Raw genomic sequence first — 57671 nt, forward strand, 5'->3', positions numbered from 1 at the left:
CAGTTTGCAATTTAGCCGATTTTTCTAACCACTTCATTATTTTGCTGCTGTTAGCCACTTGCAAGCGAGCAATTTGCGTGACAAAAGCCAACATTTCGCTGCTTTCAATACGTTTAAATGAATCTAATACCAATCGATAAGCTGAATCGTGATCATCACTATCAATTAAACGACGGATCATACCAACAATTGCATAGCTGTTTTGACGACGTGAACGCGGTTGATCTTCCCACCATTTCAATAAACCGTCGATACCCTCTTCATTCATTTTTTCATCAAGCAGACCATCAACAACCTGATGTTGTAATTGCATAAATTCAGCTTCAGCATATAAACCGCTTTTACCAATCTTCGGTAATAGATTATCCAACGCCAAATAAGCGTGAGAACGAAGATAAATTTCCACCGCTAAACGCAACACTTCGACATTTTGCGGTGCTAACACTAGCAAACTGTCCACCGCTGTTCTTGCCGTCGGTAATTTATTCTGTTGTAACAGGATACGAGTACGTGCCAATTCAACAATTAAATTATCTGAACCGGCAAGCTCTGTCGCTTCAATTAAGTATTTATTAGCGCTGAATTCATCACCACGTTGTTGCGCGGCTTCCGCTGCTTTAACAAAATTCAAAATTGGTTCGGATGAGTGTTTCGCATTTTTACCAATCAATTTTTCGGCTTTAGCGTAATTTCCTTCATCCATCTTCACAAACCCCTGCAAAATCTGTTGCTGAGCTTTACGACGTTTTCTCACAGAGAACCAATTATAAGTACCACTACTTAAACGGAAAAATCGAGAAATCACCCATTCAATACCATAAACAAGCGCCAATGCGACAACAAAAAATATCACCAGCATTGTAATGCTCATCTCAATACTGTGAGATTCTGTCAAAATACGTACATAACCCTGTTTACCGGAAATGTAAGGCCCACCAATAAAACCAACCAGCAGGATAATCATTAAGAATAATACTCTGAACATATCGTATCTCTCCCACTATTCTGTTTTTTCCGGAATTTGTTCTGTGTTCGGGTTTTCCGACACAGGTTGTTGTGATTCAGGTACTTTATCATCCACAACCGATTCAGAGCCAACCTCTGTTGTAACTTTCTCTTCCTCTTTATTTTCTTCTAGAATTTGTGAATTCGCTTTCAAATCAACTTTCTCAATTTGATGCGGCTGTTTATGCAGAATTTCATCAAGAACGGTCAAACTTTCAAAAGTATTCGGCGCATCAACATAAATAGACTGCTCCGATAACTCATCCAGCTGTTGCAAGAATTTTTGTGCTAACGCACTGTCAACATTGAAATAACTTCTTACCCAGCTGGTAACCGCTTCAAGCGAACTTTTATAAAGTTCATTCTGTTGGCGAGGCACCGCTAAGATAGCAATTTGCAAACGTAAGCGAATGTTTTCGCGTAGATAAATATCCTGATTTGGTGCAAGCAGTGCTTTCTCAACCGGATCTCGTGGTTGAATGCGGATAAAATGGTTTAAGAAAGAGTTAGCTGATTTTTCAATGTTGCTTTTCCAATCACTGATAGAATCGGAAGGATCATCACTATTTTCGCTATCACTGTTGTTGGCGGATAAATCCAATAATTCCAAATCATCAACAGAATTAGCTAGTTGTGATAATTTTTGCATAATGGCATTTTGATCGACATCATTCACGTTTGCCAACCGTTTTAAATCTTGCGCAATTGCGGTGCGTACCGTAATCGCACGCGGATCAGTAACATCATTGAGTACTAAATCCGCCTCTTTTAATAATGAAATCGCCGTTCCTAAATCATTATCTATAATCAATTTACGCTGTGCATTACTCAATAGAAAATCCGCTTCCGACATTAGCCACTCATTTGGCTGAGTTTGTGATCTTTCTGCCATAGTTTTATTAAGCTGCGTCTGTAATGCAATAATCTGCTGTTCGGTAATACCTTTATTTTGTTGTAACACATCTAATGTTAATTTGGTTGCATTCAGCTCCTGTTCAGTTTTCGTTAATGCTTCTTTTAATGAGTTGACTTCTGTCATATCGACACTATTTGACGATGCTGCTTTTATCACTACTTGCTGACTGGATTCCAATGCTGAAACCTGTTGTTGCAAGTTAGATAGCTGTTGCTGCCCAAGATAATAGCCTCCGGCACCGACACCCAAAGCGACCAATAATGCCAACAAAGCTAATCCTTTGCCGCCACTGGATTTTTGTTTATTTTCTGTTGTTTTCATTGCTTTTTCCGCTTGTGTTGAAGTTGAATTAACCGAAGTTTTATCCTCTTCCACAGTGGTATCCACTTCCACTCTTTTATCTAATTTATCCTCTTTCTTATTTGCAGAAGCCTTTTTCTCATCAGTAACAACAATTTTTTCTGCCGTCTTTTCTGCTTCCACCGCTTGAGAACCTACCTGCTCCCTTTTATCAGGATCCTTACTGCTATTCTCATCTGTAGTCAACGCCGAGCCTTCGTTTATTTCCGCACTGGTTTGAATATCAGTTTCGTTATGTTGTTTTTTCATCACTACACACCTTATCTATTATTTATCTCAAGAATGGGGATAAAAGGATAATATTGTTTTTAATAAACTAAGATTATCTGCCTTTTCAGAGAGAATAATCTTATCTGGTTGCCAACCTGCATCCAACGCAAGCTGTTTCAGGCGATTACTAATCAGTACCAATTTACAACTCTTCAACCAATTATGTTCACTTTTTGGAATAAAATCCAGCAAATACCGCAAAATTTCACCACTGGTCACCACAATTGTATCAATACCAGCACGAGAAAAAAATTTCAATTCAGCTTCACTTAACTGCTGTGTTCGGCGACAATAACACGCCACTGTTTCCACAACTGCACCACGTTCCGGTAACTGATGCGGTAACAATTCTCGACCAGCTTGCCCTCTCAGTATAATAACACGTCGACCATTACAATTTTGCATTTGTGGCAATGCTAATAAACCCTCACTATTCTCATTAGCAAAGGGATAATGCACAGGTTGTTGTGTCGCCTCACTTAACAAAGCGGCAGTTTTTCGCCCTACTGCAAAATAATGCACATCTTTACGCCACCCGAAACCAGTATTTTGTAACACTTGATGAACATATTGTACCGCATATTGCGAAACAGAGATCACATAATCACCGACGGCGAGCTGTTGCAATTTTTGTGGCACATCATTTAATTGTTCACCTGTTTCAATTTTAATGAAAGGCGCATAAATTGCCGCTACTCCTTCTTTATTTAACATCTCCGTTAGATGCTGACCAGCATCTTCCGGTCTTGTGACTAAAATACCCATTTATGATTTCATCGCTTGTAATAATAAAGCTTCTGCACCTTGTTCTAACAACAACTCCGCCACTTGTACACCCAGCTGATCCGCTTGTGTCCGAGCTGCAGTTGCTTCAGCTCTTAATACCTTGCTACCATCAATCGAACCAACCAATGCACGCAAAAAGAGTTGATCACCATTCAAAATCGCATAACCGGCAATCGGCACTTGACAACCACCCTGTAACCTATTGTTCATAGCCCGTTCGGCAATGACGCGATCCCAAGTGTCTTGGTGTAACAACGGTTTCAGTAATTGATTCACCCATTCATCATCCTGACGACATTCCACACCGACTGCACCTTGCCCGACCGCCGGCAAGGAAACTTCCGGCGCAATAAAACTACGAATACGTTGCTGTTCCCCCAAACGGATTAATCCGGCAGAAGCTAAAATAATGGCATCATATTCGCCCTCATCCAATTTGCGTAATCTGGTGCCGACATTGCCTCGTAAGGTTTTTAACTGAATATCAGGACGAAGTGCTTTCAACTGACATTGACGTCTTAAACTTGATGTTCCCACTACTGCATTTCGTGGCAATTCATCCAAACTTGCATATTGATTGGAAACAAATGCATCGCGCGGATCTTCACGTTCGCAAATGACACTAAGGTGTAGTCCTTGTGGAAATTGCATAGGTACATCTTTCATAGAGTGAACAGCAATATCAGCCCTCCCATCCAGTAATGCCAATTCCAACTCTTTTACAAATAGCCCTTTACCACCAATTTTTGCTAATGGTGTATCTAAAAGCACATCACCTTTGGTCACCATTGTAACCAATTCCACTTTTAATTCAGGGTATAAAACTTGCAGTTTATGTTTAATATAATTGGCTTGCCATAATGCCAAAGGGCTTTGACGCGTTGCAATTCGGAGAACATTTTTTTGCATAATTAACTCTTTTTCTTCAAATTATTATTTACTCTATATCCTACCATTGTTGCCCGATATTGTCAGTGTTTCCACTTGGCAACTTCATTGAGATTTATCAAAAACTATGCATCTGTGATAGGTCTACTATTTACCAATAAAGGTTAAAGTGTTAGAGTTTTTGTCAAATTATGTATTGAGATCATTTATCATAAGAGATAATAGGCCGTTGATGAACAATCTGGATGTCGCCAAAAAGAAAGTTGAACAGCTAGATAAACTACGTTTAGAACGGGCGCTTGCTGGAGCACCAAACGAGTTTCAGTATGTTCTAAATTTAGTTTGTGTTTTATTGCATCATAATATTCCCGAGCTACCGGGATATGTAGAAGATGCCCCTTTCGGTATTGTTAATTTTTCTTTCAACCGTTATCAAGAAAATTATCTTTCTTCAACACTATCCAATTTAGAACGTTATAGTCTTAATCATAACAACACTCATAAAGCCGATATTTGTGGTGTTTATGCAATGGGTAGCTTAGGATCAATTACACAAACTTCTCGCTCAGATCTAGATTTGTGGGTTTGTGCCACTCGTAGCTTAACCCTAATTCAACAACAAAAATTACAACAAAAATTTTCTCTTATTTGTCAATGGGCACATAATGTCGGCGTGGAATTAAATCTGTTTCTAGTCGATCAGGATCGGTTTCGTTATAAACAAACTGCCGATCCACTTTCTGCCGATAATTGCGGTTCAAGTCAATATATGTTATTGCTAGATGAATTTTATCGTTCTGCCATTCGACTTGCGGGTCGCCCTTTATTGTGGCTACATTTAGCAGTCGAAGATGAATCAAAATACGATGAAACCGTGCGTCAACTTATAAATAACGGTCAATTAAACCCAAATGAGTGGGTAGATTTCGGTGGTTTAGGTAATCTTTCTGCTAATGAATATTTCGGCGCAACCTTATGGAATCTCTATAAAGGCATTGATTCACCTTATAAAGCGGTTATCAAAATTTTATTACTTGAATGCTATTCGTGGGAGTTTCCTAACACTAAACTAATTTCACACCAATTTAAACTAGACTTATTACTAGATCGCAATGTCATTCATCATTTTGACCCTTATATGGCAATGTTGGACAAAGTAACCGACTATCTGTTACGCATCAATGATCTGGAACGCCTTGATAATGTACGCCGCTGTTTTTATATCAAATCAATTGAAGACATTGATAATAATGAATTAACCGGTAATTGGCGCATTACCCTATTAATGAAACTAGCACGTCAGTGGCAGTGGGATAATGATACTATTCAAGAATTAAACCAAAAAAAATATTGGCGGATCAAACAGATAAGAAAAAGTTACAACAGTCTTGTTAATTTATTAATGTGCAGTTATCGCCAATTAATGGAGTTTGCTCGTAAATATAATATTTCCGGAGTGGGCATTATTCCTGAAGATATCAGTATCTTAACGCGGAAACTTTACGCTGCATTTGAAGAGTTACCAGGCAAAGTAACCTTGTTTAACCCTAATATTTCCACCAATATTGCGGAAAAAGAACTCACTTTTGTTGAAACCGATGGCAATTCAGCAATGAGCAAAGGTTGGTATCTGTTAAATCAAGCACCGAAAATTTCTTCATTATCAAAATATCGCCACGTTGAGTACAATCCACAGCTCAATAAACTGGTCTGTTGGGCTTATTTTAATGGTGTATTAACTGAAGATACAGAATTTAACATTATCAGCAAAAACGTCTCATTGGAAACTTTAAAACAATTCATTGCAGATTTAAGAAACACCTTCCCGGTACAAGTTAAACCTGCAACCAATGCCGATTTGTATCAACCTTGCGAAATTCGCAATTTAGCAGTTATCGTCAATTTAGTGAACGATCCTACAGAAGAAGCCTCACTACTCGATCACCATTTCCGTTTACAGCCTAAACATCTGTTCAATAATTTAAGTAGTAAACAGACAAAATTAATTGGCAGTATTGATTTTACTTATCGCAATTTATGGAATGAGATCAGAACACTGCATTTTGAAGGCCCAAGCGCTATTTTTCGTGCATTAAAAGTATTATCCAACAAAATTTATCGAAGTTCCGTACCGATCAACTCCGTCAGTGTATTCTGTTATAGCAGACATTATCGGAATATTCTTCGTCGTTTTGTAAGTGAACTGATAGAGCGTTGCATCAACATTCAAACCAGTAATTTAATCAATAGCAATCAGCTTAATACTCTGCACGTTGCTAGCGAAGCGTGGAATCACTTTTTTCATAAAAATGAATTCAATATTACAGAAGAAATTTTGAATGAAAACCAACATAAAAATATCGCCATTGCTCAAAAACCGCACACTGGAGGTGAATTAAAATATCCTCAAGCAATAGAATTCTATTCAAATGAAGGCTTTCTTCAATTCTTTTTTGAAGATAATAATGACAATACGTTTAATATTTATATTCTTGATGAAAGCAATCAGCTCGAAGCTTATTATCATTGTGACGGTGTTAAAAGTCAGAAAATTGAAGAAATCAATCAAATCTATCGTACCGCTTCAAACGGAGATAATAATACACCATTCCAAATTTCAAAAAATAAATTTAATTACCCACAGTTTTATCAAATTAATCATCTACAAGGAAAAACAACAATCACTCCATATCATTCAGAGTAGTTTCTCCCCCCCCCCTAAATGACGGCAATTTCGCTAAGACATGGAAAGGTTTTATTTAACCTAAATCAATATTTATCTTCGTTAAGATAAAATTTCCTCAGCAAAAACACACCTCCATATCCATCTTGTGATAGTATGTAGCGTATTTTTGAAAAAATGGGGTTATTTTAGATGAAGAAAACAACAGTTTTAGTGATTGATGATCACCCATTAATGCGTCGAGGCATTACTCAACTCTTACAATTAGATGATTCGTTTGAAATATTAGCTGAAGCCAGTAATGGCACTGAAGGGTTGGCATTAGCCAAACAATTCTCACCGGATATGATTATTCTAGACCTCAATATGAAAGGGATGTCCGGTTTAGATGTGTTAAAAGCATTACGACTTGATGATATTGATGCTCGTATTGCCGTCTTAACTGTCTCTGATGCTCGTTCTGATATTTTTGCACTGATAGAAGCTGGTGCTGACGGTTATCTATTAAAAGACACTGAACCGGACACTTTATTAATACAGTTGAAAAAAATTGCTGAAGGACAGGTTGTGTTAAGCGATGCTGTTAAACAACGCCTGTTAGACAATCACTCCGCTAATGATCCATTACAACTATTGACCGAACGTGAAATGGATGTATTAAAACTTATCGCTACCGGTTTATCTAATAAACAAATTGCTAATCAATTATTTATTTCTGAAGAAACTGTTAAAGTACATATCCGAAATCTATTACGCAAACTGAACGTACATTCTCGTGTTGCCGCCACAGTACTCTATCTGGAACACCGGCATTTAGATTAAAACTTAATTGACGGGCTAAATGGGTTACTTTCGATAAAAATTAGACAAATTCACTGTAACCCTGATTACGCTTTACAAATTCTTGATATAATAGCTCGCCATATAACACCACACATCGAAAGATTAGGTAAATAAATGAAGTTATTCTCTTTCTGCTTTTTTAGTCTACTGTTGCTTTTATATACCACTACTGCCAATGCTAATTGGAAACAGGTTGGTAAAGCTGAATATAACTGGGGACCATTCCATATTTATACCGTTTCTCTATTCACTGAAAACGGTACTTACAGCAGTGAACAACGCCCACTTATGTTAAGAATTAAATTTGCCAAACCAGTTGAAGGAAAAAACTTTGCAATTTCTCTCTTCAAAGAGATGGCATTGGATAAAATGCCAACTGATCAAGCAGAAAATTTAAGAAAACGCCTTATAAAGAATTTTCCCGATTTTAAACCTGACGACGTGTTGAATTATATTGCCTTGGATAACGAAGGTTATTTTGTTTTAAATGACACTATTTTAACTGAACGATTTGATCCCACATTTAATCGAGAATTTATTGCCATTTGGTTGGATTCTCCAAGCAGTTTCAAGCAGTTACAACCGCGTTTATTAGGTGAAAAGAAAGAAGAACAGACGGCAACAACCGTAACAGAAAATGCCGATGCAACCAAAGCAAATTCAAGCACACAAACTGCTGGTAGCAATTCCACCGAAAATACACAACAATCTGCTAAAACACCTGAAACAGAGGAAAAAGTAAAAGCGGATAACTCCAGTGTAAACAGTACTCACAGTTCAAGTACAAAAGAAGAAAAACCAATTAAAGCTGATGGCAGCGACAAATCAGCAACAGAAACTAATAAGGTTAGAAAACAAGATAATAGTGCGGTAGAACAAACAACGAGCGATGTAGAGAGTAAAATTAAATCATCGCAACCACGAACCTCTTCAACGCAAGAGATAACTAAAAAGAGTGCCGATGCAAATCAGGCATCAAAAATGAAGGAATCCGATATGAAAACCCAATCTGTTAGCGCAGACACCAAAACTGTTAACACAGACACAAAATCAACAGCAACAAACACGCAAACAGACGATAAAAACGCTATGAATGAAGAAAAGACGAACACAACAACAGATAACAAAAAATCACAGAAGGAAAATTCAGATACTAAACAATCAAAAGTGCAAGAGCAAGATACTGAAGAACCAATCGAACCGGCAATTGAATGTGATCCAATTTTGCCATTCTTAAAACAATATCATTGCTAATATGAATAATTTAGAAATTAAGCGTATTTATCAACCCATCGACAATTACGATGGGTTTCGTATTTTAGTAGATAGGTTATGGCCCAGAGGCATTAAAAAAATTGATGCTGAAATTGATTTATGGGCAAAAGAAATTACACCTTCACCGCAATTACGCAAATGGTTCAATCACGAAGCTGATAAATTTGAACAGTTCAAGCAGAACTATCTCGTTGAATTAAATAATAATCCTTATGGTCTTGAATTTGTATCTTTATGCAAACAGAAATTATTGCAACAAAATGTTACGCTGCTCTATGCTGCTAAAGATCCGCAATATAATCACGCACTGGTATTAAAACAGTGGTTGCTGCCACAATTAAACGAAAATTGATCTAAATTCTGTTTTATATTTGCACTTCACTTTATTATTTTTGATATAGTTAAAAAGTTCCCGATTAATTATAAATTCATTGATATTTATCAAAAAAATGCCTACCCAAAAGAGGTATCTTTATTGCCGTCATTAAGACAATGTCTCAGATACCTATTTCAAGGAGGGTTTTATGAAAAAATTAGCACTAGCACTTGCAACTTCCGCTGCACTATTAGCAGCTTCTTCTGCGGCAATGGCTCACCAAGCTGGTGAATTCTTTGTTCGTGGTGGTCCAATCTTAGCTGTTCCGAATACCGATACTCACAACTATAAAAGTGATCTTCCATTATCTTATGATTTTGATGTAAACAGTAATGCACAACTTGGTTTAACCGGTACTTATATGATTACCGATAACCTTGGGGTAGAATTATTGGCAGCATCTCCATTTAGCCACGAAATTAAATTAAATACACTTTCTGTAGGTAATAATGATATTAAAGATGTCGGTACTATTGCGAAAACCAAACATTTACCACCTAGTCTCTATTTACAATACTATTTCTTAGATGCAAATTCTCCGGCTCGCCCATATGTCGGTGCAGGTATTAATTATACTCATTTCTTTGATACTCACTTTAATTCAACAATTGACAATGCAGGATTAGGTGTTACTGCACATAATCTTAAATTGAAGGATTCTTGGGGTCCAGTTGTAAATGCTGGTATTGATATCAATATTACCGATAAATTGTTCTTCAACACCTCTGTATGGTGGGCTAAAATTAAGACCAAAGCGACTTTCGATTTGAAAGAGGCTAATGGTAAAATGCACTCTCAAGAAGCACGTGTTACTCTTGACCCAACCATCTTCTTCGTTGGTTTAGGTTATCGTTTCTAATTTACTGTTAATCGTTAAACAGTAACATTCCAATTAAAGCCATAGCAAAATATTGCTATGGCTTTTTGCTTGATCCCATTCTCAATGTGCGTATAGTAATGCGTTTATTTTTAGCTAAAATATAAGGAATTGCGATGCAAAATGTTCTTTTTATCAGCGGTATCGATACCGAAGTTGGAAAAACCGTAGCCACCGGTGTTTATGCCAAAAATTTAATGGCTCAAGGTTTTTCTGTTATCACGCAAAAAATGATACAAACTGGTTGTGATAACATTTCAGACGATATTTTAGTTCATCGAAAAATTCAAGGAATTGAACTGACCGAAGACGATTTAAACGGTAACACCTGCCCTTATCTTTTTCATTATCCTTGCTCTCCACATTTAGCAGCAAAAATAGAAAATCGACATATTGATGCTTCAATTATTGATGAAAAAACCAAATTATTAGCACAGCGATATGATTATGTCTTGCTTGAAGGGGCTGGAGGGTTAGCCGTTCCTTATCAAACAGATAAAACCACACTTGACTTTATCGCTGAACGCCAATATTCATTGATTTTAGTCACATCAGGTAAATTAGGTAGTCTCAATCATACTTTGTTGAGTCTGATGGTTTGTCAACAACATAACATTGAAGTAAAGGCATTGGTCTATAACCGTTTCCCTGAAAAAGATAAATTAATCGAACAGGATAGCCAACAATATTTACAACAATATTTACAACAACATTCACCACAAACTGAATTTATTTTATTAGAAAAGTTTAATTTTTAAAATTTTATTTGACAATTCTCTCATTAACAGGTATTTCTATACAGGTTTGTAGCTTCGGCTACGCAGGAGAGGCGCGGAACTCAGGTCGTTATTTTTAGGTCTGGCACCAAAGAGAAATAATCAGGGGAGTTTCGCCGAGATAAACAACACTACCAGGGTTTTGTTTATCGGCTATTAGGGCTGAATCCCTAAGGCTGTCATCGGTAAACGATGGAGAGCTTCTGAACAAGTCAAGTTTCATCTCTTCCAAGTTTTCCTTAACCTTCTGCAAATTTAATTTTACTCACAATATCATTATTTAAGGAAAAACTATGTCACATTTATCTGTTGCTAAATTTGGTGGTACTAGCGTTGCTAACTACGCTGCAATGCAGTCTTGCGCAAAAATTGTTATTTCTGATCCGAAAACTCGTGTTGTCGTGTTGTCAGCTTCTGCTGGCGTCACCAATTTATTAGTAGCTCTTGCTAATGGGTGTGAAAAAACAGAACGTGAAAACTTACTCAATCAAGTTCGACAAATCCAATATAATATTTTAGATGAACTTAAAGATGCGGCAGTATTACGAGAAGAAATTGATCGTTTATTAGATAATATTGAATCACTTTCAGATGCAGCAGCCCTAGCTACTTCACCGGCATTAATTGATGAAATCATCAGCCACGGCGAAATGATGTCTACATTAATTTTCGTGGAAGTCTTACGTGAGCTAGGTGCAAGTGCCACTTGGATTGATGTTCGCACTTTGGTGGCAACCAACGATCATTATGGCAAAGCAGCGCCAAATGATGAATTAACTCAACAAAACTGTGATCGAGTATTAAAACCTTTAATTGATCGTGGTGATCTTATTATTACTCAAGGCTTTATCGGTCGTGCGCCAAATGGCAAAACAACAACTTTAGGTCGTGGTGGTAGTGATTACTCTGCTGCACTATTAGCGGAAGTCTTGGATGCCAATGATGTATTAATCTGGACTGACGTTGCCGGCATTTATACCACTGATCCTCGTATTGCACCAGCAGCACAAAAAATTGATACTATGAGCTTCTCTGAAGCTGCGGAAATGGCAACTTTCGGTGCGAAAGTACTTCATCCAGCAACTTTATTACCAGCCGTACGTAGCAATATCCCTGTTTTTGTCGGCTCAAGTAAAGCACCAGAACAAGGTGGAACTTGGGTAACTCGTGATCCGCAACCTCGTCCGTTATTCCGTGCGATTGCATTACGCCGTGATCAAACACTAGTCACTTTATCCAGTTTAAGTATGTTGCACGCACAAGGCTTTTTAGCAAATGTCTTTAATATCCTAGCAAAATACAAAATCTCTGTAGATACTATTACCACTTCAGAAGTCAGCATAGCCTTAACATTGGATAAAACCGGTTCTGCCTCTTCCGGAGCGGAATTGCTTTCTAATGAGCTTTTAACTGAATTAAGTGAGACTTCTTCTGTTAAAGTGGACACTGGTTTAGCGTTAGTTGCTTTAATCGGCAACAATTTGCATAACGCCGCCGGCGTAGCAAAACGTTTATTCAACACCATTGCTGATTACAATGTGCGTATGATCAGCTATGGAGCAAGCAATAACAACGTTTGTCTATTAGTAAAAAGTGAAAATGCGGATGATGTCGTTCGTAAATTACACAAAGAACTTTTTGAATAATTTTAGATACAACTGAAAGCCTTTGCCAACGCAAAGGCTTTTTTTTACTCAAAATTAACACAAATATGATGAATTTTTTGTAATTTTTGTGATTTATCTCTCAGTAATGAAATATTACTTCATTTATAATAAAAAAATGATTTATAGTAATCATAAAAGAAACGAGCACCGTCTACTTTTGTACGATCTGCTACTTTCACCCCAACTATCTAACTCTATAGGAGAAACGCAATGAAATTTAACAAATTATTACTTGCCACACTATGTATGGGTCTTTCTGCAACCGCATTTTCCGCAGAATATGATTTAAAAATGGGCTTAGTAGCCGGTCCAACATCAAATGAATACAAAGCTGCTGAATTTTTTGCTAAAGAAGTTAAAGCAAATTCTAAAGGCAAAATTGAAATTTCACTTTATCCAAGTGCTCAACTTGGTGACGACCGCTCAATGATTAAACAACTTGGTGATGGTGCATTAGATTTCACTTTCGGTGAATCTGCCCGTTTCCAATTATTCTACCCATCAGCAGAAGTGTTTGCACTTCCTTATATGATTCCAAATTTCAAAGTGGCAAAAGAAGCATTATTTGACACTAAATATGGTCAAAATTTAGTAAAAAAAATCCACGATGAATTGGGCATCACCATTTTAGCCGATGCTTATAACGGTACTCGCCAAACCACTTCTAACCGAGCCATTAACAGCATCAAAGATATGAAAGGCTTAAAACTTCGTGTACCAAATGCCGCAACTAACCTTGCATATGCAAAACATTCCGGTGCTGCACCTACCCCAATGGCATTTTCTGAAGTTTATTTAGCACTTCAAACCAATTCTGTAGATGGTCAGGAAAATCCATTGCCAACCATTCAGGCACAAAAGTTTGAAGAAGTTCAAAAATATTTAGCCTTGACCAACCATATTCTTAATGACCAACTTTATTTAGTCAGTAATGCAACTCTTGAAGATTTGCCTGAAGATCTGCAAAAAGTAGTTAAAGATGCCGCTGAAAAAGCCGCTGATTACCATACAAAATTATTTGAAGATGGTGAAAAAAATCTTATTGCTTACTTTGAGAGCAAAGGTATGACAGTTACTAAACCGGATCTCGCCCCATTCAAAGAAGCAATGAAACCTTACTATGAAGAATACATTAAGAAAAATGGTAAAGAAGGTGAAGAGGCAATTGCTGAAATCAATGCTTTGACTAAATAATCCTACAAACCTTAGCGTCATACGACGCTAAGGATTTTCTAACCTAAGATGTATGGGGTTATATTTATGAAATATTTTAATAAACTCGAAGAGTGGCTAGGTGGTGTGCTGTTTTTGATTATATTTGTTGTTCTTACTGCACAAATCTTGGCACGACAAGTTTTTAATGATCCTTTAATCTGGAGTGAAGAGTTAGCTAGATTGTTATTTGTTTACGTTGGAATGCTTGGTATTTCAATGGGTATTCGGACACAACAACACGTCTTTATTGACTTTCTAACTAATATGATGTCTGAAAAAATGCGAAAAGCAGCAGTTTCTTTTTCTCAGTTGTTAATTTTCATCTCGCTTATTTTATTTATCCATTTTGGAATTAAACTCTACAATGGAGCTACTTTTGAGATTGTTTCATTGGGTATCTCTGAAAAATGGCTTTATGCCGCATTACCGTTATTATCCGTGTTAATGTTAATCCGTTTCTTACAAGCACAAGTTGAGAACTATCGTAATAACTTGAGTTATTTTCCTGCTGCATTTTTTCTTATTAGTGCGATTTTATTGATTTCATTAATTTTAATTCATCCGGATATATTTAAAATTCTACGCGTGACCAACTACGTAAAATTCGGCAGCGAATCTGTTTATATCGTCCTGTTAGTTTGGTTGATCATTATGTTTATTGGCACACCAGTCGGTTGGTCGCTCTTTATTGCCACTATTCTCTACTTCACAATGACGCGTTGGAATGTGGTCAATGCTGCATCTTCAAAACTAGTAGACAGCTTAAACAGCTTCTCTTTATTAAGTGTGCCATTCTTTATTCTTACCGGAATTTTGATGAACACTGGTGGTATTACCACTAAAATTTTCGATTTCGCAAAGGCATTACTCGGACACTATCGTGGTGGTATGGGACACGTCAATATCGGTGCTAGTTTGATTTTCTCCGGAATGTCAGGTTCTGCTCTAGCTGATGCGGGTGGTTTAGGTCAGTTAGAAATTAAAGCAATGCGTGATGCCGGTTATGATGACGATATGTGTGGTGGCATTACAGCAGCCTCTTGTATTATCGGGCCGTTAGTACCACCAAGCATTGCAATGATTATTTATGGTGTGATTTCCAATCAATCTATCGCAAAATTATTTGTTGCCGGCTTTGTGCCGGGTGTATTAGTTACTATTGCGTTAATGGTAATGAATTATTTTATTGCTAAAAAACGTAATTATCCACGTACGCCAAAAGCTTCGTTAGATGTGCTTTGCCGTGAATTTAAAGGCGCTATCTGGGCATTATTGACGCCAATTCTTATCATTGTCGGTATTTTCTCAGGTTTATTTACCCCAACGGAAGCTGCTGTTATTGCCGCTCTTTATTCTATTGTTGTCGGTAAATTCGTTTATAAAGAACTCACTTTGCAAAGTTTATTCAAAAGTTGTGTAGAGGCAGTAGCGATTACTGGTGTAACCGTGTTGATGGTAATGACCGTAACTTTTTTTGGCGATATGATCGCACGTGAACAGGTTGCAATGAAAATTGCAAAAGTTTTTATTACTTTTGCTGATTCACCATTGATGGTTTTAGTGATGATCAACTTATTGTTGTTATTCTTAGGAATGTTTATCGATGCTTTAGCATTACAATTCCTTGTATTGCCAATGTTGATTCCTATCGCAGTACACTTCAATATTGACTTAATCTTCTTTGGTGTGATGACAACCTTGAATATGATGATCGGCATTTTAACTCCACCTATGGGAATGGCGCTATTTGTGGTAGCTCGTGTTGGTAATATGCCAGTCAGTACGGTTACTAAAGGAGTACTACCGTTCTTAATTCCAATCTTCACGACACTGGTTTTAATTACAATTTTCCCTCAAATTATTACCTTTATTCCTAATCTGCTATTACCAGGTTAATCTGATTCCTGAAGAAAAACCCATCAGTTGTAAAACTGATGGGTTTATTTTTTACAAAGGTTAAGAAAAAATCTTCATCACAATTAAAAATAAATCAAATAACAACGGTGCACATAATGAGGTAATCACACCACATAATACTAACGAAATAGAACTGAATGTACCTGCTTTTTTATCTACATCCATACAGGCTGCAGTTCCTAATGCGTGGGACGCCGCACCAATAGATAAACCTATTGCTTCACTACACTTTAATTTTAACAATTTAACAATACTGTAACCAAATACCGAACCAACCAATCCAGCAATAATCACCAGCACAACAGTAATGGTCGGTACACCACCGATAGTATGAGATACTGCCATTGCCAATGGTGTGGTAATTGATTTAGCAAATAATGTCGCCATTACTTGATTGTTCGCACCTAATAAAAATGCAATAAAAGCTCCACTAAACATCGCAAATACAGAAGAAAATGTGGTAATAAATAAAATACTACGCCACGATTTTTTAATCTGTGGCAATTGTTCATATAAAGGCAACGCCAACGCAACAATAGACGGAGCTAACAGCATATTCAAGGGCTTATTACCAGCAATATAAGAATGATAAGGAATGTGAAAAATCAATAAAATGGTAACTAATGCACAAACCGTTAAAACAAACGAATTAAAAACGATAGATTTTAATTTCTTATTAATGGTTACCGCAATGGCAAACACGACTATGGTTAATACGGAATAGAGATAAATCATTTTGTAACCCTCACTGCCCGTTTTTCCGCTTTTTTTCTCAATCTGGCAAAAGAGCGGTATGAATACAGATATTCAGCCAACAAACCGGTCATCACAATGACCAAACAGGTACTGACTACAGTCGGGATCAATAACGATACCGCCTGTTCTGTCAATATATCAAAATAATCAATGATACCCACGCTGAGAGGAATAAAAAGCAATGCCATATAGCGAATTAATAATGCACCGCTCGGCAATAACCACTCTTTTTTTATCAATTTCAGCACTAAACAGATAAATAACAGTAACAATCCCCATATGCTGGAAGGAATACCTATCGGAAACAGATAATTAATCACTTCTCCCAAGTACAACATCACGTACAGAATTGCAATAGAACGAAATAATTGAAAAATTTTATAAAACATTTTTTATCGAAATATGCCATAATAAGTCACTATTTTACTCCTATTTTGTGATCTATGTCACACTTTAATCGATGAAATTATGATGAAAAAACTATTAATTATCTTATTTTTTTCACTATTTACTTTGAACAGTATTGCCGCTCGAGAAATCAACTGCCAAGTAGTATCAATTAGTGATGGTGATACTTTTACCTGTTTATTAGCCAACAATAAAACAATTAAAGTTCGTCTTGCCCAAGTGGATGCTCCGGAAAAAAAACAACCTTACGGTGATCGTTCCCGTCAATTGTTATCACAATTAATTTTTAAAAAACAGGTGCGTTTAAGTTCAAGCGAATACGATCAATATCATCGTGTTCTTGCAGAAGTATTTGATTCACAAGGGAGAAATATCAATCTTATAATGGTACAACAAGGGTTAGCTTGGGCTTATCGTCAATATATGCACGATAAACAATATTTAGCTGCCGAAGTGCAAGCCAGACAACAACGTCGTGGTTTATGGCAAGATGATAATCCAATTTACCCAAGTAATTGGCGAAAACATAGTAAAAATCCTAGTTTAAAGTTAGATAATCCGCCAGTACCAACACTAGGTAATGTCGATATAAGAACAAAACAACAAAAAACCGTAACTGCCCCTGCAAATTGTCAGCAACATCGTAGTTGTAAAAGTTTTAATTCTTGTGCTGAAGCGACTGCGTATTTTAAACAGTGCAATGCTGATTATCTTGATGGCAACCACGACGGAATTCCTTGTAACTCTTTGTGTCGTTAAGGATAACAATGCAATCTTTCACCATTGAACAGTTTCGTAAAGACTTTCCTTTTTTTCAAACAAAAAATGCTGCCGTTTACTTGGATTCAGCGGCGACAACATTACGACCACAAACGCTGATTGATACGACAGTCGCATTTTATCAGTCTGCCGGCTCAGTTCATCGTAGCCAATACGATTGGCAACAAACACAGCATTTTGAACAAGCACGACAACTAGCAGCTAACTTTATCGGTGCAGAAGATAGAGATTGCATTGTTTGGACTTCCGGTACAACACACAGTCTTAATGCCATTGCCTATGGTTTAGATCATTTTCTACAGGCAGGCGATCAAATCATCATTAGTGAGGCGGAACATCACGCTAATTTTGTTATTTGGCAACAACTGGCATTGCAGAAACAGTTGCAATTAACGGTATTACCGCTACAGACAAATTATAAAATTGATGAAAAGGCATTAGTACAGGCATTATCCTCTAATACCAAAATTGTTGCACTAAATTGGGTATCAAACGTCACCGGCTATAGCCAACCGATTGAAAAATTTTGCACACTAATTCGTCAACTTGCACCTAATGCATTTATTGTTCTTGATGCTGCGCAAGCTGTTTTACATCATAAAATTAATTTACAAGCATTAGACATTGATTTTATTGCTTTTTCCGCTCATAAATTGTTTGGCCCAACTGGGCTAGGCATATTAAGTGGTAAAAAATCTGCTCTCAATCAGTTACAACCACTCTTTTATGGGGGCAAAATGGTGGAAAATGTTACGTTACAACACAGTACTTTCCAACCATTACCTTATCGTTTAGAAGCAGGAACACCTAACATTGCCGCAGTTATCGGGTTTGGAGCAGTATTGGCTTGGCTACAACAATATCATTACGCCACATTAGCTCATCATACATTAATGTTAGCTAGCCTTACACGTCAACGCTTAACACAATATCCACATTGTCGAGTATTAAGTGCAAATGATGGGCATATTGTTAGCTTTGTATTTGATAATATTGAAAATAGCGATTTATCAACACTGTTAAGTGAACAACAGATTGCTTTGCGTGCTGGTCAACATTGCGCTCAACCCTATTTGCATTTTCTACACCAATATGGCACTTTACGCCTCTCCTTTGCCCCTTATAATAATCAACAGGATATTGAGCGCTTTTTTGATGCTTTAAATAATGCGCTCGCCATTTTGGAGGAGTAATGACATTTACAGAAATTCAGCAACTTTTTACTCAAACTCAAACTTGGGAACAGCGTTATCGACAATTAATTTTTCTAGCTAAACAATTAGAAAAACCTGATGATGAAACTCTCTCAAACATACCGCTTATTGAAGGTTGTGAAAGTCGATTGTGGTTTAAACTTGATGGCGATCACTGTATCGCCTACAGTGATGCTCGTATTTTAAACGGCATTTTATTCATCATTAAAACCATTCTTGCGGAAACACCATTAGAGGAGCGTTCTACCTTGCAAATCACACCATTATTACAACAACTTAAAATTGACCAACGCTTGAGCAAAACTAGGCTAAACGGGCTAAAAAAGATTGAGCAACTAATCCAAAACGCATAACTCATAGATTCTTATCTTGACGTCCTCCCGTCCTAAAGGATGGGGATTCCTACCAGTGCTCATATAAAAAAGCGACCATTCGGTCGCTTTTTAATTCTCAATCTCTGATTACTCTTCGCCAAGAAGTTTTAAATCACGATTTCTTACTTGATTTTTTAAGATCTCAACAAATTCTTCCACACTAAAAGTACCCAAATCTGCACCTTTACGTGTACGAACTGCTACTTTGCCTTCAGCAATCTCTTTATCACCGCAGACCAACATATAAGGCACACGTTTTAAGGTATGCTCACGGATTTTGAAACCGATTTTTTCATTGCGTAAATCTGATTTCACACGTAATCCGGCATCAGATAAGGTTTTAACAACCTTTTGCACATAATCTGCTTGGCTATCGGTAATATTCATTACCACTGCTTGAGTCGGTGCTAACCACGCTGGGAAGAAACCTGCATACTCTTCGGTAATAATACCGATGAAGCGCTCAATTGAACCTAGAATAGCGCGGTGAATCATAACCGGAGTTTTACGTTCATTATCTTCCGCCACATAAGAAGCATTTAAACGCCCCGGTAACGCAAAGTCTAACTGAACAGTGCCACATTGCCATTCACGACCAATACTATCTCGTAAAGCAAACTCCAATTTCGGACCATAGAATGCACCCTCTCCCGGCTGCACTTCATATTCTAAACCATTATGTTCAAGTGCTTTTGCCAAATCCGCTTCAGCACGATCCCACATTTCATCAGAACCGATACGATGTTCCGGACGAGTTGAAAGTTTGACATAAATATCAGTAAAGCCAAATGTACTATAAATGTCATAAACCATTTTAATACAGGAAGTTACTTCGCTTTCAATCTGATTTTCAGTACAGAAAATATGTGCATCATCTTGAGTGAAACCACGAACACGCATTAAGCCGTGCAAAGAACCTGAAGGTTCATTACGGTGGCAAGAACCAAACTCCGCCATACGCAATGGTAAATCACGGTAAGATTTCAAACCTTGATTAAAAATTTGCACGTGTCCAGGACAGTTCATCGGCTTAATCGCATACTCACGGTTTTCTGATGAAGTAGTGAACATTAAATCACCATAGTTCTGCCAGTGACCGGTTTTTTCCCAAAGTACACGATCCATCATAAATGGACCTTTGACTTCTTGATAATCATACTGTTTTAATTTAGTGCGAACAAAAGTTTCCAATTCACGGAAAATTGTCCAACCATCATTATGCCAGAACACCATTCCCGGCGCTTCTTCCTGCATATGATACAAATCTAACGCTTTACCGATTTTACGGTGATCACGTTTTGCCGCTTCTTCAAGACGTTTCAAATATTCAGCAAGCTGTTTCTTATCTGCCCAAGCTGTACCATAAATACGCTGCAACATCTTGTTATTGCTATCGCCTCGCCAATAAGCTCCAGCCACTTTTTGCAATTTAAAGTGATGACAGAAACGCATATTAGGGACGTGTGGACCACGACACATATCAATATATTCCAAATGATGATAAAGCGCCGGTGTAGCGTTTTTTTCAATATTTTCTTCTAAAATTGCCATTTTGTACGGCTCACCACGTTGTTCAAATACATCGTGTGCTTTTTGCCAAGAAACCGGCTCTTTGATCACGTCATAATTAGTTTTCGCTAACTCCAACATTCTTTTTTCAATTTTCTCTAAATCTTCCGTAGTTAAAGAATGATCAAGATCAATGTCATAATAGAAGCCATTTTCTATCGTTGGCCCAATTGCCATTTTGGCGTTAGGATAGAGTTGTTTTAAGGCGTGACCTAATAAATGAGCGCAAGAGTGGCGAATAATTTCTAATCCGTCTTCATCTTTAGCAGTAATAATTTCAACATTTGCATCTTCGTTGATTAAATCACAAGCGTCTTTACGCACACCGTTCACACGTCCGGCAATACACGCTTTAGCTAAACCTGCACCAATACTTTGTGCCACTTCAAGCACTGTAACCGGTTGTTCAAATTGACGTTGAGATCCGTCAGGTAATGTAATAATTGGCATAATAAAAATCCTTACAGTGGTAACCCATACGAGAGGTTACTTGTGTTAATGTTTATTTTCGAATTTTATTGCTATTTCTACTTCAATAGCGAAACAAAACACTATTTCATAGCAAAAATTGCAATAAAATACCCACAAGTTATTGCGGGCAAGAGTATATCACAGCCTCAATAGCAATAAAATTTTAAAATTTAAACTATTTTGATATCAAAGATAAAAATTCCTGCTTAGTGGCACGATCCTGACGGAAAATACCCCCATAGGCAGAGGTGACTGTAAAGCTATTCGCATCACGAACTCCTCGACATTTTACACAAAAGTGAGTTGCTCTAACATAAACTGCCACATCATCCGTTTCTAAAATCGTTTGAAATGCCGTTAAAATCTGTTCTGTCAATCTTTCTTGAACTTGAGGACGTTGTGCAAAGAAATCAACTACGCGGTTAATTTTTGATAAGCCAATTACCCATTTTTTAGGATAATAAGCAACTGCGACTTTACCTGAAAAAGTAACAAAATGATGTTCACAGGTGCTGGTCAAATTAATATCATTCACCAACACCATTTCACTAACATTCATTCTATTTTCAATACGAGTAATCTTCGGGAAATTATGGTAATCCAAACCACTAAAAATTTCGTCAAGATACATTTTTGCCAAACGTTTAGGTGTCTCTTCTAAACTGTCGTCTCTTAAATCTAAACCAAGAATCGTCATTACCTCTTTCATATGCTGTTCGATTTTTTGACGACGTTCATCCTGAGTCCCCACACGTGGCATCATTGGTGTTTCCAGACCTTTAGACAATAAAGCGGCTCTAACTTGTTGAGCCTCCAATGAAATTGTATTCATCTACCTCTCCTTATTATGAAGTTTCTATTTTAACAATGGTGATACATTTGTGAAAGAGGGATTTAAAATTCACTGAAACCGTAGAAAGAACTCTCTAAAATTGTTCTATTCTTCTTATTTTTGCTCTGTATTTCTAAAACAAAAATGCTATGATTGGCAGCATTAAATTTTGGAGAAGAAAATGATCAACAGACGAGAGTTGTTACTGCAAGAAATGGGCATTACCTTTTGGCAATTAGTACATCCTGAAGTGTTACAGGGTGTAGGAATAATTAATGTGCCAGCCGATATTCATACCATTATTCTATCAGAACAGCATTCGATAATAGGATCACAGTTAATACAAGATTTACTACGTGCAGCAGAAACAACTACTGATAAAGCCTTAATTATAAACTGTCAACAATTACAACGTTTAGAGAGCGATCATCCACTGCTTGTGTTTTGTGTTGAAGATTGTTTATCACAATTTCAAAACTCAGCATTAGCCAAAATTGCCACACAAATCATTTCATTAAATTCAACATTAATCTTGTCCGTTCAACAAAAACGAACCATTTGGCAACAAATCCAGCACTTTTTACAAAATGAAAATACAATTTCAAACCATCACTGATCACGATTTCACACAACTATTTCAGATTGAACAAGCGGCACATAGTGTGCCTTGGAGTTTAGCTACACTCAAAAATAATCAGGGTGATAATTACCTTAATTTTAAGGTTTTATATCAAAATAGCATTATTGGATTTTGTATCTGTCAAACTGTTCTTGATGAGGCAACACTATTTAATATTGCAATTGATCCGCAATTTCAAGGAAACGGTTTCGGCAAAGCACTATTACAACATTTGATGAATGAATTAATAGCAAAAGGGATTACAACCTTGTGGCTAGAAGTAAGAGAATCCAATCAAAAAGCAAGAAAATTGTATGAAAATCTCGGCTTTAATGAAGTTACCGTACGAAAAAATTATTATCCTGTTGTCAGTGGTGGACGTGAAAACGCTGTAATTATGGCGTGTTACCTATAGTCTTTAAAATAAACAACACGCCATTTAGCTTATTTAATATACACTAATTTAACATCATCACCGATTAAGCTAACATCACTTAACCGCCATTGTGGTGCATCCTTCAGATGTTGCAATTGCGGCAAATGACAAAGCCCTTTTGCCTGATCACCTAACAATTTCGGTGCAATATAGACAATTAATTCATCTACCAAACCGGCTTCAATTAGCGCTCCGGCTAAAGTTGCACCTGCCTCCACCCAAACTGAGTTTATTTGCTGCTTGCCAAGCAAATGAAGCAAATCTGTCAAATAATAAGGGCTTTCTGGTAATTGCTGCTGCTGACAAAATGCCGGGAAATGTTCCATATTACGTGCGCTCGGACTTACCAATAAAATTGAGCTTTCGCTTTCAAACAAACGCCCTCTAGGCTCGATTTGATGTTGAGAATCTAAAATAACTCGCAGTGGTTGACGTAATTTTTCTTGCGGATAAATAGATTGCACATCAAGCGGTAATTGTTGCCAACGCACATTTAAAGCGGCATTATCAATCAGCACTGTCTTACTGCTGGATAAAATCGCAGATGACATTGCTCGATATTGTTGAACATCTTGCCGTGCCTTCTCGCCTGTAATCCATTGGCTTTCGCCATTCGCCATCGCAGTACGACCGTCAATGCTGATCGCCATTTTAAGTTGCACGTAAGGGAAGCCAGTGCGCATTCTTTTTAAAAAACCTTTGTTCAACTGTTCCGCTTGCTGTTGTAATAAACCAACTGCTGTTTCTATGCCGGCATCCGCCAGCATTTTTAAACCACGCCCAGCAACTTGAGGATTCGGATCTTGCATTGCCGCCACCACGCGCTCAACCCCCGCCTCAATTAGACCTTTAGCACAAGGTGGTGTTCTGCCGTAATGCGAACAAGGTTCAAGTGTCACATAAGCTGTGGCACCGCTCGCTTTCTCTCCTGCTTCTCGCATCGCCATCACTTCTGCGTGAGGTTCGCCTGCTTTTTCGTGATATCCTTTACCGACAATCTCACCATTCTTAACCAATACACAACCGACGGCTGGATTAGGTGTGCAGGTAAAACGCCCTTTTTTTGCCAATTCTATCGCCAATGCCATAAATTGGTGATCTTGCTGTGAAAATTTAAAATTTTGCATTACTCTTTATTCAACTTATCTATTTCTTCACTGAACTGTTTAATATCATCAAAACTGAGATAAACCGATGCAAAGCGGATATAGGCGACTTTATCCATTTTTTTCAACTCATTCATTACCAATGTACCAACCATTTTACTTGGTACCTCTCGTTCTCCGGTTGCTTGTAATGTATGCATTATTCGGTTAACTGCCGCCTCAATCTGCATTTCACTGACCGGTCGTTTCTCCAATGCGTGATAAATCCCTGCGCGCAATTTCTCCTCATTAAAAGGTTCACGATTGCCGTTATTCTTAATAATACGAGGAATAACTAATTCCGCAGATTCAAAAGTAGTAAAGCGTTCTTTACATTGAGTACACTCACGGCGACGTCTGACTTGATAACCTTCAGAAACAAGGCGACTATCAATCACTTTCGTTTCCGGAGCTGAACAAAACGGACAATGCATATTGCCTCCTTCATAAGTTATATTCACTCCTCTATACTACCCTATACAAACTAGATAGAAAGAGGGCAAATAAAATATTTAATTGCAAAACGGTTATGAAAAATCAACCTAACTGCTGCAACAAGTTTAAAATACGCTTATCAGAAATCGGATAAGCGGTTTTTAACTGCTGTGCAAATAAACTGACACGTAACTCCTCAATCATATAACGAACTTCCAAAATTTCATCACTAATCGGTTTAGATTTTGGCAATTTATTCAATAGTTGTTGATAAGCCTGTTGTACACTTTCTATTTTCAACATTAATGCACGATCACGATTAACATCCTGTGCCACTTTATCAAGCCGTTTATCAATCGCCTGAAGATAACGTAATAAATCTGCTAAGCGTTTATAACCACTATTTTCAACAAATCCCGGATAAATCAGTTGATTAAGTTGAGACTTAATGTCAGATAAAGCAAACGCCAAATTAAAATCTAGACGTCCTTTCATCCGTTTATTAATTTCATATGCCAATGTTAAAATCTGCTCAACTTTTTGTGCAATATCCACAGTAGCATCATTTAAATTTTCACGAACAAAATCTCGCAACTGCTCAAATTTCTGTTCCTGCCAAACCACACCACCAAAATCACCGATTAATTTATCAACAGCACAAGCTATACAGTCATCAATAAGTTGCAATACTGTACCGAACGGCGTGAAATAGAGTCCTAATTTTGCTTTATTCGGTAATTTTTCGTGTAAATACTTTATTGGTGAAGGTACATTCAACAATAACAAACGACGTAATCCTTGACGCATTGCACGTTGCTGTTCAAATTCAGTTTCAAACAATTTAATACCAACCGATTCTTTTTCATCCACAATTGCCGGATATGCTTTAATACTAAAACCTCGTCTTTTTTGTTCATAAAACTGAGGCAAAGTATCAAAATTCCAAATATGAATACCGCTTTGCTCAATGCCATCATCTGCCACTTCAGCAATACTTTGCTGTATCTGATTTTTTAAAGAGACTTTTAAAGCATCAAGATCATTACTTTCTGCAATTTTCCGACCTTTTTCATCAATCACTCGAAATGTCATTTTCAGATGTGATGGAACTTGCGACCAATTCCATTCTGTCGGTTCAACCCAAACACCCGTCATTTTGCGTAGTTGTTCACTTAAACTTTCCAATAACGGTTTTTCCAATGCCGTGGTTCGAGCTAGAAACGCTTCGGCATAATTTGGTGCCGGTACAAAATTACGGCGCAATGCTTTCGGTAAGGATTTAATCAATGCCACCACCAACTCCTGACGCAACCCCGGAATTTGCCATTCAAAGCCATTTAATTCGATCTGGTTGAGTAACGGCAATGGAATATGCACGGTTACGCCATCCGCATCCGTTCCCGGTTCAAACTGATAACTTAATTTCAGTTTTAAATTGCCTTGATGCCAAAAATTAGGGAAATCTAAGGTACTGACCGAGGTTTCATCATTCAACAGGAATGACTTTTCAAAATTGAGCAATTCTGCATCTTTCTTCTGTGCCTGTTGCCACCAACGATCAAAATGGCGTTGTGATACCACCTCCGCTGGAATACGCTGATCATAAAAATCAAACAACGCCTGCTCGCTGACTAAAATATCACGGCGGCGTGTTTTATGTTCCAACTCTTCCACTTCTTTGATAAGCTTCTGATTTTCAAAGAAGAATTTATGTTTAGTGTGCCAATCTCCCTCCACCAATGCGGAACGAATAAAAATTTCACGACAAGTCAACGGATCAATGGCGCTGTAATTCACCGTTCTCGCCTGTACAATCGGCACGCCGTATAGCGTCACTTTTTCACTGGCTAAAACCACACCTTGTTTCTTCGACCAATGCGGCTCGTGATAACTTTTTTTCACCAAATGCTGTGCCAACGGCTCAATCCATTCCGCCTCAATCGCAGCGACCACTCTACCCCATAATTTAGAGGTTTCGACCAATTCTGCCGCCATACACCATTTCGGTTGTTTTTTAAACAATACTGAGGCCGGGAAAATCGAAAAATGGGCATTTCTTGCACCAAGATATTGCTGTTTTTCTGTCTCTTTACTACCAATATGTGAGAGCAAGCCGGCTAATAATGCGGTGTGAATCGGCATATATTCTGCTGCTTCAGTATTGATCGCAAGCCCCATCTCCCGCACGCTTAAACGTAGCTGATGATAAATCTCCTGCCATTCACGAATACGCAAATAATTGAGGTAATCTTTCTGACACAAGCGTCTAAACTGATTGCGAGAGAGCTGTTTTTGCTGCTCCTGAATATAACGCCATAAATTGACAAAAGCCAAAAAGTCGGAATGTTTATCGGCAAAACGGCGGTGCTTATCATCCGCTGATTGCTGTTTATCAAGCGGTCTTTCTCTCGGATCTTGGATCGACAATGCGGCAACGATCACCAACACTTCGCGCAAACTGCCATTGCTTGCCGCCATCAACACCATTTTTGCCAAACGAGGATCAACCGGCAAACGTGCCAGTTGTCGTCCGCTTTCCGTTAAAACTCGTTTATCACCATAACGCCCTTTCACCGTTCTGAAAGCCTGCAACTCATCCAATAAACGTAATCCATCTTGAATTTGGCGGCGATCCGGGGCATCCACAAAGGGAAATGATTCAATATCATCCAGCCCTAATGCGGTCATTTGCAAAATGACCGAGGCAAGGTTGGTACGCAAAATTTCCGGATCAGTAAATTGCGGTCTACTATTAAAATCCTCTTCTGAATACAGACGAATACAAATCCCTTCACTAACACGTCCGCAACGCCCTTTACGCTGATTTGCCGAAGCCTGTGAAATCGGCTCGATCGGCAAGCGCTGTACTTTGGTGCGATAACTGTAACGTGAAATTCTTGCTGTGCCGGGATCGATCACATATTTAATTCCGGGAACAGTCAAAGAAGTTTCCGCAACGTTGGTGGCTAAAATAATGCGATTTAAAGCTCCCGGATGAAAAATGCGATTCTGTTCCTGTGCCGATAAACGAGCATAAAGCGGCAAAATTTCAGTATGGCGTAATTCCCTTTTTTCCAACGCTTCTGCGGTATCACGAATTTCACGTTCACCATTCATAAAAATTAAAATATCGCCACGCCCCTCCGCCTGTAATTCATCTACTGCATCAAAGATCGCTTGCAGCTGATCTTGATCTTCACTCTCCGCAATTGGTCGATACCGCACCTCAACCGGATAAGTTCGCCCCGAAACCTCTATAATCGGTGCATTATTAAAATGTTTAGCAAAACGCTCAACATCAATGGTCGCTGAGGTAATGATCACTTTTAAATCTGGTCTTTTAGGCAATAATTGCTTTAAATATCCCAAAATAAAATCATTGTTCAGGCTACGTTCATGAGCTTCATCAATAATCAAAACTTCATAATGATTTAAATAACGATCCGCTTGAACTTCCGCCAATAAAATACCATCTGTCATCAATTTTATCTGCGTATTTTCACTGACTTGATCATTAAAACGTACCTTATAACCAACAATATCTCCAAGCTCGGTTTGTAACTCTTCTGCGATTCGGGTGGCAACAGAACGTGCGGCAATACGGCGAGGTTGCGTATGCCCGATAAATCCTTTTTTCCCTAAACCCAATGCTAAACACATCTTTGGAATCTGTGTGGTTTTGCCCGATCCTGTTTCACCGGCAATCACCACCACCTGATGAGTGGCGATTGCGCGCATAATCTCTTCACTACGTTGGCTCACCGGTAAATCTTCCGGAAAAGTAATTTGCAATGGACGTTGTTGTCGTTGCAATAATTTTTGCTTTGCCGTTTCAACCGCATTGGTTAATAAAGCCTGCAATTCCGCTTTTGCCTGTGCTGGAGCTTTTTTTATTCTCGCCGCTAACAAATATTTATCCGCCAACATAACCTGATCCAGTTCGGATAATAATTGTTTTTGCCACGCTGCCAATGGTGCTCTGTTTACGTTTTTATGCTTCACATTGCGCTGAGATTTTGTTGCTGTTTTTGTTTGAAATTCCGACATATTTTTTAACTATTCTTCGATTTGATACTCTGCTTTTAAGGCTGACAATAACCCTGAAATTAATTGCGCCAGTTCAGTTTCACTAATAATAAACGGCGGCATCACATAAACCAGTTTACCGAATGGACGCAACCAAACCCCTTGCTCAACGAATTTAGGCTGTAAGGTTGCTATATTCACCGCTTGTTTCATTTCAATCACCCCGATTGCGCCCAACACTCTTACTTCCTGCACACAATCCCATTGTGTCGCTTCCGCCAAGCCCTGTTTTAATTGCTGTTCGATTCGTTGTATCCGTGCCTGCCAATCACTCTGTAATAATAATTTAATTGAGGCATTTGCCACCGCACAAGCTAATGGATTTCCCATAAAAGTTGGGCCGTGCATAAAACATTTTGCCTCACCGGCACAGATGGTTTCTGCCACCTGTTTGGAAGTGATCGTTGCCGACAAGGTCATATAACCGCCGGTTAACGCCTTACCAATACAGATAATATCCGGAATCACATTAGCGTGCTGATAGGCAAATAATTTCCCGGTTCGTCCGAAACCGGTTGCAATTTCATCAAAAATAAGCAAAACACCATACTGTTCGCATAATGCTTTAGCTTTCTGTAAATAAACAGGGGAATAAAAATACATTCCACCCGCACCTTGCACAATCGGCTCAAGAATCAAACCGGCAATGGTTTGATGATGTTTTTCCAACAAATCCTGTAGCGGTAAAATGGCTTGCTCCTGCCACGCCTGATCAAACTTTATCGGTGGCTGCGGCAAGAAATATTGAATCGGCAAACTTTTACTGAAAAGTGAATGCATTCCGGTAACCGGATCGCAAACTGACATTGCGTGCCAAGTATCGCCGTGATAACCAGAACGAATGGTAGCAAACTGATAACGATTACTTTCACCTTTCGCCTGTTGATATTGAATTGCCATTTTCATTGCCACTTCAACAGCCACCGAACCGCTATCAGCAAAGAAAATCTTATCCAGTGATGGCGGCAAAATAGAAAGCAGTGTTTGTGCCAATTCTACCGCCGGTTCATGAGTAAAACCGCCAAACATAATATGGCTCATTTTACTGATTTGTTGTTGCACCGCCTGATTCAGCTCCGGATGATTATATCCGTGCAACGCCGCCCACCACGAAGACATTCCGTCAATCAATTTACGCCCATCTTTTAACGTAATAATGACACCGTCTGCCCGTTCCACCGGATACACTGCTGCCGGTTCAAGCATAGACGTATAAGGATGCCAAATATGTTCACTATCAAGAGAAATAAGTTGCTGTAAATCCATTCTGCTCTCCTAAAAATATCGCCTCACGAGGAAACCCTAATGAGGCGCTATTTTTGCTTTAATCATTCAATCAGCCATAATTTATTCTTGTAGCTGATCTAACATTTCCTGATTAATTTCAATCTTTGCTTTCTCACGCAATGCTTTCAATAGTGTTGCTTGCAAATCATTTACACGGAACTGCATCAATTGCGAAATAAATACTTTTTGTTGTTCAGCTGATAATTGACCATCTTCAACTTTATCCAAAGCAATCGCTACAATATCACCATTTTGATCTATGCCAACGTGATAACTTGGTTTACCATCTACCGGTAACGGCATTGCAAAAATCTGTTTATCCAATGCCGGATTTTTGCTTTCCGCATAAATTGTTGTCAGATTTTGTTTAAATTCTATCGCACTATTATCACCGGATTGTAATTTAGTTACCAACGACTTCACACGATCTAATTCAATATTTTCTGCTTTCTCTCGCTGTAATAATGTTGTAATTTGCATTTTTGCTTCAGCTAAAGATTTAGTGCCTGCCGCTTTATGATCTACAACTCGGAAAATGATACTGTGGTTTTCACCAACGCTAATCATTTGTGAGTTCATACCTCCCTGAACAAGTTCTGGGCTGAACATTTCAGTAATCACATTGCTAAAATTTAAAGCAGCCGGTACATTATCACGTGCAAAATAACTTGTCTCTTCAACTGTTAAATTGCCCTCTTTGGCAGCATTAACCAAACCACTTTGATCTTCAAATGCTTTATCTGCGACCGCTTTTTCAACACTAAAATATTTACGTTCTGCTAGATCCTGACGCACAAGATCAGTAATACGACTTTTAACCTCTTCTAGCGGTAATACTGTAGCTTTATTACGAGCCAACACTTTAATAATGTGATATTTATCATCCACTTTGGTTGGTTTGCTATAAGCTCCTACTGCTGTGTTATCAGCCACAGTCTCAAAGGCTTTCGGTAATTGTCCTGCAACCACCCAACTTAAATCACCACCATTAACCGCTGTTAAACGGTCAATAGAATATTTTTTCGCTAACTCAGCAAAATCTGCACCCTGTTGCAATTTGTTGTAAATATCATCCGCTTCCGCCTGTGTATTTACTTGAATATGAGCAATATGCTGTTTTGCCTGTCCCATAAATTGAGATTTATTGTCTTGATAATATTGAGCAACTTCAACATCACTCACTTTCAGCTCTTTCGCCAAATTATCTTTATTAACATCAATATATTGTACTTTTACTAACTCAGGTGTGGCAAAAGCAGCCTTATGCTCATTGTAATATTTCTCAATTTCCTGATCTGAAATGGTCTGTTTAGCCGCTAAATCCGCTACTGGGAAAGTTGCTAAACGCACATTTCTTTTCTGAAAGAATAATTTCACAAATTGCTGTTGTTGTGCTTCAGTTAAGAAATCACTTGCCAATAAAGATCCCATTAATTGTGATAAAACTAAATCCTGACGCACAATTTCCGCATATTGATCCGGAGTAAGATTATTATTAGCTAACAATTGTTGATAAACTGCGTTATCGAATTGACCATCTTTTTGGAATACTGGATTCATTACGATCGCCTGCTTAATCGCTTCATCACCGACACCTAATCCCAACTCTTTGCTGTATTGGCGTAATAATTCATCATCAATTAAACGATCCAATACAGAATGACGTAAACCGTTGGTAAATTCGGCAGAATCCGCCACTGCAGCAAATTTATCCCCCATCTGCATCGCCAGCTGTTGATATTGGCTTTGATATTGTTGTTGGAAAAGACGTTGGGAAATTTCAACACCATTTACGGTTGCCGCCGAGGTGTTTTGGCGGGAAATTAAATAACCGGCAACACCACTCAACACAAATGAAATGGCAATGACCGACATTAATACTTTCCAGACCATACTATGTGTATAGCCACGCAGTTTCTCCATCATAATGAGAGCTTCCTTATAATAAAAACAATAATGGACAAAATTATATAGAAAAGTTGGGTTGGCTGCATCTATTAAAAAGCCGGTCATCTTATTTTGACCGGCTTTTTGCTGATTAATTGACAGTTGATGTCATATTTTTACTACTACGTTTTTTCGGGGTGGCTAAATTTTTCACTACCTCAATCCCGACCGGCGGTTTTTCCAGTGCCAATGCCAAAACTTCATCAATAGTTTCAACCGGACGAATATCCAATGCAGATTTCGCATTTTCCGGAATTTCTTCAAGATCTTTGACATTATCTTTCGGAATTAAGACGCGCTTAATACCTCCACGGTGTGCTGCCAATAATTTCTCTTTTAAGCCACCGATTGGCAACACTTTACCACGCAAAGTAATTTCACCTGTCATTGCCACATCGGCACGCACAGGATTACCGGTTAAGCAAGAAACCAAAGCGGTACACATTGCTATCCCTGCACTTGGGCCATCTTTCGGGGTTGCTCCTTCAGGAACGTGAATATGAATATCTCGTTTTTCATAGAAATCCGCATTAATACCCAACTGTTCAGCTCTAGCACGAACTACCGTCATTGCTGCCTGAATGGATTCTTTCATTACATCACCCAAAGAACCAGTGTAATTTAATTTACCTTTGCCTGACACTGAAGCCGCTTCAATAGTTAATAAATCACCTCCAACTTCTGTCCACGCCAAACCAGTAACTTCTCCAACACGGTTTTGATTATCTGCTTTGCCGTATTCAAAACGTCTGACGCCAAGATAATCGTGTAGATTACTACTATCAACAACAACTTGTTTCAAGGATTTATCCAATAATAAATTCTTCACTGCTTTACGGCAGATTTTAGAAATTTCTCGTTCTAAATTACGCACACCCGCTTCACGTGTGTAATAACGGATAATATCTAAAATTGCTTCTTCTTTAACGATTAACTCTTTTGCTTTCAAACCATTACGTTCCATCTGTTTGTTCAACAAATGACGCATTGCAATGTTCAGTTTTTCATCCTCGGTATAACCAGAAAGACGAATGACTTCCATACGATCAAGTAACGGTCCCGGTATATTCATTGAGTTGGAAGTGGCAACAAACATCACATCGGAAAGATCATAATCTACCTCAAGATAATGATCACTGAATGTGTTGTTCTGTTCCGGATCTAACACCTCCAATAACGCTGATGCCGGATCGCCACGCATATCCGCACCCAATTTATCAATTTCATCCAACAAGAATAATGGGTTTTTCACACCCACTTTCGCCATATTTTGGATAAGTTTACCCGGCAAAGCACCAATATAAGTTCGACGATGACCACGAATTTCAGCTTCATCACGCACGCCACCTAACGCCATTCTCACATATTTACGACCGGTAGCTTGAGCAATAGATTGCCCCAATGAAGTTTTACCAACCCCCGGAGGCCCTACCAAACATAAAATTGGTCCACGAATCTGATTGGTACGAGTTTGTACCGCTAAATATTCTAGAATGCGTTCTTTAACACGTTCCAATCCATAATGATCATTATTTAAAATTTCTTCCGCCTGTTTTAGATCTTTTTTCACCTTAGTGCGTTTATGCCACGGTACTTGTACCATCCAATCAATATAAGTACGAACCACAGTGGCTTCCGCTGACATCGGCGACATCATTTTTAATTTTTGTAATTCCGATTCCGCCTTTTCTTGAACCTCTTTAGGCATTTTTGCATCAGCAATTTTTTTCTTTAATTGTTGTACTTCATTTTCAACAGTTTCTACTTCACCAAGCTCTTTTTGTATTGCTTTAATCTGTTCATTCAAATAATAATCGCGTTGATTTTTTTCCATCTGTTTTTTCACACGATCACGAATTTTTTTATCCAAGCTACTGATTTCCATTTCCGCTTGAATTAACCCTAGTAACATTTCAAAGCGAGCAAAGACATTATCTTGTTCCAATAATGTCTGCTTTTTCTCTAATGAGAATGGTATATTGCCTGCTAAAGTATCAACCAGTTTTTTCGGATCGTGAATATCTTTCAATGCGGTTAATACTTCAGGTTTAACTTTATTATGTTGTTGATGTGCAAATTTATCCAATTCAGTTAAAACTGTCGTCTGAATAACATCCAACTCAACATCATTATCTACAATCTCAGTGATTTCACTTATCTCGGCAGAATAATATTCCTCACTCTCAAATGAAAGCACTTTCGCTCTTGATTTTCCTTCGACAAGTACCTTTACTGTGCCATCCGGCAATTTCAACAATTGAATAATAGTAGCAACTGTTCCTATTTGGTAAATATCTTTTGCAGTCGGCTCTTCCAAATTAGCTTCTTTTTGAGTCACTAATAAAATATCTTTGCCACTATCCATCGCTTCATCAAGACTACGGATAGACTTTGTTCTTCCTACATATAGCGGCATTACGATATGTGGAAACACGACAACATCCCGTAACGGTAAGACAGGAATCTGTTTTTGTGGTAACTCTTTGCTCATAATTATAGTTCTCTTGTCTATTTCTATAGTTTGAGGTATATGGGGGAACTTTTTTTGATATCAAGGGTAATAGGTCTTTTTCATCTAAATAAGTAAAAAATCTGCACCTCAACTTTTGGTCAATGTGCAGATTTTAGATTGTAGTATAAACTTAATGAGTTCTTAACAAATTATTTTTTCTTTTTCGCTTTTGCGTTCGGTAAATCAGTTACTGTACCTTCAAATACTTCTGCCGCTAAACCGACAGATTCGTGTAATGTAGGGTGAGCGTGAATTGTTAATGCCAAATCTTCCGCATCACAACCCATTTCAATTGCAAGACCGATTTCACCTAATAATTCACCCCCGTTAGTTCCAACAATTGCCCCACCAATTACACGGTGTGTATTCTTATCGAAAATAAGTTTTGTCATACCATCCGAGCAGTCTGAAGCAATCGCACGACCTGATGCAGCCCAAGGGAAAGTTGCCACTTCATAAGAAATGCCTTCGGCTTTACATTCTTTTTCTGTTTTACCAACCCAAGCCACTTCAGGTTCAGTATAAGCAATAGATGGGATCACTTTCGGATCAAAATAGTGTTTTTGTCCGGCAATCACTTCTGCCGCCACGTGACCTTCGTGAACACCTTTGTGAGCCAACATTGGTTGACCAACAATATCACCAATTGCAAAGATATGAGGAACGTTAGTACGCATCTGTTTATCGGTACGAATAAAGCCACGTTCATCCACTTCAACACCTGCCACTTGTGCATCGATTAATTTACCGTTCGGTGTACGACCGATAGCAACTAACACGGCATCATAACGACGAGTTTCATTTGCGCCTTTTCCTTCCATAGAAACATAAATACCGTCTTCTTTTGCTTCTACCGCAGTTACTTTAGTTTCTAATAAAAGGTTGAATTTTTTCTCAATACGTTTAGTAAAGATTTTAACCACATCTTTATCAGCTGCCGGAATAACCTGATCAAACATTTCCACAACATCAATTTGTGAACCTAGTGCGTGGTAAACAGTTCCCATTTCAAGACCAATAATACCACCACCCATAATCAATAATTTTTCAGGTACTTCTTTAAGTTTTAATGCATCTGTTGAATCCCAAACGCGCGGATCATCGTGTGGAATAAACGGCAATTGAATTGGACGAGAGCCCGCAGCAATGATTGCGTTATCAAATGTAATTTTAGTTTCGCCTTCTTCTCCGGCAACAATAATGCTGTTTGCACTGGCAAATTTTCCATAACCGTTTACGATTTGAACTTTACGCATTTTTGCCATACTAGCTAAACCACCGGTTAATTGACTGATAACTTTCTCTTTCCAACCACGAATTTTTTCAATATCGGTTTTTGGTTCACCGAAAACAATACCGTGCTCAGCTAAAGATTTAGCTTCTTCAATCACTTTAGCAACGTGCAATAATGCTTTAGACGGAATACAACCTACGTTTAAGCATACCCCACCAAGAGTTGAAAAACGTTCAATAATAACGGTTTCCAACCCTAAATCTGCACAACGGAATGCCGCTGAATATCCTGCAGGACCAGCACCTAAAACAACTACTTGTGTTTTAATTTCTTTATTCATGTTAAGCCTCTTGATTTTTTCTCTAACAAAATGTTAGGACGGCAATTAAATTAATTATAACAAAAGCCTGATCAACTCAGGCTTTCGTTTCCATTACTACATGACTAAGCGGCGTAAATCCGACAACACACCACTAATATAGGTAATAAAGCGTGCACCGTCCGCCCCATCAATCACTCGGTGATCGTAAGACAATGACAATGGCAACATCAAACGTGGTGTAAATTCTTTACCATTCCACACCGGTGTCATCTCTGAACGAGAAACCCCTAAAATTGCCACTTCTGGTGCATTAACGATAGGGGTAAAGTGAGTACCACCGATACCACCTAAACTTGAGATAGTAAAGCATCCGCCTTGCATATCTGAAGCTGTTAATTTACCTGCACGCGCTTTCTTTGACATTGTTGCCAATTCACGAGAAAGTTCAATAACACCTTTCTTATTAACATCTTTAAATACTGGTACAACCAACCCATTTGGTGTATCTACCGCCACGCCGATATTGATGTATTTCTTCAAGATCAGACGTTGTGCATCTTCAGTAATTGAACTATTGAAGTTTGGATAAGCTTCCAACGCTTTTGCTACCGCTTTCATAATAAAGACAAGCGGAGTAATTTTAACATCAAGTTTCTGTTTTTCAGCTAATACATTTTGCTCTTTTCTAAATTTTTCTAGCTCAGTAATATCTGCTTTATCCCATTGTGTTACGTGAGGGATCATTACCCAGTTACGGTGTAAGTTAGCTCCTGAAATTTTCTTAATGCGTCCCAATTCAACTTCTTCAGTTTCACCGAATTTGCTGAAATCAACTTTCGGCCACGGCAACAATCCTAAACCTGATCCGACATTACCTCCAGCAGCCGATGTAGAAACAGAGCCACTTTCAACCGCTTTAATAGCCGCTTTAACATAAGCTTGAACGTCTTCTTTTAAGATACGACCTTTACGACCTGTACCTTTCACTTTATCAAGGTTCACACCAAATTCACGCGCTAAACGACGAACAACCGGAGTTGCGTGAGCGAAACTTGTGCTCTTAGTCACATCTTCATTAGAAGCTGCTGGAGCAGGCGCTGGTGCTGTCGCTTGAGGAGCAGGCGCTGTTGCAGGTTGTTGTGCTGGAGCTGTCGCCGGCGCTGCACCAGCCACTTCAAAGCGCATAATTAATGAGCCGGTAGAAACCTTATCTCCTGATTTAATTAAAATTTCTTTTACTACACCGGCAAAAGGAGCAGGCACTTCCATTGAAGCCTTATCACCCTCAACCGTAATTAATGATTGTTCTTCAGCAACGCTGTCACCTACTGCTACCATAATTTCGGTCACATTCACTTCATCTCCGCCAATATCCGGAACGTGAACGTCCTGAACACCTCCACTAACCGCAGGCGCTACCACCTGAGTCGCTTCCGCTACAGGAGAAGGTGCTGCTGCAGCTGCCGCACCAGCAACTTCAAAACGCATAATCAATGAACCGGTAGAAACTTTGTCACCTGATTTAACTAAAATTTCTTTTACCACACCAGCAAATGGCGCAGGCACCTCCATTGAAGCTTTATCGCCTTCAACGGTGATTAATGACTGTTCTTCGCTAACAGTATCGCCTACTGCAACCATAATTTCAGTAACGTTAACTTCATCTCCGCCGATATCCGGAACCTGAACATCAACAACAGAAGCTGCTGCAGTCGGTGCTGCCGCTGGAGATGGCACTGCTTCCGCTGCAGGAGCAGGTGCTGACGCACCCGCTGCTTCTAATACCAACATAGGAGTACCGGTAGAAACTTTATCACCCACTTTTACCAATACTTCTTTTACCACACCTGCTTCCGGTGCTGGTACTTCCATTGAGGCTTTATCGCCTTCAACATTGATCACACTTTGATCAACATCAATGGTGTCACCAACTTTAACCATAACTTCTGTTACAGTAACTTCATCACCACCGATATCTGGAATAGCAATTTGTTTTGACATAATTTATATCCTTTGTGATTGTTACAGTTCATTATGCGTGTAAAGAATACGCTTTATCAGTATCAATACCATATTTCTTAATGGCTTCAACCAACACTTGCTTATCTAAAGTGCCGGCTTTCACTAATTGAGATAATGCCGCCACTGCAACGTGATGTGCATCAACTTCAAAGTGTGAACGTAAATTTTCACGGCTGTCTGAACGGCCGAAACCATCAGTACCTAACACCAAATAGCTGCTTGCCGGAACATACGCACGAACCTGATCAGCAAATAAACGCATATAGTCGGTTGCCGCAATTGCCGGCGCATCATTCATAACTTTAGCAATATATGGCACTTTTGCTTCTTCTTCCGGATGCAACGTGTTGTAACGTTCAATTTCGTTACCTTCTCTTGCTAACTCAGTAAAGGAAGTTACGCTATAAACATCTGAAGATACACCAAAGTCATTTGCCAATAATTGTGCTGCCTCGCGTACGTGACGAAGAATGGCACCTGAACCTAGTAACTGAACCTTACCTTTACCTTGACCGGTTACGGTTTCAAATTTATAGATACCTTTACGAATACCCTCTTCCGCACCTTTCGGCATTGCCGGTTGATCATAGGTTTCGTTTAGTGTAGTGATATAGTAATAAACATCTTCTTGATCCGGGCCATACATACGGCGTACACCGTCTTGGATAATAACTGGTACTTCAAATGCAAATGCAGGGTCATAAGAAACACAACTTGGAATGGTTAATGATTGAATGTGACTATGTCCGTCTTCGTGTTGTAAACCTTCACCATTCAAGGTTGTACGACCAGATGTACCACCAATCATAAAGCCACGCGCACGTTGGTCTCCTGCCAACCACATTAAATCACCAACACGTTGGAAACCAAACATTGAGTAATAAACGAAGAATGGAATCATCGGTAAATCGTTAGTGCTATATGAAGTCGCTGCTGCTAACCAAGATGCAGTTGCACCCTGTTCATTGATACCTTCCTGTAAGACTTGTCCATCAATCGCTTCACGATAATATGCAACCTGTTCACGATCTTGTGGAACATAGTGCTGACCGTGTGGATTGTAGATACCGATTTGACGGAATAAACCTTCCATACCGAAAGTACGCGCTTCATCGGCTACGATTGGAACGATATGTTTACCAATAGATTTATCTTTCAACAATATATTTAATGTACGTACAAATGCCATTGTGGTTGAAATAGGACGTGCTTGAGCTTCAAATAATTGAGAAAACTCTTCAATTCCAGGCACTTTAAATTCTTGAGTAAAACGTGGTAAACGAGTCGGTAAATAGCCTTGTAATGCTTGACGGCGTTCGTGAAGATATTTGTACTCATCTGAACCTTCAGCGAAAGTCACATATGGAAGTTTTTCAAGATCCGCATCGGAAACAGGCACATTAAATTGATCACGAACGTGTTTAACGCCGGAAAGATCCATTTTCTTAACTTGGTGAGCGATGTTTTTACCTTCCGCTGCATCCCCCATACCATAACCTTTGATCGTTTTAACAAGGATAACAACCGGTTTGCCTTTAACTTGTTTCGCTTTATTGAATGCAGCAAATACTTTAATCGGATCGTGACCACCACGGTTCAATGCCCAGATTTCATCATCTGTCATATCTTTAACTAATTCCGCCGTTTCTGGATAACGCCCAAAGAAGTGTTCACGAACATAAGCACCATCTTTAGATTTGAAGTTTTGATAATCGCCATCAACCACTTCCATCATCAATTGAAGCAATTTGCCGGAGGTGTCTTTCTGCAATAAACGATCCCAACGACGTCCCCAAATCACTTTAATTACTTCCCAACCAGCACCCTTAAAGTTGCTTTCCAATTCTTGGATAATTTTACCGTTACCAGTTACCGGGCCATCCAAACGTTGCAAGTTACAGTTGATAACAAAGATTAAGTTATCCAATTTTTCACGTGCAGCAAATGCAATCGCACCGCGTGATTCAACTTCATCCATTTCACCGTCACCAAGAAATGCATAAACAGTTTGATCTGAAGTATCTTTCAAGCCACGATTTTGTAAATATTTTAAGAAACGTGCTTGATAAATTGCATTTAATGGACCTAGCCCCATAGAAACAGTAGGGAATTGCCAAAATTCCGGTAATAAGCGAGGATGAGGATAAGAAGGAATACCTTTTCCGTGAACTTCTTGACGGAAATTATCCATTTGTTCTTCGGTCAAACGCCCTTCAACAAATGCACGTGCATAAATTCCCGGTGCAATATGTCCTTGGAAGAACACTAAATCACCACCATTTTTTTCGTTACGAGCTTTAAAGAAGTGGTTGAAACAAACTTCATATAATGTTGCGGAGGATTGGAATGATGCCATATGTCCGCCTAATTCAAGATCCTTTTTAGAGGCACGTAATACTGCCATAATCGCATTCCAACGAATTACACTGCGAATGCGACGTTCAAGATCTAAATTACCCGGATAATTAGGTTCTTCACTAACTGGAATGGTATTAATATAGTCTGTTGTCATTCCAGTAGGAAGTGAAACGTCATTAGCTCTTGCACGTTGAATGAGTTGTTCAATGATATATTGCGCTCTTTCAACACCTTCTTCACGAATTACTGAATCGATTGCCAACATCCAATCGTTGGTTTCAATCGGATCCACGTCATTTTTTACCATATCCGACATGGGCTATTCCTTTTATCTTATTGTGGTTAAAAAAATGTGTGACGCACAAAACTGCCAACTATGCATCACCCAGCTGAAAAAGTTGTTAATTAACATTTGCGTTGCTTTCGGAGCTTCACAATTTATTAACTAATTTTAGAAATTTTATTAGATTTTTTGAAATAAAGATAGAAAAAATTTGTCTTACCATAGCAAAACCAGCTGATTTTGTCTATTTTTTTACCATCCATTTTGGGACGTAACCACAAAGGATTACCTATTTAGAACAAAGTGTTACTTCTAATTGCTCTGATAAAAATTCGCTTTCTATCGACAAATTCTGTACAATTCGCCACCTACTAAAATTCCATTACAAAATAGATAACAAAATTATGACAATAACAACTCCAAATATTGGCTTTTTGAGCCTTGGTTGCCCTAAAAATTTAGTGGATTCCGAACGTATTTTAACCGAGCTACGAGCAGAGGGTTATAACATTGTACCAAGTTATGACAATGCCGATTTAGTGATAGTCAATACCTGCGGTTTTATCGACAGTGCTGTTCAAGAATCATTAGAAGCTATTGGCGAAGCCTTGGAAGAAAACGGCAAAGTTATCGTTACCGGTTGTTTAGGTGCTAAAGAAAATCAAATTAGAGAAGTACATCCTAAAGTGCTTGAAATTACTGGCCCACACAGTTATGAAGCGGTGATGACACACGTCCACAAATATGCACCGAAACCGGAATATAACCCTTATATCAATGTTGTACCGAAACAAGGGGTAAAATTAACGCCTAAACACTATGCTTACGTTAAAATTTCGGAAGGCTGCGATCATCGCTGTACTTTCTGTATTATTCCATCTATGCGTGGCGATCTTGATAGCAGACCAATTAATACCATTTTAGATGAAGCCAAACGGCTTGTTGATGCCGGCGTTAAAGAGTTGTTGATCGTTTCTCAAGATACTTCCGCTTACGCATTGGATAAAAATCAAAAAGAACAAAAAAGCAAAACCGTTTTCTGGAATGGGATGCCGATTAAAAATGATTTAATTACGCTTTGCGAACAGCTTGGAACATTAGGCGTTTGGGTGCGTCTACATTATGTTTACCCTTATCCGCACGTTGATAAGCTGATTCCTTTGATGGCACAAGGCAAAATTTTGCCTTATTTAGATATTCCGTTACAACACGCCAGTCCGAAAATTCTAAAAGCAATGAAACGTCCGGGTTCAATCGAACGCACATTGGAACGCATTAAACAGTGGCGTGAAATCTGTCCGCAACTGACATTACGATCAACATTTATTGTCGGTTTTCCAGGTGAAACTGAAGAAGATTTCCAAATGTTATTAGATTTTATTCAAGAAGCACAACTGGATCGTGTCGGCTGTTTCAAATTCAGCCCGGTTGAAGGTGCGGTAGCCACAGAAATGGCAGAACAAGTGCCGGAAGAGGTGAAAGAAGAACGCTTCCACCGGTTTATGCAATTACAGCAACAAATTTCCGCCCAACGCTTACAACAAAAAATCGGTAAAACCTTGCCTGTAATGATCGATGAAATTGATGAAGAAGGTATTATCGGGCGTTCAATGGCAGATGCACCTGAAATTGACGGTGTCGTTTATATTGATAATGTCAGTAAACAACAAGTCAAGATTGGCGATATAGTGATGGCTACCATTCATAATGCCGATGAATACGATTTATGGGCAACCATCTAACCGTTATTTAACTGTTGTTGCAGTGGGGAGAAGTTCTCCCTATTCTACTGCCAAATAATAAAATCAATGCCTAATGTGTTGCTCGCTAAGTACAAATTGCTTTAATTTTGTGAGGTATAAATGACAGAACAAAACAAAATCCTAACCAGCGAAATTTATCTTGCCGGTGGCTGTTTTTGGGGATTAGAAGCCTACTTTGCCGCTATTGGCGGTGTCTTGAATGCCGAATCAGGTTATGCCAATGGTAACAGTGAAAATCCAAGCTATCAGCAAGTTTGTAATGGTAGTGGACACGCTGAAACAGTCAAAGTCTGTTATGATACTGCTCAAATCAATTTGGCCACATTGCTTGAGTACTATTTCCGCGTTATCGATCCGACCAGTTTAAACCGTCAAGGAAATGATCGCGGCGTGCAGTATCGCACCGGCATTTATTATACTGATGCGCATCAAAAACCGATTATTGATGCGGCAATGGCACGCGAACAGCAAAAATGGCAACAACCTTTGTTAGTTGAGGTGCAACCGTTACAAAACTACTATCCTGCCGAAGAGTATCACCAACACTATTTAGAGAAAAATCCGAGTGGCTACTGTCATATTGATCTGAAAAAAGCGGATAATGTCATTATTGATGCCAATAAATACCACAAACCTACTTTAGCAGAAATCGAACAAAATTTAAGTAAAGAATCATTTGCTGTTACACAGCAAAATGCCACCGAACACCCTTTTTCAAATCGTTACTGGGATTTTTTTGAAAAAGGTTTATATGTCGATATAATCAGTGGCGAGCCACTTTTTGCCTCTTCTGATAAATTTCCGTCACAATGTGGTTGGCCAAGTTTCAGCAAACCGATTTCATCCGATGTGGTTACATATCAGCGTGATACCAACCACGGAATGATCCGTACCGAAGTGCGTTCTCGCATTGCCAATGCACATTTAGGACACGTTTTTGAAGATGGTCCTCTCGAAACCGGTGGCTTGCGTTACTGCATCAACAGTGCGGCTTTACGTTTTATTCCTTTTGCGGAGTTGGTACAAAATGGCTATGGCTACCTGCAAAAACGGATTAAATAACAACCGCTTAAAATAACAAAGCGGTGTGGATCTTAAGCCTCCACACCGCTTTTTATTTGAAGTTATCTCTGATATTAAATATCAAATTTAACATTGGCACGATTCAATAAGAACTGCACCAATAATGAAACCGGACGACCGGTCGCCCCTTTGTCCGCACCTTGTTTCCACGCTGTACCTGCAATATCCAAATGCGCCCAATTATATTTTTTAGTAAAATTCGCTAAGAAACAAGCAGCGGTAATAGCACCACCCCAACGCCCACCGACATTTGCTAAGTCCGCAAAATTAGATTTCAATAAATCATTATACTCATCATTCATCGGCAAACGCCAAGCTTTGTCATTAGACTGCTCCGCCGCATTTTGCAACTCATTGGCAAGATTATTTAACGGTGAAAACAATCCACTATTGACTCCCGCTAATGCCACCACACAAGCGCCGGTCAATGTTGCAATATCAATCACCACGTCCGGTTCAAAACGCTCAACATAAGTTAACGCATCACAAAGCACTAAACGCCCTTCGGCATCGGTATTCAACACTTCTACGGTTAAACCGGACATTGTGGTCAAAATATCACCTGGACGATATGCATTACCACCCGGCAAGTTTTCACAGCCTGCCAACACGCCAATCACATTTAACGGCAAATTTAATTCAGCAACAGCTTTCATCACGCCATAAACGGTTGCTGCACCGCACATATCATATTTCATCTCATCCATACCAGCACCCGGCTTCAATGAAATACCGCCAGAATCGAAAGTTAGCCCTTTTCCGACAAAAACGATTGGTTTTGCATCAGGATCAGGATTATTTTTAAATTCAATGATCGACATAAACGCTTCATTACGCGATCCTTGTGAAACTGCCAAATAGGATTTCATTCCCAATTTTTCCATCTGCTGCTCATCAACAACGTGGCTATTTAGAGTGTCATAAGCCTGTGCTAATTCAATCGATTTATCAGCTAAATAACGAGGCGTGCAAATATTTGGTGGCATATTGGCTAGGTCTTTCGTTTCTTTAATGCCGTTACTGATCGCCATTGCGTGTTGAATTGCAGACTCAGCAAGCGGTAATTCACGGCGCATCGGAACATTGAATACTATTTTACGTAATTCACGTCTAATTTCCGTTTTCACCCGCTTAAATTGAGTAAAGCTATATAATGATTCCTGAGCTGCTTCCACCGCCAAACGTACATTCCAATAAACATTACGCCCCTTAATGTGCAAACCTGTCAAATAACATATAGCTTCCATTGAACCAGTTTCATTCAAAACTTTTACCATTTTTTGAATAATCTGTTTATATTGTCTTTCATCCAATTCACGTTCTTTACCGCAACCAACCAATAAAATTCTATCTGCCGGAATATTAGGAACGTGATGTAATAACAAAGTCTGACCAACTTTTCCTTCAATATCACCACGTCTCAATAATGCACTAATATAACCTTTACTGATATTATCCAACTGCTCTGCTGATGCCGATAAACGACGTGGCTCGAAAACACCAACAACTAAACATGCAGTACGTTGTTTTTCAACACTGCCGTTTTTAACACTAAATTCCATCTTGATATTCCTTCATTATTTCTATTGTTGTTAGGCCCTGAAACAAGGTATTATATGCGCCTGAATTTATGTTTTTGAAAAAACTTGAAAACAGATCTACTTGTGAGAACGATTGATTAAAGTATCGTTTTTTATAAAAAAATCAAGCAAAAATAAAGAGAAAACACAGGTCAGCTGCCGTGATTTTGACAAAATATCTAATCAAAGAAACATTAAAAAGCCAACTGGCTATTTTATTTATTTTACTCGTCATTTTTTTAGCACAACAACTTGTCCGCGTTTTGGGCTCTGCCGTCAATGGTAATGTTCCTGTTGATGTCATCTTACCACTGCTTGGATTAGGAATGCCGACAATGGCACAACTGATGTTGCCACTTAGCCTATTTTTAGCACTTTTACTTACTTTGGGAAGATTATACAGCGAAAGTGAAATTACTGTGATGCAAGCGTGTGGCATCGGCCCCAATGCCCTTGTAAAAGTGGGATTGATTCTTTCTATTGTAACTGCCGTAATTGCTGCTTATAACTCCCTTTATCTCACACCGTGGGCATTAAAAAAACAGGTAGAAGTGGTAGAAAATGCAAAAGCTAATCCAAGTGCATCTGCGATTACTCCTGGACAATTTATCTCCTCCAATAACGGCAATTTTGTGCTGTTTGTTGATAAAGTAAAAGGCAATCAACTTTCCGATATCTATCTGTTCCAAACTAAACAGGTCGGCAAAGTGAAACCATCTGTAATCGTTGCCGAACAGGGAAGTTTCTCCACAGCAGAAGATGGTAGCCAAACATTAACATTAAAAAACGGCGAACGCTTTGAAGGAAGTGCAGTTCTGCCGGAATTTCGTATCACCCAGTTTCAGGATTACTTGGCATTTCTAGCATTTAATGCGGCAAAAACAGAAGAAAACGATCTTGATATGCAAGATAGTAATGCTTTATTGAGAAGTAATTCCGCTAATGCCAAAGCTGAATTTCAATGGCGCATCAGCCTGTTTTTAGCAGTGCCATTGATGATGTTGCTCGCAATTCCATTGAGCAAGGTTAATCCTCGACAAGGTCGTTTTGCCAAAATCATACCTGCATTATTGCTCTATTTAATCTATTTTTTATTGCAAAGTTCACTCAAAACGGCGGGAATCAATGGAAAAATTGAGTCTCACTATTGGATGATTTTAATCAATATCCTGTTTTTACTCTTAGGTATCATCCTCAATTCTGAGATTATCCAGAGTAAATTCATCCAACTTTTTAAACGAGCAAGAGGTTAATCTATGTTTAATACCTTAGATCGTTATATCGGTAAAACAATTTTAGCGACTATTTTTGTTGTTTTATTTTTATTAGTCGGGCTTTCTGCCATTATCAAGTTTGTTGAACAGTTCCGTGCTATCGGCGAAGGAAATTATGACACAGCTAAAGCCATCGCCTACACCCTGCTCACTATTCCGAAAGATATTGAAACTTTTTTCCCAATGGCGGCATTGCTAGGAGCGTTAATCGGTTTAGGCTCTTTAGCTTCAAACAGTGAGCTAGTCGTAATGCAAGCTTCCGGTTTTTCACGTTTTCAAATCGGCTTATCGGTTATGAAAGTTGCTATTCCATTGATTATTCTTAATATGGCATTGGGTGAATGGGGAATCCCACAGACGGAGCAGTTTGCAAGAGAAATGCGTTATAAATCGCTTACTGGTGGCTCACTGCTTTCGGTTAAAGGTTCAGTATGGGCGAAAGATGGTAACAGTTTTGTTTATATTCAACATATTCCAAAAGAAAATCAGTTAAACGGCATTTATATCTATCAATTTGATCAACATCGTAATTTACAAAAAATGAGTCAAGCCAATCGGGCAACTTATGCAAATAACGAATGGCGTTTTAATCAAATTTCAGAATCGGAGCTAAACGGTGATCATATCACTAACCAAAAATATCTAAATAAAGTTTGGGAAACTAGCATTACTCCAGATAAATTAGGGATGGTGTCATTAAGACCTAGTATGCTATCAATTACAGGGTTATCAGACTATATCCAATTCTTAAAAAATACCGGACAAGATACGAAAACGTTTGAACTCACCTATTGGCGAAAATTATTACAACCAATTTCTATCAGCGTTATGATGCTTTTGGCACTGTCATTTATTTTCGGCCCATTACGTAGTGTTACTTCCGGCGTACGTGTGGTAACAGGAATCTGTTGTGGTTTTGCTTTTTATGTTTTGGATCAAGTCTTCGGGCCATTAAGTTTAGTCTATAATATTCCACCGTTTATCGGTGCATTAGCGCCAAGCATCTTCTTTGCAGCCATTATTTGGTGGTTAATGGTTCATAAACGGCATTAATTCCCCAATGTTTAATCAAACAAAAAGTGAGATCAAAATAACGATCTCACTTTTTGTAGTTACGCTAATTACCACTTTCATTATCGCTTAAAACGCCGGCGTTGTTGATGAAATGCTTTGGAACGCTGTTGATTTTCTTGTACCTTTCTTAATATTCTCATCGGCACTAATTTAATTTTTCTACGTCGAAAGAAATGGTGAAAACTGCTGGCAATCACAGCCCCTACCAACAAAATAACAATCACTTCAGCATATAAATAGCGAAACTGTTGATTAATCTTACTCTCGCTAGTTTGCCCGTATTGCCCATCAAAAGTTACTCGTAAAAAGCCAATCACACTGTTTCCATCAAAAATCGGTTCAACAATCTGTTGTGTCTGTTGCAATGATTTTTCCCCTTCTAAACCTAACTGTTGCCGCAAATTAAGCGCATTGCGACTTTGAGCCAACAACTCACCATTGCCACTATAAACCGAAGCGTCTAGCACAAATTTTTCTCGACTTAGTGTCGTTAGTTGATCCGCCAGTTTCTCTACAGAAACATTATTATTTAATAAAGACGAAAATAGATTAGCCTGTTGTCTTACCAAAATATGCGACAAATTAGACACCTGATTAATACTCGCCAATTGCGAACCGAATTTAAACTGATTTATGCCAAATAAAATAGTCGCAATTGTAAAACCACTAACAAGCAAAATAGCGATCAGTAGCAAAATTTTGACACTCTTCTCTCTTACTGTATGCAAGTTATTACCTTTATATTTCTATTCTGAGCAATTTGTGATTAAATGCGGATTGTAGCTTTTCTTTTCATTCTAAAAAAGGTTTTTTTATATGCAAACTCTCGTTCCCGTAATCAATAAACCGGATAATTATCGTGCCGATCAGCAGCAATTTTTACTCTATTGCCAAAATTTCGATATTAACAAATTAGCTCAATTCAGCGCCCAAACTACCGATATTTCGCTACTTGCCGAATGGGATATTTTTGATTATCACTGTGTAATGATGCAACACGACCAACCACAAAATTATATTGAGCTTGCACACCAATACGGTTTTGATCTTTTTGTGATCAGCGGCTATCCATTGCTTGAAAAAGCCGGTTTACTGGTGATGGATATGGACTCCACCGCCATTCAAATTGAATGTATTGATGAAGTGGCAAAATTAGCCGGAACTGGAGAAATGGTTACCTCAATTACAGAAAGTGCAATGCGTGGTGAACTTGATTTCAAACAGAGTTTACGCAAACGTGTAGGCACCTTAAAAGGTGCGCCGGCAACCATTTTAGATCAAGTACGCAATAATTTACCGATTATGCCCGGTTTAGAGCAGACAATCTCCGAATTACAGAAACTCGGTTGGAAAGTGGCTATTGCTTCCGGCGGTTTTACCTATTTCGCTGAAGTGTTGCAAAAAAAATTCGGTTTAGTTGCCGTCCACGCCAACCGCTTTGCGATTGAAAACGGCATTTTAACCGGCGAAGTAGACGGCGAAATCGTGGATGCCCAATATAAAGCCAATGTATTGCGTCAATTAACGCAACAATACCAAATTGAGCCGAACCAAACCATCGCCATCGGTGACGGTGCAAACGACCTATTAATGATGCAGACTGCGGCACTCGGCGTTGCTTATCACGCCAAACCGAAAGTGCAACAACAGGCGCAAACTATGGTAAACTTCGCAGACTTAACTGCGTTGTTGTGCATTTTGAGTGCCAACCAACAACAATATAATTTTCAACAACAAAAATAATGAGGAAATAAGATGCCTTCTTTTGATATTGTTTCAGAAATTACTATGCACGAAGTTAAAAATGCGGTGGATAATGCCAATCGTGATTTAAGCAATCGCTGGGATTTCCGCAATGTCAGTGCTTCGATTGAATTAAATGAAAAAAATGAAACCATCAAGGTTGCCACCGAATCCGATTTCCAAGTAGAACAATTAATTGATATTTTGCGTAATGCGATGCAAAAACGGAATATTGAGCCGAGCGCATTGGAAATTCCGGAAAATTATGAGCATAGCGGCAAAACCTACTCCAAAGAGATTAAAGTTAAACAGGGAATTGAAACCGATCTTGCGAAGAAAATCAGCAAAATGATCAAAGATTCCAAATTAAAAGTTCAAACCCAAATTCAAGGTGATAAAATTCGTGTTACCGGAAAATCCCGTGATGATTTACAAAGTGTAATTCAATTAGTCAAATCTGCTGAATTGGGACAACCTTTCCAATTTAATAACTTCCGCGATTAACGCTGAATAAGGAGGAACACTATGCCACAAAGTGAAAAGAAACCGAGTATTTTTAAACAATGGTTAAAAAAATATGATGATTTCTGTCGTGAACTTGGCATTGATCAAGGTGCTTGCCGAAGTTGTGTTCCTATCTATAAACAAGATCCGGAAACGGAAAAACCGGCAGAGAAAAAAGCCAGTTAATTAATCACTCACACTTAATTCATTACAGTTAATCGGTTGTTACCGATTAACTTTTTTATTTCAAATTTTACAGTAATGCACATTATGAACACCCTTCAACAACAGATTGAACAACTAAGAAATGATCTTCGTTACCACGAATATCAATATCACGTTCTCGACAATCCGATAATTCCGGATGCAGAATATGATCGAATGATGAACCAATTAAAACGTCTAGAAGCTGAACATCCCGAATTGATCACGGACGACTCCCCGACACAACGTGTTGGAGCAAAACCGGCAAACGGTTTTCAACAAATTCGTCACGAATTACCAATGTTATCACTTGATAACGCATTCTCAGACGAAGAGTTTTTTGCATTTATTCACCGCATTGAAGATCGACTCGGTGTATTGCCTGATCCATTCACATTCTGCTGTGAACCAAAATTAGACGGCTTGGCAGTCAGCATTCTTTATGTTAACGGAAAATTAACGCAAGCGGCAACACGTGGCGATGGTGTTACCGGTGAAGATATTACCGCCAATATCCGCACTATTCGCAACATTCCACTACAACTACGCACCGCTACACCGCCAGCTCGTTTAGAAGTGCGTGGTGAAGTCTTTATGCCTCACGACGGTTTTGAACGTTTAAACAATCACGCACTAGAACACGGCGAAAAAACCTTTGCCAATCCGCGTAATGCTGCTGCCGGTTCACTACGACAACTCGATCCGCAAGTCACTTATCATCGTCCGTTAATGTTGAATGCTTACGGTATCGGCATTGCAGAAGGCATTGAATTACCGAATACTCATTATGATCGTTTACAATGGCTGAAAAGCATCGGTATTCCGGTTAATAAAGAAATCCGTCTTTGTAACGGCACACAAGAAGTTTTAAGTTTCTACCATTCTATTGCTGAAAAACGTAGCCAACTTGGTTACGATATTGATGGAACCGTGCTAAAAGTGAATAGTATCGCATTACAAGAGCAACTTGGTTTTATTTCTCGCGCACCACGTTGGGCGATTGCCTATAAATTTCCGGCACAAGAAGAATTAACTATCCTAAATGATGTTGAATTTCAGGTAGGACGCACTGGAGCGATCACACCGGTAGCGAAACTTGAACCTGTTTATGTTGCCGGTGTAACTGTCAGCAATGCAACACTGCACAACGGAGATGAAATTGCTCGTTTAGATATTGCAATCGGCGATACCGTTATTATCCGCCGTGCCGGTGATGTGATTCCGCAAATTATCGGTGTGGTTCACAATCGCCGTCCACCAGATGCTAAACCGATAATTTTCCCGACTCGCTGTCCGGTTTGTGATTCAGCAATTGTACGTATTGACGGCGAAGCAGTTGCCCGTTGTACCGGTGGATTGGTATGCGAAGCACAACGGAAAGAGGGCTTAAAACATTTCGTTTCACGCAAAGCAATGGATATTGACGGTGTCGGCGATAAATTAATCGAACAATTGGTAGATCGTGAATATCTACATACACCTGCTGATCTCTTCACCTTAAGCAAAGAAACCTTGATGGGGTTAGAGCGTATGGGGGCAAAATCAGCAGAAAAAGCGCTTGCCAGTATCGAAAAAGCGAAAAAAACTACCCTTGCCCGTTTCCTTTTTGCGTTGGGTATCCGTGAAGTTGGAGAAGCAACTGCACGCAATTTGGCTAACCATTTTCATACTTTGGAAAACATTAAAAACGCCACATTTGAACAGTTACAGCAGGTGCAAGATATCGGTGAAGTGGTCGCCAACCGCATTATTCTGTTCTGGCAAGAAGAACATAACCGCAACGTAGTAGAAAAATTGATTGAACAGGGAGTAACTTGGGATGATGTCGCTATCAAAGAAATTTCTGATAATCCACTTAAAGAAAAAACCGTAGTACTTACCGGCACATTAACACAAATGACGCGCGATCAGGCGAAAGCGTTGTTATTGCAGTTAGGCTGTAAAGTTACTGGCAGTGTTTCCAGCAAAACCGATTTTGTTATTGCCGGTGATAACGCCGGTTCAAAATTGCAGAAAGCGGAAAGTTTGGGCATAAAAATCTTAACTGAACAGCAATTTTTAGACTTAATTCCGCAAGATTAACTTTCACTGCATCATCATAGCTCTCTGAAAGAGGGCTATGTTATCTGGGATTAAACGCGCCTTTTTAGTTCATCACATTTTCAATCGGTACTGATTTGCTAAAAACCCAATAAACATCCGCAGATGATTGACATCAGATTAAAAAATGACACAATAACGTATCACTAAATGATACATCAACCAACGAACATAGGAAGATATCTGATGAATATGAGATTACAAATAAAACAATGGGGAAATAGTAAAGCCATTCGCCTACCAAAAGAGCTTACTCATTCTATGAACCTTGATATGGGTGATTTTTTAGAATTAGAACAAATTGATGATAATACACTTAGAGTAGTCGTTGTGCCTCATAAAAAAACAACAAAAAGATTAACATTAAACGAACGCATCGCAATGACTGCATCTAAAGAGTTACCTACCATCAAAGAATGGGATGATCTACAACCGACAGGAAGCGAAATTTAATGGCAAAATCTGCAATAAAAAGAGGCGATATCATCACAGTTTGCTTAAACCCAGTGGTTGGCAAAGAGTTGCAAGGTGAAAGACGCCCAGCATTAGTATTAAGCGATAAAACGTTTCATAATTTAGGCTTTATGATGATTGCGCCTATTACACAAGGAAATGCCGCACTTGCCAGAGATAACGGTTTTGCCGTCACCCTAAGTGGAACCGGTTGTAAAACACAAGGAGTTATTGTTGCATACCAAGCCAGAATAATCGATTTTAGAGGCAGAAATGCCCAAAAAGTTGAATCTGTACCTAATTATATTTTGTCTGAAGTACAAGATATTGTTGAAGCAATTTTAAGAGATTAATTTTTAACGACAAACAGTCAATACTGTCCGATGCCCGACCAAGAGATAATCGCTAAAAAATCTTAGCCCTCTGTGAAAAGAGGGCTATCTTTTGAACTCATCACAATTTCAACATTAATAATCTGTCATCAATAGGAGAGGGTTGAAACCCATAATTTAAATAAAATCGCCTTGCATTATCGTTAAGTGCGTGTACCAACAAGGCTTTCACGCCGACTTGTTCTGCTACAATTTTTGCTCGTAATACCGCATCTTTAAGCAAAGCAGCACCTAATTTTTGCCCTTGATATTTCACGTCTATGGCGAGTCTGCCTAACACAATAACGGGAATCGGTTCGGGCATATTACGTTTTAATGCGCCGGATACAAACTGATGCGTTACTGATCCTGCGGCTAAAGCATAAAAACCGACAACAACATTTTCGTTGCAAATCACAAATGTTCTACTTGCTTGATTTTGCTGATTTTTCAAGGCATTACGCTTAAGCCACAAATTTAGCACCTCTTCACCGCAATCGAACAAGCTCAAATGATGATGGGACTTCAATAATTCAGGCGCGGAATACATTTTTACTCCCACGGTGATTTAATATTCATTAATTTTTCTAGACCGGCATTTGTTGAATGAGGTTGCTCCAGTATCTCAATAAAACGATTAAATTTTTCATCATTTAATTGGAATACTGTTCTATCTAAAATCACATTTTGAGCATAGATACAGGCGGCATCCAGCATAAAATCGGACCGCGTTTTACCAAGCAAAGACGCAGCATAATCAATTAAATCACGCTGACTGGGTTCGGCTCGTAAGTTAATCGCTGCAGTACGCATAATTCTCTCCATTATCTACTAATACACAATCAATATACAAATTGTATTGTGTATTGATTGTATATGCAACATTATTGCGTAATGGATTTAATTAATTATAAAAAAACCCCGAGAAAATTCTCGGGGTTATAGAGGTATGTTTATTGATAACGATTAGAAGTAGACACGGAAACCTACGCCAACACGATTATCTGTTTCTTTATCTCCATCTTGGTTTTTATATTTGAATGTACCAGCTTCTAAGTAAGTGACTACAGATTTAGTAAACCAATAATCTGTACCTAAGATATAGGCATTAAGCTTAGTATATTTTTCACCATCTGCTGAAGTTGCTTTACCATTAATATATTCACCATAAAGAGAAGCATTGTCTAAGTATTTATATTTAGCACCCACTTCTAATGCACGCAATTTATTAAATGGAATTGCTTCGGCATGTAGTTCTTTATCAAATTTGTAGCCGATTCCATCAAAATCATCTGTTGCTTTTTTCTGTGAATAGTCAACACCAAGAGAGAATGGACCAGATACCAATTCAGCGCCTACTAAGAAAGCATTTACTTTATGTTCTTTAATAGGATTATTTTTATATTCATCCACTTTGACTTGTGAAAAACCTGCTTCAAAATTTAATTTAGTATCAGCTGCAAATTCTGGTGTAGTATAAAATGCAGATACACCAAATCCTGAGCCGTTGTTAAATTCATCTTTATCTTTTTCACCAAAGAGATAATCTAGACCGAAGCTAAAACCGGCAAAATCTGCAGAACGGAATTTCGCCACTTTATCGCCATCAGTTTTAGTTTGTTTTATACCACCCAAATCATAGGTATAGTCTGAAACAGCAACATCATCAAGATTGGTTGGTTGTTTACCAAAGGTTAAAGTACCTACACCCTCTTTTGCAAAGCCGGCATAAACACGTTTCGCTTCAATATCACCAAATGATTTTTTATCATTGGCATCAAAACGAATTTCTAAATTAGCTAATGCACTGTAACCATCACCTAAATCTTGAGTTCCTTTAATAATGACACGAGAACCTGCATTTTTAAGATCGGCACGTTCTCCGGTATTTTTAGAGAGAAGTACACGGAAAGATCCGGCAACTTCAACCTTAGTACCATCCTGGTTATAAACTACGGCTGCGTTTGCGGAAGTGGCTGCTACTGCTGCAACTGCCAATGCGACTAATGTTTTTTTCATAATTGACACCTCTGTGTTAATTGTTACTTTGCTTATCGCTCCGTAACAGTGTTTGCTTTGATAATCTATGATTATCGACCATTTAAATTCTGTATAGATACTACACCCAGTTTATTATCTGTCAAATTTTTTTCATTTTTAGGGAACTTTTTTAAAAAACATTTAAAATCAATAAGTTGAAAAAATCTCCAAAATTTTATTATAAAATAATAATAACTTCAAAAATAGTAAAATAAGAAATTATATTTTTTATCTATTTGAAAAATAAAGAATAAATTTATATTTTTATGGTTATTTATTGCTATTTATAAAAAGTTTCGATTTTTTAAAGATTTTTTCAATAATGTGATTTAAATCACAAGAAAAAAATTTTTTTGATTAAAAAATCAACTTGTTTTTTCTAAAAATTTGTTTTTATCTTGCTTTTTAGAAAAATCTATGCGCAAAAAAAAATCACATCTACTAAGTTGTAGGGAATGTATTTTGAAGAGAAAAAAAGGAAATATTCCTAATTAGTTAGAGTATTTATACTAATTTCCGCTACAAAAAAGATACATTTTACATTTAATTGTTTAATTATTGTTCGTTTTATATCGTTTTTTCCAGATTTAATAATGAAAAATACATTCCCTACAACTTAGCGAAAAGGGCATAAAAATTTGCTGATCCTTGATTCATCAAATAAATAACTAAAAAAATATGGGCATCTGTTTATTACTGTTACGGAGCGATAAGCAAAGTAACAATTAACACAGAGGTGTCAATTATGAAAAAAACATTAGTCGCATTGGCAGTTGCAGCAGTAGCAGCCACTTCCGCAAACGCAGCCGTAGTTTATAATCAAGATGGTACTAAAGTTGATGTTGGTGGACAAGTTCGTCTAATTTTATCTAAAGATAAAAATGAGAGAGCAGATCTTAAATATGGTTCATCTCGTATTCACGCAAAAGTAAATCAGGATTTAGGTGATGGCTACAGTGCATTAGGTCATTTAGAAATTGGTCTTAAAGGCGATCAAGATAATGTTACAGTACGTCGTGTTTATGCTGGCTTTGCTAAAGAGGGCATTGGTCAATTAACATTCGGTCGCCAATTATCTAACTTAGATGATTCTGGATTATCAGATTTTACCTATGACTTAGGTGGTATTAATTTAACAATGACAGAGGGTAACAAAGTTGCTCGTTTCCGTAGTGCTGAATTTGCTGGGTTAGAACTAGGTTTAGATTATTTCTTTGGTGAAAATGATAAAAATGAATATAACCATGGCGCTGGATTTGGTACCTCACTATTCTATACTGCTGAAGTTGCTAATAATACTACCTTACAAGTAAATGCTGGCTTTTCTCAAGTTAAAGTGAAAAAAGGTTCATTTGATTTAAGTGAATATAATTTAGCTTCAGTTGACTATGAGGCACACAAATTAAATGCGTTCATTGTTGGTGCAAAACTAACAACAGGTCCTTTTGCTTTTGCTGTTGATTATTCTCAACAAAAAGCATCAAATAACCAAGTTGGTATCGGATTCAAACTACCTCATGATGATGGATTGATTGCCTTCCCAATCAATAAATTACAACAACTTGAAGTTGGCGCAAAATACAATTATTTAGAAAATGCCTCTGTATATGGTGAATATATTTATCGTAAAGCAACCATTTCAAGTGATGATCCAAAAGTAAAAGTAAACGAATTTATCTTAGGTACAGATTATAAATTCGCTAAAAACGTTATTACTTACTTTGAAGCAGGTACAGCAAAAGCTAAATTTGATGGTGAATCAGCAAGAGATCATAAATTACGTGTAGGATTACGTGTCTTATTCTAATTGTTAATAGTTAAACATACCTCTATACCCCGAGAGTTTTCTCGGGGTTTTTTATTATTGACTAATCAAATTTCCCACAAATTTCAATAAGCTTAAACTTGCCAGAATAGAAATAGATTTTAGGCAGAAAGTTATCATTTTTCGAGCATAGCAAGGAGAAGTCTTTTTACTGTTCCAAGATCTACAGTAATGAGAATTGACAAATACACTATTTTCTTAGCTCTCCAAACCCACTTTTCTCATTCGAAATAGTTGGACAAAAAACAAAAACCCCGATCAACTGATCGGGGTTTCACAACTAACAAATTAAATTAGAAATAAACACGGAAACCAACGCCGATTTTGTTATCTCTGTCTTTGTTATTGTCTTGATCTTTATATTGGAATGTACCAGCTTCTAAGTAAGTTACAACTTGTTTAGTAAACCAGTAGTCAGTACCTAGGATAAAGCCGTTCATAGTTACTTTATCATCACCACTGTTTGGAGTTGCTTTCTTGTATTGGTATTCACCATATACTTTCGCATTTTCTAAGTAGTTATATTTAGCACCAACTTCCAATGCTTTAACTTTATGAGCATTAATGCCAACTTCAGTTGTACCAAATTCTAAATTGTTAGTGCCATTAGTAGTGTGTTCTTCAGACCAGTCAACTGCTAATGCAAACGGACCAGTTGCTAATTCAGCACCAACAACATAAGCGCTTTCATTGTAATCTTTTACATTTCTTTC

The 57671-nt window shown here is 38.3% G+C and carries 48 protein-coding genes and 1 riboswitch (2 of these 49 only partly in view); of the genes, 25 read left to right on the top strand and 23 right to left on the bottom strand.

Annotated features, from left to right (window positions below):
• The 4 genes in view from ACXPAV_RS05645 to hemC are tightly spaced (at most 27 nt apart) and all read right to left on the bottom strand, a layout consistent with a single transcriptional unit that may run on beyond the window.
• On the bottom strand, positions 1-985 hold the 5' portion of the coding sequence (locus tag ACXPAV_RS05645; RefSeq protein WP_458004309.1) for a heme biosynthesis HemY N-terminal domain-containing protein. The gene continues 281 nt to the left of window position 1, outside the view; 985 of the gene's 1266 nt are visible here — the first part of the coding sequence; it begins with the start codon at positions 983-985; its stop codon lies off the left edge, out of view.
• Between the two features lie 15 nt (positions 986-1000).
• Complete coding sequence (locus ACXPAV_RS05650; protein ID WP_458004310.1) at positions 1001-2530, bottom strand: uroporphyrinogen-III C-methyltransferase; 1530 nt, start codon at positions 2528-2530, stop codon at positions 1001-1003.
• A gap of 27 nt (positions 2531-2557) precedes the next feature.
• A complete protein-coding gene (locus ACXPAV_RS05655) occupies positions 2558-3316 on the bottom strand; it encodes a uroporphyrinogen-III synthase (RefSeq protein ID WP_458004311.1) in 759 nt (252 codons plus the stop codon).
• Positions 3317-4246 carry a hydroxymethylbilane synthase gene (gene hemC / locus ACXPAV_RS05660; protein WP_458004312.1) on the bottom strand — a complete coding sequence of 310 codons (930 nt, stop codon included), beginning with the start codon at positions 4244-4246 and terminating at the stop codon, positions 3317-3319.
• Positions 4247-4457: 211 nt separating this feature from the next.
• On the opposite strand from hemC, the gene ACXPAV_RS05665 reads away from it, so the two are divergent.
• The 9 genes from ACXPAV_RS05665 (at position 4458) to ACXPAV_RS05705 (ending at position 15833) form a co-directional block, all read left to right on the top strand.
• Entirely contained in the window at positions 4458-6929 is a 2472-nt protein-coding gene (locus ACXPAV_RS05665; RefSeq protein WP_458004313.1) for a class I adenylate cyclase, read from the top strand.
• A 171-nt stretch (positions 6930-7100) separates the two neighbouring features.
• A complete protein-coding gene (locus ACXPAV_RS05670; protein WP_039135826.1) occupies positions 7101-7730 on the top strand; it encodes a response regulator in 630 nt (209 codons plus the stop codon).
• A 135-nt stretch (positions 7731-7865) separates the two neighbouring features.
• The gene (locus ACXPAV_RS05675; protein WP_458004314.1) at positions 7866-9005 is read left to right on the top strand and encodes a hypothetical protein; all 1140 of its coding nucleotides are present in this window, start codon (positions 7866-7868) and stop codon (positions 9003-9005) included.
• Between the two features lies 1 nt (position 9006).
• Entirely contained in the window at positions 9007-9378 is a 372-nt protein-coding gene (locus ACXPAV_RS05680; RefSeq protein WP_458004315.1) for a DUF488 domain-containing protein, read from the top strand.
• Positions 9379-9550: 172 nt separating this feature from the next.
• A complete protein-coding gene (locus tag ACXPAV_RS05685; RefSeq protein WP_039135829.1) occupies positions 9551-10261 on the top strand; it encodes an OmpW family outer membrane protein in 711 nt (236 codons plus the stop codon).
• Positions 10262-10395: 134 nt separating this feature from the next.
• Positions 10396-11037: a dethiobiotin synthase gene (bioD, locus tag ACXPAV_RS05690; RefSeq protein ID WP_458004316.1), complete on the top strand. Its 642-nt coding sequence runs from the start codon at positions 10396-10398 to the stop codon at positions 11035-11037.
• A 58-nt stretch (positions 11038-11095) separates the two neighbouring features.
• A riboswitch (Lysine riboswitch) is annotated at positions 11096-11266 on the top strand.
• A gap of 82 nt (positions 11267-11348) precedes the next feature.
• Positions 11349-12701, top strand: a complete 1353-nt coding sequence (gene lysC, locus ACXPAV_RS05695; protein WP_458004317.1) for a lysine-sensitive aspartokinase 3 — start codon at positions 11349-11351, stop codon at positions 12699-12701.
• 231 nt (positions 12702-12932) lie between these two features.
• Entirely contained in the window at positions 12933-13916 is a 984-nt protein-coding gene (locus tag ACXPAV_RS05700) for a sialic acid TRAP transporter substrate-binding protein SiaP (protein ID WP_458004318.1), read from the top strand.
• Between the two features lie 66 nt (positions 13917-13982).
• Positions 13983-15833: a TRAP transporter large permease subunit gene (locus ACXPAV_RS05705; RefSeq protein WP_458004319.1), complete on the top strand. Its 1851-nt coding sequence runs from the start codon at positions 13983-13985 to the stop codon at positions 15831-15833.
• Between the two features lie 60 nt (positions 15834-15893).
• Here the strand turns inward: ACXPAV_RS05705 and ACXPAV_RS05710 are convergent, their stop codons facing one another.
• Together ACXPAV_RS05710 and ACXPAV_RS05715 are read right to left on the bottom strand one after the other, a co-directional pair.
• Complete coding sequence (locus tag ACXPAV_RS05710) at positions 15894-16589, bottom strand: CidB/LrgB family autolysis modulator (protein ID WP_458004320.1); 696 nt, start codon at positions 16587-16589, stop codon at positions 15894-15896.
• The gene (locus ACXPAV_RS05715; RefSeq protein ID WP_458004321.1) at positions 16586-16999 is read right to left on the bottom strand and encodes a CidA/LrgA family protein; all 414 of its coding nucleotides are present in this window, start codon (positions 16997-16999) and stop codon (positions 16586-16588) included. Before ACXPAV_RS05715 ends, ACXPAV_RS05710 begins: the two co-directional genes overlap by 4 nt.
• 82 nt (positions 17000-17081) lie before the next feature.
• Here ACXPAV_RS05715 and ACXPAV_RS05720 point away from each other — a divergent pair, with 82 nt between their 5' ends.
• Genes ACXPAV_RS05720 through ACXPAV_RS05730 form a run of 3 tightly spaced genes read left to right on the top strand, consistent with a single transcriptional unit; the run spans position 17082 to position 19365 of the window.
• Positions 17082-17777: a thermonuclease family protein gene (locus ACXPAV_RS05720; protein WP_065231247.1), complete on the top strand. Its 696-nt coding sequence runs from the start codon at positions 17082-17084 to the stop codon at positions 17775-17777.
• Between the two features lie 8 nt (positions 17778-17785).
• A complete protein-coding gene (locus ACXPAV_RS05725; RefSeq protein WP_458004322.1) occupies positions 17786-18991 on the top strand; it encodes an aminotransferase class V-fold PLP-dependent enzyme in 1206 nt (401 codons plus the stop codon).
• Complete coding sequence (locus ACXPAV_RS05730) at positions 18991-19365, top strand: SufE family protein (RefSeq protein WP_458004323.1); 375 nt, start codon at positions 18991-18993, stop codon at positions 19363-19365. The genes ACXPAV_RS05725 and ACXPAV_RS05730 overlap by 1 nt, the downstream gene beginning before the upstream one ends.
• Positions 19366-19473: 108 nt before the next feature.
• Here ACXPAV_RS05730 and thrS read toward each other — a convergent pair whose 3' ends face one another.
• The gene (thrS, locus tag ACXPAV_RS05735; protein ID WP_065231244.1) at positions 19474-21405 is read right to left on the bottom strand and encodes a threonine--tRNA ligase; all 1932 of its coding nucleotides are present in this window, start codon (positions 21403-21405) and stop codon (positions 19474-19476) included.
• A 196-nt stretch (positions 21406-21601) separates the two neighbouring features.
• A complete protein-coding gene (folE, locus tag ACXPAV_RS05740; protein WP_458004324.1) occupies positions 21602-22258 on the bottom strand; it encodes a GTP cyclohydrolase I FolE in 657 nt (218 codons plus the stop codon).
• Positions 22259-22439: 181 nt separating this feature from the next.
• Here folE and ACXPAV_RS05745 point away from each other — a divergent pair, with 181 nt between their 5' ends.
• Positions 22440-22874 (top strand): DNA polymerase III subunit psi, encoded by a 435-nt coding sequence (locus ACXPAV_RS05745; RefSeq protein ID WP_039171236.1) that lies wholly within the window; start codon positions 22440-22442, stop codon positions 22872-22874.
• Entirely contained in the window at positions 22846-23292 is a 447-nt protein-coding gene (gene rimI / locus ACXPAV_RS05750) for a ribosomal protein S18-alanine N-acetyltransferase (protein ID WP_210640372.1), read from the top strand. The genes ACXPAV_RS05745 and rimI overlap by 29 nt, the downstream gene beginning before the upstream one ends.
• A 29-nt stretch (positions 23293-23321) precedes the next feature.
• Here the strand turns inward: rimI and ribD are convergent, their stop codons facing one another.
• From ribD to aceE, 9 genes are all read right to left on the bottom strand, one after another.
• A complete protein-coding gene (ribD, locus tag ACXPAV_RS05755; protein ID WP_458004325.1) occupies positions 23322-24440 on the bottom strand; it encodes a bifunctional diaminohydroxyphosphoribosylaminopyrimidine deaminase/5-amino-6-(5-phosphoribosylamino)uracil reductase RibD in 1119 nt (372 codons plus the stop codon).
• Positions 24440-24892 (bottom strand): transcriptional regulator NrdR, encoded by a 453-nt coding sequence (gene nrdR / locus ACXPAV_RS05760; protein WP_013746959.1) that lies wholly within the window; start codon positions 24890-24892, stop codon positions 24440-24442. Before nrdR ends, ribD begins: the two co-directional genes overlap by 1 nt.
• Positions 24893-24995: 103 nt before the next feature.
• Positions 24996-28940, bottom strand: coding sequence for an ATP-dependent RNA helicase HrpA (gene hrpA / locus ACXPAV_RS05765; RefSeq protein ID WP_458004326.1), 3945 nt, complete (start codon positions 28938-28940; stop codon positions 24996-24998).
• Positions 28941-28949: 9 nt separating this feature from the next.
• A complete protein-coding gene (gene bioA / locus ACXPAV_RS05770) occupies positions 28950-30245 on the bottom strand; it encodes an adenosylmethionine--8-amino-7-oxononanoate transaminase (RefSeq protein ID WP_458004327.1) in 1296 nt (431 codons plus the stop codon).
• Positions 30246-30326: 81 nt separating this feature from the next.
• Positions 30327-32192: a peptidylprolyl isomerase gene (gene ppiD, locus ACXPAV_RS05775; RefSeq protein WP_458004328.1), complete on the bottom strand. Its 1866-nt coding sequence runs from the start codon at positions 32190-32192 to the stop codon at positions 30327-30329.
• A 112-nt stretch (positions 32193-32304) separates the two neighbouring features.
• Positions 32305-34707 (bottom strand): endopeptidase La, encoded by a 2403-nt coding sequence (gene lon, locus ACXPAV_RS05780; protein ID WP_458004397.1) that lies wholly within the window; start codon positions 34705-34707, stop codon positions 32305-32307.
• A 167-nt stretch (positions 34708-34874) separates the two neighbouring features.
• Positions 34875-36299, bottom strand: coding sequence for a dihydrolipoyl dehydrogenase (lpdA, locus tag ACXPAV_RS05785; protein ID WP_458004329.1), 1425 nt, complete (start codon positions 36297-36299; stop codon positions 34875-34877).
• A 96-nt stretch (positions 36300-36395) separates the two neighbouring features.
• Positions 36396-38282: a pyruvate dehydrogenase complex dihydrolipoyllysine-residue acetyltransferase gene (gene aceF, locus ACXPAV_RS05790; RefSeq protein WP_458004330.1), complete on the bottom strand. Its 1887-nt coding sequence runs from the start codon at positions 38280-38282 to the stop codon at positions 36396-36398.
• A 31-nt stretch (positions 38283-38313) separates the two neighbouring features.
• On the bottom strand, positions 38314-40977 hold the full coding sequence (gene aceE, locus ACXPAV_RS05795; protein ID WP_458004331.1) for a pyruvate dehydrogenase (acetyl-transferring), homodimeric type: 2664 nt from the start codon (positions 40975-40977) through the stop codon (positions 38314-38316).
• Positions 40978-41348: 371 nt separating this feature from the next.
• Between aceE and rimO the strand changes: the two genes are divergently transcribed.
• Complete coding sequence (rimO, locus tag ACXPAV_RS05800; protein WP_458004332.1) at positions 41349-42686, top strand: 30S ribosomal protein S12 methylthiotransferase RimO; 1338 nt, start codon at positions 41349-41351, stop codon at positions 42684-42686.
• A 120-nt stretch (positions 42687-42806) separates the two neighbouring features.
• Positions 42807-43769, top strand: a complete 963-nt coding sequence (gene msrB / locus ACXPAV_RS05805) for a peptide-methionine (R)-S-oxide reductase MsrB (protein WP_458004333.1) — start codon at positions 42807-42809, stop codon at positions 43767-43769.
• Positions 43770-43843: 74 nt separating this feature from the next.
• Here the strand turns inward: msrB and pepA are convergent, their stop codons facing one another.
• Complete coding sequence (gene pepA / locus ACXPAV_RS05810) at positions 43844-45352, bottom strand: leucyl aminopeptidase (protein WP_458004334.1); 1509 nt, start codon at positions 45350-45352, stop codon at positions 43844-43846.
• A gap of 179 nt (positions 45353-45531) precedes the next feature.
• Between pepA and lptF the strand changes: the two genes are divergently transcribed.
• Positions 45532-46623, top strand: coding sequence for an LPS export ABC transporter permease LptF (gene lptF, locus ACXPAV_RS05815; RefSeq protein ID WP_039135853.1), 1092 nt, complete (start codon positions 45532-45534; stop codon positions 46621-46623).
• A gap of 3 nt (positions 46624-46626) precedes the next feature.
• Positions 46627-47697 carry an LPS export ABC transporter permease LptG gene (gene lptG / locus ACXPAV_RS05820; protein WP_458004335.1) on the top strand — a complete coding sequence of 357 codons (1071 nt, stop codon included), beginning with the start codon at positions 46627-46629 and terminating at the stop codon, positions 47695-47697.
• Positions 47698-47777: 80 nt separating this feature from the next.
• Here lptG and ACXPAV_RS05825 read toward each other — a convergent pair whose 3' ends face one another.
• Positions 47778-48446, bottom strand: coding sequence for a YtjB family periplasmic protein (locus ACXPAV_RS05825; protein WP_039171195.1), 669 nt, complete (start codon positions 48444-48446; stop codon positions 47778-47780).
• A gap of 88 nt (positions 48447-48534) precedes the next feature.
• Between ACXPAV_RS05825 and serB the strand changes: the two genes are divergently transcribed.
• The 6 genes from serB to ACXPAV_RS05855 all read left to right on the top strand — a co-directional run bounded on the left by serB (position 48535) and on the right by ACXPAV_RS05855 (position 53075).
• Positions 48535-49461, top strand: coding sequence for a phosphoserine phosphatase (serB, locus tag ACXPAV_RS05830; RefSeq protein WP_458004336.1), 927 nt, complete (start codon positions 48535-48537; stop codon positions 49459-49461).
• 12 nt (positions 49462-49473) lie between these two features.
• The gene (locus ACXPAV_RS05835) at positions 49474-49965 is read left to right on the top strand and encodes a YajQ family cyclic di-GMP-binding protein (protein WP_018345759.1); all 492 of its coding nucleotides are present in this window, start codon (positions 49474-49476) and stop codon (positions 49963-49965) included.
• 21 nt (positions 49966-49986) lie between these two features.
• A complete protein-coding gene (locus ACXPAV_RS05840; RefSeq protein WP_167333068.1) occupies positions 49987-50151 on the top strand; it encodes a DUF5363 family protein in 165 nt (54 codons plus the stop codon).
• Positions 50152-50235: 84 nt separating this feature from the next.
• Positions 50236-52251 (top strand): NAD-dependent DNA ligase LigA, encoded by a 2016-nt coding sequence (gene ligA, locus ACXPAV_RS05845; protein ID WP_458004337.1) that lies wholly within the window; start codon positions 50236-50238, stop codon positions 52249-52251.
• A 204-nt stretch (positions 52252-52455) separates the two neighbouring features.
• Positions 52456-52722: an AbrB/MazE/SpoVT family DNA-binding domain-containing protein gene (locus tag ACXPAV_RS05850; RefSeq protein WP_018345762.1), complete on the top strand. Its 267-nt coding sequence runs from the start codon at positions 52456-52458 to the stop codon at positions 52720-52722.
• Positions 52722-53075, top strand: a complete 354-nt coding sequence (locus ACXPAV_RS05855; RefSeq protein ID WP_039135860.1) for a type II toxin-antitoxin system PemK/MazF family toxin — start codon at positions 52722-52724, stop codon at positions 53073-53075. Before ACXPAV_RS05850 ends, ACXPAV_RS05855 begins: the two co-directional genes overlap by 1 nt.
• Positions 53076-53175: 100 nt before the next feature.
• Here the strand turns inward: ACXPAV_RS05855 and ACXPAV_RS05860 are convergent, their stop codons facing one another.
• The 3 genes from ACXPAV_RS05860 to ACXPAV_RS05870 form a co-directional block, all read right to left on the bottom strand.
• Positions 53176-53643, bottom strand: a complete 468-nt coding sequence (locus tag ACXPAV_RS05860; protein WP_018345767.1) for a GNAT family N-acetyltransferase — start codon at positions 53641-53643, stop codon at positions 53176-53178.
• A 2-nt stretch (positions 53644-53645) separates the two neighbouring features.
• Entirely contained in the window at positions 53646-53906 is a 261-nt protein-coding gene (locus ACXPAV_RS05865) for a type II toxin-antitoxin system TacA family antitoxin (RefSeq protein ID WP_021462499.1), read from the bottom strand.
• A gap of 153 nt (positions 53907-54059) precedes the next feature.
• On the bottom strand, positions 54060-55112 hold the full coding sequence (locus tag ACXPAV_RS05870; protein ID WP_458004338.1) for a porin: 1053 nt from the start codon (positions 55110-55112) through the stop codon (positions 54060-54062).
• 766 nt (positions 55113-55878) lie between these two features.
• Between ACXPAV_RS05870 and ACXPAV_RS05875 the strand changes: the two genes are divergently transcribed.
• Positions 55879-56940 carry a porin gene (locus tag ACXPAV_RS05875; RefSeq protein WP_285099277.1) on the top strand — a complete coding sequence of 354 codons (1062 nt, stop codon included), beginning with the start codon at positions 55879-55881 and terminating at the stop codon, positions 56938-56940.
• A 311-nt stretch (positions 56941-57251) separates the two neighbouring features.
• Here the strand turns inward: ACXPAV_RS05875 and ACXPAV_RS05880 are convergent, their stop codons facing one another.
• Positions 57252-57671, bottom strand: partial view of a porin gene (locus ACXPAV_RS05880; protein WP_039136325.1) — the final stretch only. 630 nt of this gene lie beyond the right edge of the window; the window shows 420 of its 1050 coding nt (coding positions 631-1050); the start codon falls outside the window, past its right edge — the gene reads right to left on this strand; the stop codon is at positions 57252-57254.

The organism is Gallibacterium sp. ZY190522 (assembly GCF_054166015.1).

Excerpts from the sequence above, each read along its gene's own strand:
- ACXPAV_RS05720 (WP_065231247.1), top strand. The coding sequence starts at position 17,082 with ATGAAAAAACTATTAATTATCTTATTTTTTTCACTATTTACTTTGAAC.
- ACXPAV_RS05855 (WP_039135860.1), top strand. The coding sequence starts at position 52,722 with ATGGCAAAATCTGCAATAAAAAGAGGCGATATCATCACAGTTTGCTTA.
- ACXPAV_RS05850 (WP_018345762.1), top strand. The coding sequence starts at position 52,456 with ATGAATATGAGATTACAAATAAAACAATGGGGAAATAGTAAAGCCATT.
- rimI (WP_210640372.1), top strand. The coding sequence starts at position 22,846 with ATGAAAATACAATTTCAAACCATCACTGATCACGATTTCACACAACTA.
- ACXPAV_RS05700 (WP_458004318.1), top strand. The coding sequence starts at position 12,933 with ATGAAATTTAACAAATTATTACTTGCCACACTATGTATGGGTCTTTCT.
- pepA (WP_458004334.1), bottom strand. The coding sequence starts at position 45,352 with ATGGAATTTAGTGTTAAAAACGGCAGTGTTGAAAAACAACGTACTGCA.
- serB (WP_458004336.1), top strand. The coding sequence starts at position 48,535 with ATGCAAACTCTCGTTCCCGTAATCAATAAACCGGATAATTATCGTGCC.
- ACXPAV_RS05650 (WP_458004310.1), bottom strand. The coding sequence starts at position 2,530 with ATGAAAAAACAACATAACGAAACTGATATTCAAACCAGTGCGGAAATA.
- ACXPAV_RS05875 (WP_285099277.1), top strand. The coding sequence starts at position 55,879 with ATGAAAAAAACATTAGTCGCATTGGCAGTTGCAGCAGTAGCAGCCACT.
- ACXPAV_RS05710 (WP_458004320.1), bottom strand. The coding sequence starts at position 16,589 with ATGATTTATCTCTATTCCGTATTAACCATAGTCGTGTTTGCCATTGCG.
- hemC (WP_458004312.1), bottom strand. The coding sequence starts at position 4,246 with ATGCAAAAAAATGTTCTCCGAATTGCAACGCGTCAAAGCCCTTTGGCA.
- aceE (WP_458004331.1), bottom strand. The coding sequence starts at position 40,977 with ATGTCGGATATGGTAAAAAATGACGTGGATCCGATTGAAACCAACGAT.
- lptG (WP_458004335.1), top strand. The coding sequence starts at position 46,627 with ATGTTTAATACCTTAGATCGTTATATCGGTAAAACAATTTTAGCGACT.
- msrB (WP_458004333.1), top strand. The coding sequence starts at position 42,807 with ATGACAGAACAAAACAAAATCCTAACCAGCGAAATTTATCTTGCCGGT.
- ribD (WP_458004325.1), bottom strand. The coding sequence starts at position 24,440 with ATGCAAAATTTTAAATTTTCACAGCAAGATCACCAATTTATGGCATTG.
- nrdR (WP_013746959.1), bottom strand. The coding sequence starts at position 24,892 with ATGCATTGTCCGTTTTGTTCAGCTCCGGAAACGAAAGTGATTGATAGT.
- ACXPAV_RS05685 (WP_039135829.1), top strand. The coding sequence starts at position 9,551 with ATGAAAAAATTAGCACTAGCACTTGCAACTTCCGCTGCACTATTAGCA.
- ACXPAV_RS05715 (WP_458004321.1), bottom strand. The coding sequence starts at position 16,999 with ATGTTTTATAAAATTTTTCAATTATTTCGTTCTATTGCAATTCTGTAC.
- ACXPAV_RS05665 (WP_458004313.1), top strand. The coding sequence starts at position 4,458 with ATGAACAATCTGGATGTCGCCAAAAAGAAAGTTGAACAGCTAGATAAA.
- folE (WP_458004324.1), bottom strand. The coding sequence starts at position 22,258 with ATGAATACAATTTCATTGGAGGCTCAACAAGTTAGAGCCGCTTTATTG.
- ACXPAV_RS05705 (WP_458004319.1), top strand. The coding sequence starts at position 13,983 with ATGAAATATTTTAATAAACTCGAAGAGTGGCTAGGTGGTGTGCTGTTT.
- ligA (WP_458004337.1), top strand. The coding sequence starts at position 50,236 with ATGAACACCCTTCAACAACAGATTGAACAACTAAGAAATGATCTTCGT.
- ACXPAV_RS05680 (WP_458004315.1), top strand. The coding sequence starts at position 9,007 with ATGAATAATTTAGAAATTAAGCGTATTTATCAACCCATCGACAATTAC.
- thrS (WP_065231244.1), bottom strand. The coding sequence starts at position 21,405 with ATGCCAATTATTACATTACCTGACGGATCTCAACGTCAATTTGAACAA.
- ACXPAV_RS05835 (WP_018345759.1), top strand. The coding sequence starts at position 49,474 with ATGCCTTCTTTTGATATTGTTTCAGAAATTACTATGCACGAAGTTAAA.
- bioA (WP_458004327.1), bottom strand. The coding sequence starts at position 30,245 with ATGGATTTACAGCAACTTATTTCTCTTGATAGTGAACATATTTGGCAT.
- aceF (WP_458004330.1), bottom strand. The coding sequence starts at position 38,282 with ATGTCAAAACAAATTGCTATTCCAGATATCGGTGGTGATGAAGTTACT.
- ACXPAV_RS05670 (WP_039135826.1), top strand. The coding sequence starts at position 7,101 with ATGAAGAAAACAACAGTTTTAGTGATTGATGATCACCCATTAATGCGT.
- ppiD (WP_458004328.1), bottom strand. The coding sequence starts at position 32,192 with ATGATGGAGAAACTGCGTGGCTATACACATAGTATGGTCTGGAAAGTA.
- ACXPAV_RS05860 (WP_018345767.1), bottom strand. The coding sequence starts at position 53,643 with ATGTATTCCGCGCCTGAATTATTGAAGTCCCATCATCATTTGAGCTTG.
- hrpA (WP_458004326.1), bottom strand. The coding sequence starts at position 28,940 with ATGTCGGAATTTCAAACAAAAACAGCAACAAAATCTCAGCGCAATGTG.
- lysC (WP_458004317.1), top strand. The coding sequence starts at position 11,349 with ATGTCACATTTATCTGTTGCTAAATTTGGTGGTACTAGCGTTGCTAAC.
- bioD (WP_458004316.1), top strand. The coding sequence starts at position 10,396 with ATGCAAAATGTTCTTTTTATCAGCGGTATCGATACCGAAGTTGGAAAA.
- lpdA (WP_458004329.1), bottom strand. The coding sequence starts at position 36,299 with ATGAATAAAGAAATTAAAACACAAGTAGTTGTTTTAGGTGCTGGTCCT.
- ACXPAV_RS05870 (WP_458004338.1), bottom strand. The coding sequence starts at position 55,112 with ATGAAAAAAACATTAGTCGCATTGGCAGTTGCAGCAGTAGCAGCCACT.
- ACXPAV_RS05865 (WP_021462499.1), bottom strand. The coding sequence starts at position 53,906 with ATGCGTACTGCAGCGATTAACTTACGAGCCGAACCCAGTCAGCGTGAT.
- rimO (WP_458004332.1), top strand. The coding sequence starts at position 41,349 with ATGACAATAACAACTCCAAATATTGGCTTTTTGAGCCTTGGTTGCCCT.
- ACXPAV_RS05655 (WP_458004311.1), bottom strand. The coding sequence starts at position 3,316 with ATGGGTATTTTAGTCACAAGACCGGAAGATGCTGGTCAGCATCTAACG.
- ACXPAV_RS05725 (WP_458004322.1), top strand. The coding sequence starts at position 17,786 with ATGCAATCTTTCACCATTGAACAGTTTCGTAAAGACTTTCCTTTTTTT.
- ACXPAV_RS05675 (WP_458004314.1), top strand. The coding sequence starts at position 7,866 with ATGAAGTTATTCTCTTTCTGCTTTTTTAGTCTACTGTTGCTTTTATAT.
- ACXPAV_RS05840 (WP_167333068.1), top strand. The coding sequence starts at position 49,987 with ATGCCACAAAGTGAAAAGAAACCGAGTATTTTTAAACAATGGTTAAAA.
- ACXPAV_RS05730 (WP_458004323.1), top strand. The coding sequence starts at position 18,991 with ATGACATTTACAGAAATTCAGCAACTTTTTACTCAAACTCAAACTTGG.
- ACXPAV_RS05745 (WP_039171236.1), top strand. The coding sequence starts at position 22,440 with ATGATCAACAGACGAGAGTTGTTACTGCAAGAAATGGGCATTACCTTT.